This window comes from Pseudomonas saponiphila, assembly GCF_900105185.1.
Classification (GTDB): domain Bacteria; phylum Pseudomonadota; class Gammaproteobacteria; order Pseudomonadales; family Pseudomonadaceae; genus Aquipseudomonas; species Aquipseudomonas saponiphila.
Genome location: NZ_FNTJ01000001.1, coordinates 2790422 through 2844392, shown reverse-complemented (window position 1 = coordinate 2844392; position 53971 = coordinate 2790422). Strand labels below are relative to the sequence as shown.

General features: G+C 62.0%; 59 protein-coding genes, 1 tRNA gene and 4 pseudogenes (1 of these 64 only partly in view). 32 read left to right on the top strand and 32 right to left on the bottom strand.

All coding sequences use genetic code 11. From position 1 onward, the window contains the following. Window positions 1-103: 103 nt before the first annotated feature. A complete protein-coding gene (gene hppD, locus BLV47_RS13345; protein ID WP_092314230.1) occupies window positions 104-1180 on the bottom strand; it encodes a 4-hydroxyphenylpyruvate dioxygenase in 1077 nt (358 codons plus the stop codon). 251 nt (window positions 1181-1431) lie between these two features. After that, window positions 1432-2388 (bottom strand): DMT family transporter, encoded by a 957-nt coding sequence (locus BLV47_RS13340; protein WP_092314228.1) that lies wholly within the window; start codon window positions 2386-2388, stop codon window positions 1432-1434. Between the two features lie 85 nt (window positions 2389-2473). On the opposite strand from BLV47_RS13340, the gene BLV47_RS13335 reads away from it, so the two are divergent. From BLV47_RS13335 to BLV47_RS13325, 3 genes are all read left to right on the top strand, one after another. After that, window positions 2474-3367: a LysR family transcriptional regulator gene (locus tag BLV47_RS13335; protein WP_092314226.1), complete on the top strand. Its 894-nt coding sequence runs from the start codon at window positions 2474-2476 to the stop codon at window positions 3365-3367. A 79-nt stretch (window positions 3368-3446) separates the two neighbouring features. Continuing rightward, entirely contained in the window at window positions 3447-4985 is a 1539-nt protein-coding gene (locus BLV47_RS13330; RefSeq protein ID WP_092314224.1) for an EAL domain-containing protein, read from the top strand. Between the two features lie 244 nt (window positions 4986-5229). Next, on the top strand, window positions 5230-5595 hold the full coding sequence (locus BLV47_RS13325; protein ID WP_060839599.1) for a histone-like nucleoid-structuring protein, MvaT/MvaU family: 366 nt from the start codon (window positions 5230-5232) through the stop codon (window positions 5593-5595). A gap of 250 nt (window positions 5596-5845) precedes the next feature. Here the strand turns inward: BLV47_RS13325 and BLV47_RS13320 are convergent, their stop codons facing one another. Continuing rightward, window positions 5846-6373 (bottom strand): DUF4946 domain-containing protein, encoded by a 528-nt coding sequence (locus BLV47_RS13320; RefSeq protein WP_092314222.1) that lies wholly within the window; start codon window positions 6371-6373, stop codon window positions 5846-5848. Between the two features lie 199 nt (window positions 6374-6572). Here BLV47_RS13320 and gloA point away from each other — a divergent pair, with 199 nt between their 5' ends. Further along, window positions 6573-7094 (top strand): lactoylglutathione lyase, encoded by a 522-nt coding sequence (gene gloA, locus BLV47_RS13315; protein ID WP_092314220.1) that lies wholly within the window; start codon window positions 6573-6575, stop codon window positions 7092-7094. 89 nt (window positions 7095-7183) lie between these two features. Here gloA and BLV47_RS13310 read toward each other — a convergent pair. From BLV47_RS13310 to BLV47_RS13285, 6 genes and pseudogenes are all read right to left on the bottom strand, one after another. Beyond that, window positions 7184-7918, bottom strand: a pseudogene (locus tag BLV47_RS13310) (FAD-dependent oxidoreductase); the annotation flags it as partial. 99 nt (window positions 7919-8017) lie between these two features. Beyond that, entirely contained in the window at window positions 8018-8767 is a 750-nt protein-coding gene (gene istB / locus BLV47_RS13305; protein WP_062838242.1) for an IS21-like element IS1474 family helper ATPase IstB, read from the bottom strand. After that, window positions 8655-10340 (bottom strand): IS21 family transposase, encoded by a 1686-nt coding sequence (istA, locus tag BLV47_RS13300; protein ID WP_062838241.1) that lies wholly within the window; start codon window positions 10338-10340, stop codon window positions 8655-8657. The genes istB and istA overlap by 113 nt, the downstream gene beginning before the upstream one ends. 226 nt (window positions 10341-10566) lie before the next feature. Further along, window positions 10567-11397, bottom strand: a pseudogene (locus tag BLV47_RS13295) (thioredoxin family protein); the annotation flags it as partial. Window positions 11398-11519: 122 nt separating this feature from the next. After that, window positions 11520-12083, bottom strand: coding sequence for an alkyl hydroperoxide reductase subunit C (gene ahpC, locus BLV47_RS13290; protein ID WP_011061677.1), 564 nt, complete (start codon window positions 12081-12083; stop codon window positions 11520-11522). 151 nt (window positions 12084-12234) lie between these two features. After that, window positions 12235-13173 (bottom strand): site-specific integrase, encoded by a 939-nt coding sequence (locus BLV47_RS13285; protein ID WP_092314218.1) that lies wholly within the window; start codon window positions 13171-13173, stop codon window positions 12235-12237. A 180-nt stretch (window positions 13174-13353) separates the two neighbouring features. Between BLV47_RS13285 and BLV47_RS13280 the strand changes: the two genes are divergently transcribed. Next, window positions 13354-14361, top strand: a complete 1008-nt coding sequence (locus BLV47_RS13280) for a DNA-binding protein (RefSeq protein ID WP_092314216.1) — start codon at window positions 13354-13356, stop codon at window positions 14359-14361. Here BLV47_RS13280 and gorA read toward each other — a convergent pair whose 3' ends face one another. Further along, window positions 14362-15720: a glutathione-disulfide reductase gene (gene gorA / locus BLV47_RS13275; RefSeq protein ID WP_092314214.1), complete on the bottom strand. Its 1359-nt coding sequence runs from the start codon at window positions 15718-15720 to the stop codon at window positions 14362-14364. Between the two features lie 132 nt (window positions 15721-15852). After that, on the bottom strand, window positions 15853-16692 hold the full coding sequence (galU, locus tag BLV47_RS13270) for a UTP--glucose-1-phosphate uridylyltransferase GalU (RefSeq protein WP_011061681.1): 840 nt from the start codon (window positions 16690-16692) through the stop codon (window positions 15853-15855). A 464-nt stretch (window positions 16693-17156) separates the two neighbouring features. Between galU and BLV47_RS13265 the strand changes: the two genes are divergently transcribed. After that, window positions 17157-17438, top strand: a complete 282-nt coding sequence (locus BLV47_RS13265) for a hypothetical protein (RefSeq protein ID WP_016964160.1) — start codon at window positions 17157-17159, stop codon at window positions 17436-17438. A 14-nt stretch (window positions 17439-17452) separates the two neighbouring features. Here BLV47_RS13265 and BLV47_RS13260 read toward each other — a convergent pair whose 3' ends face one another. From BLV47_RS13260 to BLV47_RS13245, 4 genes are all read right to left on the bottom strand, one after another. After that, entirely contained in the window at window positions 17453-17683 is a 231-nt protein-coding gene (locus tag BLV47_RS13260; protein WP_092314212.1) for a hypothetical protein, read from the bottom strand. Window positions 17684-17752: 69 nt separating this feature from the next. Continuing rightward, window positions 17753-18604: a c-type cytochrome gene (locus BLV47_RS13255; protein ID WP_425272170.1), complete on the bottom strand. Its 852-nt coding sequence runs from the start codon at window positions 18602-18604 to the stop codon at window positions 17753-17755. A 65-nt stretch (window positions 18605-18669) separates the two neighbouring features. Next, on the bottom strand, window positions 18670-19320 hold the full coding sequence (locus tag BLV47_RS13250; RefSeq protein ID WP_092314208.1) for a c-type cytochrome: 651 nt from the start codon (window positions 19318-19320) through the stop codon (window positions 18670-18672). 221 nt (window positions 19321-19541) lie between these two features. Then, the gene (locus BLV47_RS13245; protein ID WP_092314206.1) at window positions 19542-19892 is read right to left on the bottom strand and encodes a hypothetical protein; all 351 of its coding nucleotides are present in this window, start codon (window positions 19890-19892) and stop codon (window positions 19542-19544) included. A 211-nt stretch (window positions 19893-20103) separates the two neighbouring features. Between BLV47_RS13245 and BLV47_RS13240 the strand changes: the two genes are divergently transcribed. The 5 genes from BLV47_RS13240 to ada all read left to right on the top strand — a co-directional run bounded on the left by BLV47_RS13240 (window position 20104) and on the right by ada (window position 23252). After that, window positions 20104-20406 carry a DUF1883 domain-containing protein gene (locus BLV47_RS13240; protein WP_016964155.1) on the top strand — a complete coding sequence of 101 codons (303 nt, stop codon included), beginning with the start codon at window positions 20104-20106 and terminating at the stop codon, window positions 20404-20406. Window positions 20407-20438: 32 nt separating this feature from the next. Further along, window positions 20439-20609, top strand: a complete 171-nt coding sequence (locus BLV47_RS36215) for a hypothetical protein (protein WP_092314204.1) — start codon at window positions 20439-20441, stop codon at window positions 20607-20609. Window positions 20610-20706: 97 nt separating this feature from the next. After that, window positions 20707-21423 (top strand): 2OG-Fe(II) oxygenase, encoded by a 717-nt coding sequence (locus BLV47_RS13230; RefSeq protein WP_092314202.1) that lies wholly within the window; start codon window positions 20707-20709, stop codon window positions 21421-21423. After that, window positions 21413-22093, top strand: coding sequence for a DNA oxidative demethylase AlkB (gene alkB / locus BLV47_RS13225; protein ID WP_092314200.1), 681 nt, complete (start codon window positions 21413-21415; stop codon window positions 22091-22093). Before BLV47_RS13230 ends, alkB begins: the two co-directional genes overlap by 11 nt. Window positions 22094-22178: 85 nt before the next feature. After that, window positions 22179-23252, top strand: coding sequence for a bifunctional DNA-binding transcriptional regulator/O6-methylguanine-DNA methyltransferase Ada (ada, locus tag BLV47_RS13220; RefSeq protein ID WP_092314198.1), 1074 nt, complete (start codon window positions 22179-22181; stop codon window positions 23250-23252). Here ada and BLV47_RS13215 read toward each other — a convergent pair. After that, window positions 23216-23704, bottom strand: coding sequence for a GyrI-like domain-containing protein (locus tag BLV47_RS13215; protein WP_092314196.1), 489 nt, complete (start codon window positions 23702-23704; stop codon window positions 23216-23218). The two genes, ada and BLV47_RS13215, sit on opposite strands and share 37 nt — an antisense overlap. Window positions 23705-23919: 215 nt before the next feature. Between BLV47_RS13215 and BLV47_RS13210 the strand changes: the two genes are divergently transcribed. From BLV47_RS13210 to BLV47_RS13190, 5 genes are all read left to right on the top strand, one after another. Next, complete coding sequence (locus tag BLV47_RS13210; RefSeq protein ID WP_092314194.1) at window positions 23920-24984, top strand: NAD(P)H-dependent flavin oxidoreductase; 1065 nt, start codon at window positions 23920-23922, stop codon at window positions 24982-24984. A 171-nt stretch (window positions 24985-25155) separates the two neighbouring features. Further along, window positions 25156-25923: a molybdate ABC transporter substrate-binding protein gene (gene modA / locus BLV47_RS13205; RefSeq protein WP_092314192.1), complete on the top strand. Its 768-nt coding sequence runs from the start codon at window positions 25156-25158 to the stop codon at window positions 25921-25923. Next, complete coding sequence (gene modB / locus BLV47_RS13200; RefSeq protein WP_092314190.1) at window positions 25924-26604, top strand: molybdate ABC transporter permease subunit; 681 nt, start codon at window positions 25924-25926, stop codon at window positions 26602-26604. A gap of 3 nt (window positions 26605-26607) precedes the next feature. Continuing rightward, window positions 26608-27690 (top strand): molybdenum ABC transporter ATP-binding protein, encoded by a 1083-nt coding sequence (gene modC, locus BLV47_RS13195; protein ID WP_092314188.1) that lies wholly within the window; start codon window positions 26608-26610, stop codon window positions 27688-27690. A gap of 167 nt (window positions 27691-27857) precedes the next feature. Continuing rightward, entirely contained in the window at window positions 27858-29498 is a 1641-nt protein-coding gene (locus BLV47_RS13190) for an ATP-binding cassette domain-containing protein (protein ID WP_092314186.1), read from the top strand. A 110-nt stretch (window positions 29499-29608) separates the two neighbouring features. Here BLV47_RS13190 and BLV47_RS13185 read toward each other — a convergent pair whose 3' ends face one another. The 4 genes from BLV47_RS13185 to BLV47_RS13175 form a co-directional block, all read right to left on the bottom strand. After that, window positions 29609-29929, bottom strand: a complete 321-nt coding sequence (locus BLV47_RS13185) for a YbjQ family protein (RefSeq protein WP_092314184.1) — start codon at window positions 29927-29929, stop codon at window positions 29609-29611. A gap of 144 nt (window positions 29930-30073) precedes the next feature. Then, window positions 30074-30232 (bottom strand): hypothetical protein, encoded by a 159-nt coding sequence (locus BLV47_RS36210; protein ID WP_167365658.1) that lies wholly within the window; start codon window positions 30230-30232, stop codon window positions 30074-30076. 224 nt (window positions 30233-30456) lie between these two features. Then, entirely contained in the window at window positions 30457-30849 is a 393-nt protein-coding gene (locus BLV47_RS13180; protein ID WP_244168874.1) for an MliC family protein, read from the bottom strand. 196 nt (window positions 30850-31045) lie between these two features. Beyond that, complete coding sequence (locus BLV47_RS13175) at window positions 31046-31645, bottom strand: GNAT family N-acetyltransferase (protein WP_092314179.1); 600 nt, start codon at window positions 31643-31645, stop codon at window positions 31046-31048. Between the two features lie 179 nt (window positions 31646-31824). Here BLV47_RS13175 and BLV47_RS13170 point away from each other — a divergent pair, with 179 nt between their 5' ends. Together BLV47_RS13170 and BLV47_RS13165 are read left to right on the top strand one after the other, a co-directional pair. After that, entirely contained in the window at window positions 31825-32760 is a 936-nt protein-coding gene (locus BLV47_RS13170; protein WP_092314177.1) for a hypothetical protein, read from the top strand. A 130-nt stretch (window positions 32761-32890) separates the two neighbouring features. Then, complete coding sequence (locus tag BLV47_RS13165) at window positions 32891-33100, top strand: hypothetical protein (RefSeq protein ID WP_016967305.1); 210 nt, start codon at window positions 32891-32893, stop codon at window positions 33098-33100. 66 nt (window positions 33101-33166) lie between these two features. Here BLV47_RS13165 and BLV47_RS13160 read toward each other — a convergent pair whose 3' ends face one another. The 3 genes from BLV47_RS13160 to BLV47_RS13150 form a co-directional block, all read right to left on the bottom strand. After that, window positions 33167-33550 (bottom strand): cytochrome c, encoded by a 384-nt coding sequence (locus BLV47_RS13160; RefSeq protein WP_092314175.1) that lies wholly within the window; start codon window positions 33548-33550, stop codon window positions 33167-33169. A 275-nt stretch (window positions 33551-33825) separates the two neighbouring features. Continuing rightward, window positions 33826-35022 (bottom strand): MFS transporter, encoded by a 1197-nt coding sequence (locus BLV47_RS13155; protein ID WP_092314173.1) that lies wholly within the window; start codon window positions 35020-35022, stop codon window positions 33826-33828. An 89-nt stretch (window positions 35023-35111) separates the two neighbouring features. After that, entirely contained in the window at window positions 35112-36161 is a 1050-nt protein-coding gene (locus BLV47_RS13150; RefSeq protein ID WP_092314171.1) for an NAD(P)-dependent alcohol dehydrogenase, read from the bottom strand. A gap of 161 nt (window positions 36162-36322) precedes the next feature. Between BLV47_RS13150 and BLV47_RS13145 the strand changes: the two genes are divergently transcribed. The 7 genes and pseudogenes from BLV47_RS13145 to BLV47_RS13115 all read left to right on the top strand — a co-directional run bounded on the left by BLV47_RS13145 (window position 36323) and on the right by BLV47_RS13115 (window position 43909). Continuing rightward, complete coding sequence (locus BLV47_RS13145; protein WP_092314169.1) at window positions 36323-37255, top strand: AraC family transcriptional regulator; 933 nt, start codon at window positions 36323-36325, stop codon at window positions 37253-37255. Window positions 37256-37343: 88 nt separating this feature from the next. Beyond that, complete coding sequence (locus tag BLV47_RS13140; RefSeq protein ID WP_092314167.1) at window positions 37344-37802, top strand: (2Fe-2S)-binding protein; 459 nt, start codon at window positions 37344-37346, stop codon at window positions 37800-37802. Further along, window positions 37799-40042 (top strand): xanthine dehydrogenase family protein molybdopterin-binding subunit, encoded by a 2244-nt coding sequence (locus BLV47_RS13135; protein WP_092314165.1) that lies wholly within the window; start codon window positions 37799-37801, stop codon window positions 40040-40042. The genes BLV47_RS13140 and BLV47_RS13135 overlap by 4 nt, the downstream gene beginning before the upstream one ends. A gap of 17 nt (window positions 40043-40059) precedes the next feature. Next, window positions 40060-41412 (top strand): c-type cytochrome, encoded by a 1353-nt coding sequence (locus tag BLV47_RS13130; RefSeq protein ID WP_092314163.1) that lies wholly within the window; start codon window positions 40060-40062, stop codon window positions 41410-41412. 11 nt (window positions 41413-41423) lie between these two features. After that, window positions 41424-42446: an XdhC family protein gene (locus tag BLV47_RS13125; RefSeq protein WP_092314161.1), complete on the top strand. Its 1023-nt coding sequence runs from the start codon at window positions 41424-41426 to the stop codon at window positions 42444-42446. A gap of 31 nt (window positions 42447-42477) precedes the next feature. Further along, window positions 42478-42874, top strand: a pseudogene (locus BLV47_RS13120) (hypothetical protein); the annotation flags it as partial. A gap of 468 nt (window positions 42875-43342) precedes the next feature. After that, on the top strand, window positions 43343-43909 hold the full coding sequence (locus BLV47_RS13115) for a TetR/AcrR family transcriptional regulator (protein WP_092314160.1): 567 nt from the start codon (window positions 43343-43345) through the stop codon (window positions 43907-43909). Window positions 43910-44065: 156 nt separating this feature from the next. On the opposite strand, the gene BLV47_RS13110 is transcribed toward BLV47_RS13115, so the two are convergent. From BLV47_RS13110 to BLV47_RS13090, 5 genes and pseudogenes are all read right to left on the bottom strand, one after another. Then, window positions 44066-44707: a hypothetical protein gene (locus BLV47_RS13110; RefSeq protein ID WP_092314159.1), complete on the bottom strand. Its 642-nt coding sequence runs from the start codon at window positions 44705-44707 to the stop codon at window positions 44066-44068. Window positions 44708-44981: 274 nt separating this feature from the next. Then, window positions 44982-45191, bottom strand: coding sequence for a hypothetical protein (locus tag BLV47_RS35395; RefSeq protein ID WP_143038271.1), 210 nt, complete (start codon window positions 45189-45191; stop codon window positions 44982-44984). Between the two features lie 429 nt (window positions 45192-45620). Further along, a complete protein-coding gene (locus tag BLV47_RS13100) occupies window positions 45621-45977 on the bottom strand; it encodes a hypothetical protein (protein WP_092314155.1) in 357 nt (118 codons plus the stop codon). Between the two features lie 105 nt (window positions 45978-46082). After that, a pseudogene (locus BLV47_RS13095) lies at window positions 46083-46711 on the bottom strand (RHS repeat-associated core domain-containing protein); the annotation flags it as partial. 80 nt (window positions 46712-46791) lie between these two features. Then, window positions 46792-46878: transfer RNA gene (locus tag BLV47_RS13090), tRNA-Leu, on the bottom strand. Window positions 46879-47022: 144 nt separating this feature from the next. Here BLV47_RS13090 and BLV47_RS36205 point away from each other — a divergent pair. Then, the gene (locus BLV47_RS36205; protein ID WP_167365657.1) at window positions 47023-47187 is read left to right on the top strand and encodes a hypothetical protein; all 165 of its coding nucleotides are present in this window, start codon (window positions 47023-47025) and stop codon (window positions 47185-47187) included. 54 nt (window positions 47188-47241) lie between these two features. On the opposite strand, the gene BLV47_RS13085 is transcribed toward BLV47_RS36205, so the two are convergent. Together BLV47_RS13085 and BLV47_RS13080 are read right to left on the bottom strand one after the other, a co-directional pair. Further along, on the bottom strand, window positions 47242-47460 hold the full coding sequence (locus BLV47_RS13085) for a hypothetical protein (RefSeq protein ID WP_092314153.1): 219 nt from the start codon (window positions 47458-47460) through the stop codon (window positions 47242-47244). 235 nt (window positions 47461-47695) lie between these two features. Further along, complete coding sequence (locus BLV47_RS13080) at window positions 47696-47959, bottom strand: DUF1652 domain-containing protein (RefSeq protein WP_092314151.1); 264 nt, start codon at window positions 47957-47959, stop codon at window positions 47696-47698. Between the two features lie 356 nt (window positions 47960-48315). Here BLV47_RS13080 and BLV47_RS13075 point away from each other — a divergent pair, with 356 nt between their 5' ends. After that, on the top strand, window positions 48316-48813 hold the full coding sequence (locus BLV47_RS13075; protein ID WP_092314149.1) for a P-loop nucleotide/nucleoside kinase family protein: 498 nt from the start codon (window positions 48316-48318) through the stop codon (window positions 48811-48813). A gap of 562 nt (window positions 48814-49375) precedes the next feature. On the opposite strand, the gene BLV47_RS13070 is transcribed toward BLV47_RS13075, so the two are convergent. Next, a complete protein-coding gene (locus BLV47_RS13070) occupies window positions 49376-49984 on the bottom strand; it encodes an NAD(P)H-dependent oxidoreductase (RefSeq protein WP_092314147.1) in 609 nt (202 codons plus the stop codon). Window positions 49985-50077: 93 nt separating this feature from the next. On the opposite strand from BLV47_RS13070, the gene BLV47_RS13065 reads away from it, so the two are divergent. The 4 genes from BLV47_RS13065 (at window position 50078) to BLV47_RS13050 (ending at window position 53208) form a co-directional block, all read left to right on the top strand. After that, window positions 50078-50710 (top strand): TetR/AcrR family transcriptional regulator, encoded by a 633-nt coding sequence (locus BLV47_RS13065; RefSeq protein WP_092314145.1) that lies wholly within the window; start codon window positions 50078-50080, stop codon window positions 50708-50710. Window positions 50711-50768: 58 nt separating this feature from the next. Further along, complete coding sequence (locus tag BLV47_RS13060) at window positions 50769-51305, top strand: HD domain-containing protein (protein ID WP_092314143.1); 537 nt, start codon at window positions 50769-50771, stop codon at window positions 51303-51305. Between the two features lie 134 nt (window positions 51306-51439). Beyond that, window positions 51440-52132: an HAD family hydrolase gene (locus BLV47_RS13055; protein ID WP_092314141.1), complete on the top strand. Its 693-nt coding sequence runs from the start codon at window positions 51440-51442 to the stop codon at window positions 52130-52132. A gap of 158 nt (window positions 52133-52290) precedes the next feature. Then, the gene (locus BLV47_RS13050) at window positions 52291-53208 is read left to right on the top strand and encodes a hypothetical protein (protein WP_092314139.1); all 918 of its coding nucleotides are present in this window, start codon (window positions 52291-52293) and stop codon (window positions 53206-53208) included. Here BLV47_RS13050 and BLV47_RS13045 read toward each other — a convergent pair. Then, window positions 53195-53680, bottom strand: coding sequence for a winged helix-turn-helix transcriptional regulator (locus BLV47_RS13045; RefSeq protein WP_092314137.1), 486 nt, complete (start codon window positions 53678-53680; stop codon window positions 53195-53197). The genes BLV47_RS13050 and BLV47_RS13045 overlap by 14 nt on opposite strands. Before the next feature lie 114 nt (window positions 53681-53794). Between BLV47_RS13045 and fabF the strand changes: the two genes are divergently transcribed. Next, window positions 53795-53971: the start of a beta-ketoacyl-ACP synthase II gene (fabF, locus tag BLV47_RS13040; RefSeq protein ID WP_092314135.1), read on the top strand. The gene runs 1092 nt beyond the window's last position; 177 of the gene's 1269 nt are visible here — the first part of the coding sequence; the start codon lies at window positions 53795-53797; the stop codon falls past the right edge of the window.

Here is a 53971-nt window from a genome sequence, read left to right as displayed (position 1 = left end):
CAGAGGCGCGAACATTAACACATTCACTATCGCCAGCCGACAGGCAAAACAAAGCCCGATCAGGCGGGGCCTGATCGGGCTCTGGGTTCAAGCCTGCCGAGGGTTACTCGGTGGCCAGTACGCCGCGACGCACCTGGTCGCGTTCGATCGATTCGAACAGTGCCTTGAAGTTGCCTTCACCGAAACCGTCGTCACCTTTACGCTGGATGAATTCGAAGAACACCGGCCCCATCAGGGTTTCCGAGAAGATCTGCAGCAGCAGGCGCTTGTCGCCGGCTTCCGAAGAACCGTCCAGCAGGATGCCCCGGGCTTGCAGTTCCTTGACCGGCTCGCCGTGGTTCGGCAGGCGGCCTTCGAGCATCTCGTAGTAGGTGTCCGGTGGCGCGGTCATGAAGCGCATGCCGATCTTCTTCAACGCGTCCCAGGTCTTGACCAGGTCGTCGGTGAGGAAGGCCACGTGCTGGATGCCCTCGCCGTTGAACTGCATCAGGAACTCTTCGATCTGCCCGGCGCCCTTGGACGATTCCTCGTTCAGCGGGATGCGGATCATGCCGTCCGGAGCGGTCATGGCCTTGGAGGTCAGGCCGGTGTATTCGCCCTTGATGTCGAAGTAGCGGATCTCGCGGAAGTTGAACAGCTTCTCGTAGAAACCGGCCCAGTAGGCCATGCGTCCGCGGTACACGTTGTGGGTCAGGTGATCGATGATCTTCAGGCCCGCGCCTTGCGGATTGCGCTCCACGCCTTCGAGGAACACGAAGTCGATGTCATAGATCGAGCTGCCCTCGCCGAAACGGTCGATCAGGTACAGCGGCGCGCCGCCGATGCCCTTGATCGCCGGCAGGTTCAGTTCCATCGGACCGGTTTCAATGTGGATCGGCTGGGCGCCCAGTTCCAGGGCACGCTTGTAGGCCTTCTGCGAATCCTTGACCCGGAACGCCATGCCGCACACCGACGGGCCGTGTTCGGCGGCGAAGTACGAGGCAACGCTGTGGGGTTCGTTGTTGAGGATCAGGTTGATCGCACCCTGGCGATACAGATGCACGTCTTTTGAACGATGGGTCGCGACTTTGGTGAAACCCATGATCTCGAAGATCGGTTCGAGGGTGTTGGGGGTGGGCGATGCGAATTCGATGAATTCAAAGCCCATCAGGCCCATCGGGTTTTCGAAGATATCTGCCATTTTTGGCGCCTCATCATATTTTTAGAATTAACGGATCGTTAGTTGCTAGCAATGCTGAGGAAGGCCGGTGGCGCGCAGGAGATGCCTCGCACGCTGCGGGCAAGGAAGTCACCGTAGATCAGTTGAAACCCGAGAATCTTCATTTCGACCCTGTCTTACAGGCTGGGGGGCGAGGCTTCTGCTGCCAGAAGACTTTATTATTGTATGCGTAACCGGATTCTACACAGCGTAAAAGCCTTTGTCCGCATTCTCTATAAAATCGCCTTTTTTGCCCTGCCCGCAAGGGGTTTGTTGCACTGGTAGATGCCGCCCAGAATCAGCACCCCGCCCAGCCCCATCACCAGAGTCAGCGACTCGCCCAGCAGCAGCGCACCGAGTATCACCGCGGTCAGCGGGTTGAGGGCGATGAACACCCCGGCACGGGTGGCGCCAATGCGCCGCAGCCCGTCGTAGTACCAGATGTAGGCCAGCGCCGAGCCCAGCACGCCCAGGTACAAAAGGCTCAGGCCCTGGAGCGGGCTCAGCCGGGCGATGGCCGGCAGGTCGAACTCGCCACGCAGCCAGGTCGCGCTGCACAGCATCAGGGTGCCCAGCAGGATCGAGTAGGTGACGGTCTGCAAGGGCCCCAGGCGCTGGTTGAGGTCCCGGGACAACAGCGAGTACAGGCCCCAGCCCAGGACACAGCCAAGGATCAGCAAGTCTGCCTGCCAGCCCCCGGCCGTGGACGTCAGGGCCGCAGGGTCACGGCTGCAGATCACCAGCGCGGCGCCACTCAGGCACAGCAGGATGCCCAGCAATTGGCGCCGGCTCGGGCGCTCCTTGAACAAGGCCCAGGCGCCGAGGGCGATCACCGCCGGATTCAACGCCACGATCAACGAGGCGCGGGAGGCGCTGACCTGTTGCAGGCCGAAAAAGAAGCACAGGTTGTAGAAAAAGATTCCGCAAAACCCCAGCACGGCCAGATGGCCGAATTGGCGCAAGCCGGGACGCACCAGAGGAATGCCGGCCGCGGCCATGAAGCCGAGCAAGGCCAGGCTGGCGAGCGCGAAGCGCAGGCTGGCCAGCAGCAAGGGTGACAGCGCGCCAGCCAGATCGCGGCCGGCGACGAAGGTGCCGCCCCAGATCATGCTCACCGCCGCCAGTTTGCAATAGACCGCCAGGTCCCCGTGGTCGGCCGCCAAGGGGCCGTTGATACTGCTGTCGCTCATGGTCGTGATGCTCTGTGTCGGTGGATTTGTGCCGTCGGGTTATTCTTTGTCTAATGATCGATCATCGTAAAATGAGCTTTTACTCATGACCCTAACCCAACTGGAAATCTTTTCCCGGGTGGCCGAGCTTGCCGGTTTCACCAGTGCCGCCACGCGCCTGGGTATCAGCCAGTCGGCGGTATCCCACGCCATCAAGTCCTTGGAGCAGGAACTGGGGGTGGAACTGTTCCGTCGCCATCAGGCTCAGGTCGAACTCACCGATATCGGACGCCAGCTCCTGCTGCGGGCCCGGGCCATGCTGGGGCTGGCCGCGACCCTGGAACAGGAGGCCGCCGATGCCCGAGGCATGAAGCGCGGCACCCTGCGCATCGGCTCGTTCGGCCCCACCTCCTCCACGCGCCTGCTGCCGCATATCCTTGGGGAGTACCGCAAGGCGTATCCCGGAATCGAGGTGCATATTGACGAGGGACCGGACCGCCAGGTCCTGCAGTGGCTGGAGGAACGACGGATCGATCTGGGCTTCGTGGTGCTGCCCGAGGAGCGTTTCGACACTTTCCCCCTGCTGGAGGACCAACTGGTGGCGCTGATTCCCGCGACCCATGCCCTGGCCCGGGAGCAGCAGGTGCGCCTGGATCAGCTGTGTCACGACCCGTTCGTGCTGACCGAGGCCGGTTCGGCGGAGCAGGTGTCACGCCTGTTCATCGGTGCCGGCTTGCGCCCCAACATCCGCTACCGCAGCTCGCAGCTGCTCAGCACCCTGGAAACCGTGGCTCGGGGCGAGGCCGTGAGCATCCTGGCCGAACTGTCCCTGCCTTCGGCCACCGATGCCCGCTATGTCAGCCGGCCCCTAGCGCCAGCAGTGCCGCGCCAGGTGGGGATTGCCGTGCTCGATCAGCGCCAGTCGTCACCGGCGACCCTGGCCTTCATTCGCCACGCGCAGCGCCTGTATGGTCAGGCAAAGCCGTCTATCCTGCGGTGATCGAAATACGCCCCAAGACCGTCGCGCCCACGGCCACGGTCGGATTTTCATGCCCCCTCCTCTGCCGAAGGTCCGATCCATGCCCTTGACCGCCAAAGGTCCGCTGAAACGCTCTACTCGTACCCTCTGGACCTTGCTGGCAGTTGTCCTGCCAATTGCCCTGGGAGCCGTCATCCTCTATGCCCAGGCCGAGCGAACCCTGGAACGCAGCAGCCTGGAAACCGCCGAAGAGGCCATTCGCCAATTCGACCTGATGCTGGACAACACCGATATCGCCGCCAGGGCACTGCTGCCCCGGGTGGGCGAGGATTGCGACGCCACACGGCAACTGGCCCTGCGCGATCAGGTCACGCGACGGCCCTTCGTGCGCTCGACCAATCTGGTGTGGCGCAACAGCAACTATTGCAGCTCGTTGCTGGGCAGTTATGCGGTGCCCCTCGATCCCCGGGATTATGTGGATGGCCGACTCTGGCTGATGGACGGCAACCCCATCACGCCCAACACCGCGTTGCTGGTCTACCGCTGGAGTGAGGGTGAGCGCGCGGCCCTGGCCACCATCGACGGCTATCACCTGACCAACGCCCTGCGCCTGATCAGCCGCTTTGCCGACCTGCAACTGCAGGTGGGGGCGCACTGGCTGTCCAGCGATGGCCAGGTCCACGATGGTGCTGCGCCCCAGGCGGCGGTAGCCAGCCAGCACCTGACTTCGGCGCGCTATCCCTATAGCGTCAGCGCCGGCTTTGCCGAAGGGGATGTGTGGCGCCACATGAAAAGCCAGTACCCGGCGCTATTCAGCCTGCTGGTATTCCTCGGCGTCGCCACCGGCGTTCTTGCCCACTGGCTGCAGAAGCGCTCCGCCTCCCCCAGCCAGGAGCTGCGCCGGGCGCTGGACGCCCAGGAGTTCATTGCCTATTTCCAGCCAGTGGTGCGCGGCGACAACCTGCAGTGGGCCGGGATTGAAGTGCTGATGCGCTGGCAACACCCCAAGGAGGGGCTGGTGCGTCCTGACCTGTTCATTCCCTTCGCCGAGCATTCCGGGCTGATCGTGCCCATGACCCGCTCGCTGATGCAGCAGACCCGGCAAGCCCTGGCTCCCCACGCCAGGTATTTCAGCGACGGCTTTCATATCGGCATCAACATCACCGCCAGTCACTGCCACGATCTGCAGTTACTGGACGACTGTCGAGAATTCCTCGCCGCCTTTGCGCCCGGCAAGGTGATTCTGGTGCTGGAGCTGACCGAGCGCGAGTTGATCAAACCCACGGCCATCACCCAACAACTGTTTGCTGCCTTGCACGAACTGGGGGTGATGATCGCCATCGATGATTTTGGCACCGGGCATTCCAGCCTGGCTTATCTGCGTCAGTTCAATGTCGACTACTTGAAGATTGATCAAAGCTTCGTGGCCATGATCGGGGCCGATGCCCTGTCCCTGCATATACTCGACAGCATTATCCAACTCTCGGCCAAACTCGATCTGGGTATAGTCGCCGAAGGCATAGAAACCACCGAACAGCGCGACTATCTGACCGCGCAAGGGGTAGATTTCCTACAGGGTTATTTATTTGGCCGACCGATGCCCAGTAGTGAATTTGTTGCCGTTCTAGCGCGCCACTAAATAGCCATACCAGAACAACAAGTACTCGATTCGACAACTCGCAAGGCGCAGCAATTTGATTCAAACGACCAATAGCGAGGCAAACAAGAACAACCTGATTTACTCCGAAGCCATTAACTACTACAATTTTTCACGCCTGTTCAAGATTCACAGGTAGGCCACTTAATCGAACCTTAATCGGCTCATGGCTTATAGCTTTGTTTGTGGTTTGTATCAGCCAAAATAGACTATTGGAGTGAAGATATTGTCCAGACTTGCTGAATTTCGTGCTGCAGAAAAAGCACTTCAAGAACAGCTCGCGCAGCTTGAATCCCTGAAGAATGACGCCGGACTCAAAAAGGAAATCGAGTTCGAAGAGAAGCTCCAGGCCCTGATGAAGTCCTATGACAAGAGTCTGCGTGACATCATCGCAATTCTTGATCCAAACCTGGGCAAAACCGGCCTGCCACCGGCCAACGCCCCTAAACAGCGGCGTGCACGAGTGGTCAAGGTTTATCAGAACCCGCACACCGGCGAACTGATTGAAACCAAAGGCGGCAACCATCGCGGCCTGAAAGCCTGGAAAGAACAGTATGGCGCCGCCACTGTAGACTCCTGGTTGCGCGCTTGAATAAAGCCGCAACCTGAAAAAGGCCCTGCATATGCAGGGCTTTTTACATTGATAAGAATATTCTTATTACGACTTGCATCTAAGACCGGCTTCAGCACGGATGACCGGTATTTCCCAGCGTACCCGACGACACCAAGCCCACCGGGGATTGTGTCTTGCAACAACCCCCTCACTACAACTTCAGGCTTAATACCTTTCCGTTAGCCCGCCCTCGACATGGGAAATCAAACCGGCAGCTTCAGATTTTTCCTCAAAGTTTAAGGCTATTTCGTACAGCTAGTATTTCGTCCCGACTCTCAGCATAAGCCTGTGCCTGGCCAGCGTATGAAAGTACATAAGCCTTATTCCCATCCACAGCGGCCACCAATGTTTGCGAGAGCACATGCCGGCCATTCTGGGTAATGGTGCAAGTGGTCTCCAGGGCTTGCAGCCGACTCAACTGCGCCGCATGAATCTTGTTACAGACACTCTGATAACCGCCTCGGGCAAAGTCCTTCTGCACGGATTTGCGCATCTCCAGCAATACCCCCTGAAGATTGACTACGTGCCCGCTGTCGACTTGCGTCATGGTCAACTCCATGACCACCTGCGGATTGCCGGCGGCATCGCTTTTCACCGCGCGCTGGCGGGAAACCTCGGCCGCCTGGTCACCTTCTTGCGCAGGCACCGGCTCCACCGTCCAGCCTTGCGGCCAGGTGACTTGCGGCGCAGCCTGGACCAGCCCGGCAAACGCCAGCAGAAGCAGGGCCGCAACCCGCGGCTTGAACGATTCGATCATGGATTTGCACACCAGGGAAACGGGCCTGGAAGTCTGAGCCCGACGCCAGGAATGGGCAATAGATCAGGAGCTTTGGGTTTGGCGTCATGGCGTCCGGTTGCGTATCATTGCCCGATCCCAACGACGCCTGAACCCTTGCCTGCCAAGGGCCGCTTCGCCTTCGCGAACAACCTTTGCCGCATATTTTCCTGGAGGGCCCATGAGCCTCGAGCAACTCAACACTTTCCCCGGCGTGACCGCCCAACCGGACGCCGCCACCGCCCGCTTCGTGTTCAACCACACCATGCTGCGGGTCAAGGACATCACTCGCTCCCTGGACTTCTACACCCGGGTCCTGGGCTTTTCCCTGGTAGAAAAACGCGACTTCCCCGAAGCCGAATTCAGCCTGTACTTCCTCGCCCTGGTGGACAAGGCGCAGATCCCGAGCGACGCTGCCGCGCGCACCGAGTGGATGAAATCGATCCCCGGCATTCTCGAACTGACCCACAATCACGGCACCGAGAACGATCCGGCCTTCGCCTACCACAACGGCAACAGCGACCCACGCGGCTTCGGCCACATCTGCATCTCGGTGCCGGATATCGTCGCCGCCTGCGAGCGCTTCGAAGCCCTGGGCTGCGATTTCCAGAAACGCCTGAACGATGGCCGCATGAAGAGCCTGGCGTTCATCAAGGATCCGGACGGCTACTGGGTCGAAATCATTCAGCCAGCACCGTTGTAAGACCCTGCTGCTGGAACGAGCCCCTGCTGCACGACAATAAAAAACCCCATGAGCCTGGGCTCATGGGGTTTTGTTTTTCCAGTGACGGCTTATGCCGGCGCTGAAGTGCGGATCAGGTGATCGAAGGCACTCAGGGAAGCCTTGGCGCCCTCGCCCACCGCGATCACGATCTGCTTGTACGGCACCGTGGTCACGTCGCCGGCCGCGAATACGCCGGGCAGCGAAGTCTCGCCACGAGCATCGACAATGATCTCGCCGCGGGGCGACAACTCCACCGTGCCCTTGAGCCAATCGGTGTTGGGCAACAGACCGATCTGCACGAAGACGCCTTCCAGGTCCACCGTGTGGAACTCGCCGGAATCGCGATCCTTGTACGCCAGACCGGTGACCTTCTGCCCGTCGCCCTTCACTTCGCTGGTCAGGGCGCTGGTGATGACCTTGACGTTGGGCAGGCTGTAGAGCTTGCGCTGCAACACCGCATCGGCCCGCAGTTTGCTGTCGAACTCAAGCAGGGTCACGTGGCTGACGATACCCGCCAGGTCGATGGCCGCCTCGACGCCGGAGTTGCCACCACCAATCACCGCCACGCGCTTGCCCTTGAACAGCGGACCGTCGCAGTGCGGGCAGAAGCACACGCCCTTGGCCTTGTATTCCTGCTCGCCGGGCACGCCCATTTCTCGCCAGCGGGCGCCGGTGGCCAGGATCACTGACTTGGCCTTGAGGCTGGCACCGCTTTCGAACTGGATCTCATGCAGGCCACCAACCTCCTTGGCCGGCACCAGGGCGCTGGCACGCTGCAGGTTCATGATGTCGACGTCGTACTGCTTGACTGCGGATTTCGGTGAACGTGACCGAGCGTTTCGCTAATACGTGACCGGTGCTTCCACCCCGGTTGCGCGGGTTCTGGATTGTAATCGCATCGGTCACGATGCGGCTTGTTCCTCGGCTTTTTTTCGGCGCAGCGACTCGCCTTTCATCGTCAGTCGGTAGGCGTTGTGCACCAGGCGGTCGAGGATGGCATCGGCCAGGGTCGGGTCGTTGATCCAGCCGTGCCAGTGCTCGATGGGCAGTTGGCTCGTCAGGATGGTGGAGCGGCTGCCAGCGCGGTCGTCGATCACCTCCAGCAGGTCATGCCGGGCTCCTTCCTCCAGCGGGGCTAGCGCCCAGTCGTCCAGCACCAGGACGTCGACCTTTGCCAGCTGTTGCAGGGTACGGCCGAAGCTGCCGTCGCCATGAGCGATGCGCAGTTGTTCCAGCAGGCGCGGGGTGCGCAGGTACAGGGTGCTATAGCCCTGGCGGCAGGCCTGGTTGCCCAGGGCGCAGGCCAGCCAGGTTTTGCCGGCACCGGTCGGGCCGGTCAGCAGCAGGTTGTGCTGCTGGCGGATCCAGTCGCCACTGGCCAGGGTGGCGATCAGACGCTCGTCCAGGGCGCGTCCGGTGCGGCGGTCGAGATCTTCCAGGCAGGCGTTGGCGTACTTGAGCTTGGCCTTCTTGCGCAGCCGTACCAGGCGCTGGTTGTCACGCCAGGCCAGTTCGCGGTCGAGCAGTAGGCCGAGGCGTTCATCGAAGCTCAGGCTGTGGCTGGCCGGCAGCGTCCATTGCTCTTCCAGGGCGCGGGCCATGCCGTCCAGGCGTAGCTGGTGCAGTTGATTCAGGGTGTGTTGCGGCATCATCGAACAGCTCCTGTTGCGGGGGTTGGTAGTAGTCGGCGCCACGGACGTTCTCGTGGTCGCCGGGTAAGGTCGTTTCGGCGGCACGCTGGGGCAGCGGCTGTTGATCCAGGCCTTGCTGGAGCAGGTTGCGCACGCTGCGCCCGGTGAAGGCGCGCAGGTGTACGGCACGTTCGGCAGCGGCTTCCAGGCGTGCATTGCCATAGCGCCGGGCCAGCGAGAGCAGGCCGAGGCAGGCGCGGTAGCCCATCTCCGGGTGCGGCTTGTGGGTCAGTTGGTGATCGATCAGTTGGCGCGTGTAGGGGCCGATCCGCGCGCCCCAGTCGAGCAGGCGTTGTGGCGTCCATTCGCGATGCGCCTGGTGCGCCGCGGGCATGTGCTCGCGCTGGGTACTGTAAGCGCCGCGTCGCCCCAGCAGCAGGTGGCTGGCCACCCGCCGGTTGCCATGCAGCACTTCCAGGGTGTGTGCCGTCAGTCGCACGTCCACGTTCTGCCGGGCCAGGGCGGAGGGCACGCTGTAGAAGCTGCCATTGACCTCGATGTGGTAGTCGATGCTGACCTTGCAGCGCTTGAAGGTGGCGACCTCGTAGGGATGCACCGGCAGCGCTCGCAAGGCCGGGCGATCCAGGCGCTCGAACCAGTCGCGCCGGCAGCCATCGAGCCGCTTGAACGGGCGCCGATTCAGATCCTCCAGCAGCTCGGCGATGGCCTGGTTAAGCGCATGCAGGCTGAAGAACTGCCGATGGCGCAGCCGCGCCATGATCCAGCGCTCGACCACCTGCACCGCCACCTCGGCCTTGGCCTTGTCCTGAGGCTTGCGTGGCCGTGCCGGCAGGATCACCGTCTGGTAATGACGCGCGCACTCCAGCGTGGCCCGGTTCAGGCCCGGCTCGTAGCGATCCGGCTGGGCGACCAGGGCGCGCGGATTGTCCGGCACAACCATTTCCGGCACGCCGCCAAAGTAGGTCAGAGCCTGGCCCAGCGAGGTCAGCCAGTCCACCTGGGTTTCGCCTGGCGTCGCGCAGGCATAGGTGTAATTCGAGGCGCCCAGGGCGGCGACGAAGATGTGCGCCCGGCGCACTTCGCCGGTGGCCGGGTCGACCACCGGCAGCGTCGGCCCGGCATAGTCGATGAATAGCTTCTCGCCCGCACGGTGCAGCTGACGCATCGAACGTTTGAGCGTCTGGGCGTAGCGCCGGTAGTGCTCGACGAACTGGGTGTAGCGGTAGGTCGGCTGGCCCGCATGCGCGGCGAGATATTCCTCCCACAGCAGCTGCAAGGTCACGCCCTTGCGTCGCAACTCGCGGTGGATGCTCAGCACATCGGGCAGCACTCGCTCACCGCGCGGCTTGTTCGTCGACGTCGGTGCAAACAAGGCGGCCGCCAGCGCGGCCTCGTCCATGGCCACCAGCGCCGGCCAGTCCAGCCCGGCCACCCGCGCCGCCGCGATGTACTTGCTAACCACGCCCTTGGACAGCTGCAAGGCACGGGCAATCTTCTCGTGGGACAAGCCGGCCTCAAACTTGAGGCGCAGACATTCTTTGATGTTTCGCATGGCTACTCGCGGCGCCGCCATCTTCCTCTCCCGAAATCGGTCGAGGATGGCGGCGCATCAGGTCATGCGCAACGAAGGGGAAGGCTTTCGCTAAGTCGTGACCGGCGATTTCGGTAAGCCGTGACCACCTGTTTCGGAACAGGCGGAAAATCGGTCACGTTGCTACCGAAATGAGCGGTCACGCGTTAGCGAAATGACCGGTCACGATCAACCGAAACGGCCGGTCACGGTGCTCCGAAATCCGCAGCTTGACGTGTTCTTCCAGGGCCGCGGCCAGTTTCGGCCCTTCGGTTTCCTTGACCGAGACAAAGTTCTCGATAGCCATGGTGTCCAGCACCTGACCACCGAAGCGTTCGGCGGCAACACCGGTGCGAATGCCCTTGCGAGCGGCATAAATGGCTGCCGAGGCACCCGCTGGGCCACCGCCGACCACCAGTACGTCAAAGGCCTCTTTGGCGTTGAGTTTCTGCGCCTGTTTCTCCACCGCGCCGGTGTCGAGCTTGGCGAGGATTTCCTCAAGGCCCATGCGCCCCTGGCCGAAGTTCACGCCGTTGAGATAGATGCTCGGCACCGCCATCACCTTGCGCTCATCGACTTCGGCCTGGAACAGCGCACCGTCAATGGCCACGTGGCGAATATTGGGGTTGAGCACCGCCATCAGGTTCAGCGCCTGGACCACGTCCGGGCAATTCTGGCAGGACAGCGAGAAGTAGGTTTCAAAATTGAACTCGCCCTTGAGCGAGCGGATCTGCTCGATCACTTCAGCACTGGCTTTGGAGGGGTGCCCCCCTACTTGCAACAGGGCCAGCACCAGGGAAGTGAATTCGTGCCCCATGGGAATACCGGCGAAACGCAGGCTGATATCACTCCCCGGGCGATTAAGCGAGAACGACGGCTTGCGCGCGTCGGTGCCGTTGTCGAGCAAGGTAATCTGGTTGGAAAGACTGACAATGTCTTTGAGTAACGCAAGCATTTCCTGGGATTTCGCACCGTCGTCGAGGGAGGCGACGATCTCGATCGGCTGGGTGACCCGTTCCAGGTATGACTTCAACTGAGCTTTAAGATTGGCGTCCAACATACGGGCGATTTCCTATTGATTCGGTATAAAAAACAACGCCCGAGCGAATCTCGCCCGGGCGTTATTTGAGGGCGGTGCGGCTGACTTAAGTGCGGATGACCGCCCTTGAATGAAGCATGGACTTAGATCTTGCCGACCAGGTCCAGGGACGGAGCCAGGGTGGCCTCGCCTTCTTTCCACTTGGCTGGGCAGACTTCGCCTGGGTGAGCAGCGACGTACTGGGCGGCCTTGATCTTGCGCAGCAGCTCGGAAGCGTCACGACCTACGCCGCCATCGTTGATTTCAACGATCTTGATCTGGCCTTCAGGGTTGATCACGAAGGTGCCACGGTCAGCCAGACCGGCTTCTTCGATCAGCACGTCGAAGTTGCGGGAGATGGCCAGGGTCGGGTCGCCGATCATGGTGTACTGGATCTTGCCGATGGCTGGCGAAGTGTTGTGCCAGGCAGCGTGGGCAAAGTGGGTATCGGTGGAAACGCTGTAGATCTCAACGCCCAGTTTCTGGAATTCGGCATAGTTGTCGGCCAGGTCTTCCAGCTCGGTCGGGCAGACGAAGGTGAAGTCGGCCGGGTAGAAGAATACGACGGACCATTTGCCTTTCAGATCCGCGTCCGACACTTCGACGAATGCGCCGTTTTTGAATGCAGTGGCTTTGAACGGTTTAACTTGGCTGTTGATGATAGGCATCGTTGACTCTCCATCAGTGGTTGAAAATGTTGGGTGAAAACTTGATGGGGAGAATCCTAGCCAATCAGTCGCCGCTTGGCTCATTGGCAAACCTGATGCCAACGATTGGTTTTGGCTATAAGACCACCGTATTGATAGAAGAAACCTTTGATCACTGGCGCACAGGTTTCTCGTCGATCCGTGCCATGCCCATGAACGGATTGACCTCCAGGTAACGCATGGCGGACTTCATGTCCTTCCAGCCGACATAGCTCATCAGCGACTTCAGATCCCATCCGCTGCGATGCGCCCAGGTGGCAAAGCCCCGGCGCAGGGAATGGCTGGTGTAGTGTTCGGCGGCGATACCGGCGCGTTCCAGGGCCTGGCGCAACAGGGGAATCACGCTGTTGGCATGCAAGCCCTGCTCACTCAGGTGGCCCCAGCGATCGATCCCGCGAAACACCGGTCCGCGCACCAGGGCCGCGGCATTGATCCATTCGATGTAGGCCTGCACCGGACACAGGCGTTGCAAGGCCGGCGTGTGAAAGGTCCGACCCAGGTTGTCGCGGTCGCTCTTGCTGCGCGGCACATACAGGCTGATGCCGGATCCGGCGCTGGCCTGCACATGCTCGATCTGCAGGCGACACAGCTCATCACTGCGAAAGCCTCGCCAGAAACCCAGCAGGATCAACGCCCGATCGCGCAGCGCCCGCAACAGGTCGGCCTGACGTTCGTCGCCCCGGGCCGCCGCTGCCTCGCCATCGAGCCAGGCAATCACTCGCTCCAGATGCTGCAATTGCAATGGCTCGGCCTGTTTTTCGCGAACCGGGTGCACCGCGCGAATCCCCTTGAACACCTGACGCACCACCGGCGCCTTGGTCGGGTCGGCAAAGCCCTGGCTGTTGTGCCATTGGGCCAGTGCCGAGAGGCGCAACTTCAAGGTATTGATCGACAGCTCACCGGCGTAGGCCACCAGGTAGCGAGCCACGCTGTCCGCGGTGGCCGGCAGGAATCCGCCCCACTGCACCTCGAAATGCTCGATGGCCGCCCGATAACTGCGGCGGGTGTTATCGCGGGTGGCGGCTTGCAGGTAACGATCCAGCTCACTCATGGCAACTCCCCTGAGACAGATGTACGGCGACCCGGGGCGAAAACCGACCGCCGCGCCTATCACAAGGGGTAATACTACAATATCCAATGTCAAATTTACGCTATCTGATGCGCCATTCTACCTGTACAATTATCAATAATTACATACCACGTATAACAGTATTAAATCGTCGGAGGACACATGGCTCGCGGAGGCATTAACAAAGCGGTGGTGAAAAAGGCGCGCCAGGCGATTCTTGCCCGCGGCGAGCACCCGAGCATCGACGCAGTACGCATAGAAATGGGCAATACCGGCTCAAAAACCACCATCCACCGCTACCTGAAAGAGCTCGACGATGGCAGCACTCGCCGGGAGGCCGGCCCAGTAGCGCTGGACGAGGAGCTCGGCGAACTGGTCGGGCGCCTGGCGCATCGTCTCCAGGAACAAGCCCAGGAGCCCCTGGAACAGGCCCTCGCCCACTCCGAACAGCAGAAGCAGGCATTCGAGCAACAGTTGGAGCAAGCCCGGCGCACAGAGGAGCAGCTGCAACAGCAACTGCAGATCCAGGCCAGCGCCCTGGCCGGTGAAAGTGCCGCACTGCAAGACACTCGCTCGATGCTACAGAGCGAACAGACCCGCAACGCCGAGCTCAACCAGGCACTGAAGGACTACGACCTGCGCCTGGAAGACAAGGAGCAGCAGATCCGCTCCCTGGAAGACAAGCACCTGCACGCCCGGGATGCCCTGGAACACTACCGCGCTGCCAGCAAGGAACAGCGCGAGCAGGAGCAGCGCCGTCACGAAGGCCAGCTACAGCAACTGCAGGCCGAACTGCGGCAAGCCCAGCAGAGCGCCCTGGTTCGCCAGGACGAAATCACTCAATTGCATCGCGACAACGAACGCCTGCTCAGCGAACAACGGGCCAGCCACAAGGAGCTCCAGCAAGCCCTGGATGCCGCCAGCAAGAGCGCAGCCCTGCAGGCACAACTGCGCGAACAGCTGACGCGCCTGGAGAGCGCCAGCACCCTGCTGCAGGAACGCTTGCGTGTGGCTTCGCAGGAGACGCAGGCACTCAGGGAAATAGCCGACGAGCAGACTCGCCTGAGCAAGCAGATGGAATTGCGCGCCGCCAAGGCCGAGGCCGGCCTCGAGGCGCTGCGCCTGGCCTCCGCCAGCAAGGCGAAGGCAGGCAAGAAAGCCGACTCCTGATCAGTCGGCGACAGGCGTGCGCATGGTAACGAACTCTTCGGCGGCGGTCGGGTGCACGCCGATGGTTTCGTCGAAATCACGTTTGGTCGCCCCGGCCTTCAGAGCAATCGCCAGCCCCTGGACGATTTCACCGGCGTCCGGCCCCACCATGTGGCAACCCAGCACTTTGTCGCTATCGGCATCCACCACCAGCTTCATCAGGGTACGTTCCTGGCAGTCGGTCAGGGTCAGCTTCATCGGCCGGAACCGGCTTTCGAAGATCTGCACCTTGTGCCCCGCTTCCCGCGCCTGCTCTTCGGTCAGACCAACAGTGCCGATATTCGGCAGGCTGAACACCGCCGTGGGGATCATCCGGTAATCCACCGGGCGGTACTGCTCGGGCTTGAACAGGCGCCGAGCCACGGCCATGCCTTCGGCCAGGGCCACCGGGGTCAATTGCACGCGGCCGATCACATCGCCAATCGCCAGGATCGATGGCTCGCTGCTCTGGTACTGCTCATCCACCTCGATAAAGCCACGCTTGTCCAGTTTGACCCCGGTGTTCTCCAGACCCAGGTTGTCGAGCATCGGCCGGCGCCCGGTGGCGTAGAACACGCAGTCGGCGACCAGCTTGCGACCATCCTTGAGCGTGACCTCAAGGCTGCCGTCGGCCTGTTTGTCGATGCGCTCGATGTCCGCGTTGAACTGCAAGCCCAGGCCACGCTTGGTGAGCTCTTCCTGCAGATGCTTGCGCACCGCACCATCAAAGCCGCGCAGGAACAGATCGCCGCGATACAGCAGCTGGGTATCGGCACCCAGACCGTGGAAAATCCCGGCAAATTCCACCGCAATGTAACCACCACCCACCACCAGCACGCGCTTGGGCAGCGCCTTGAGGAAGAAGGCTTCATTGGAGCTGATGGCATGCTCACGCCCCGGGATGTTCGGAATCTGCGGCCAGCCGCCAGTGGCAATCAGGATGTGCTTGGCGGTATAGCGCTGGCCATTGACCTCCACCTGATGCGGATCGATCAGCTTGGCGTGGCCTTCGTGCAGGGTCACGCCACTGTTGACCAGCAGATTGCGGTAGATACCGTTGAGACGATTGATTTCGCGGTCCTTGTTGGCGATCAAGGTCGCCCAATCGAAATCTGCCTCGCCAAGGGACCAGCCGAAACCCGACGCCTGCTCGAAGTCTTCGGCAAAGTGTGCGCCGTACACCAGCAGTTTTTTCGGCACGCAACCGACGTTGACGCAGGTACCGCCCAGATAGCGGCTTTCGGCCACCGCAACTTTTGCGCCGAAGCCCGCCGCGAAGCGTGCGCAACGCACACCGCCGGAACCGGCGCCAATTACATAAAGATCAAAATCGTAGGCCATTTCACTCTCCCAGGCAGGCTGACAAGCATAACCGCAGATGGCGATCGGGTCAGCGCAGTGGATTGACATAAGGGCGCCCAATGAAAAAGCCACCCGAAGGTGGCTTTTTCCGACAAACCCGTGCAGCGACTATCAGTAAGCCTTGCCGGTCTTGTAGAAGTTCTCGAAGCAGAAGTTGGTCGCGTCGATGTAGCCTTCGGCGCCACCGCAGTCGAAACGCTTGCCCTTGAACTTGTAGGCCATCACGCAGCCGTTCTGCGCCTGTTTCATCAGGGCGTCGGTGATCTGGATTTCACCACCCTTGCCCGGCTCGGTCTGCTCGATCAGGTCGAAGATGTCCGGAGTCAGGATGTAACGACCGATGATCGCCAGGTTCGACGGCGCATCTTCCGGCTTTGGCTTCTCGACCATGCTGTGAACGCGGTAGATGTCGTCACGGATCATCTCGCCGGCGATCACGCCGTACTTGTTGGTTTCCTGCGGGTCGACTTCCTGGATGGCCACGATCGAGCAGCGGAACTGCTTGTACAGCTTGACCATCTGGGTCAGGACGCCGTCGCCTTCGAGGTTGACGCACAGGTCATCCGCCAGCACCACGGCGAACGGCTCATCGCCGATCAGCGGGCGGCCGGTCAGAATCGCGTGGCCCAGGCCTTTCATTTCAGTCTGGCGAGTGTAGGAGAACGAGCACTCGTCCAGCAGTTTGCGGATACCAACCAGGTATTTCTCCTTGTCGGTGCCCTTGATCTGGTTTTCCAACTCGTAACTGATGTCGAAGTGGTCTTCGAGGGCGCGCTTGCCACGGCCGGTCACGATGGAGATTTCATTCAATCCGGCATCCAGCGCTTCTTCAACGCCGTACTGGATCAGTGGCTTGTTCACCACCGGCAGCATTTCTTTAGGCATGGCTTTAGTCGCTGGCAGGAAGCGAGTACCGTAACCGGCTGCTGGGAACAAGCATTTCTTGATCATATGAGTCCTTAAAAAGGCTGTGCGTGCGAGTTTCGGCGCAGTCTAATCAGGCGGCGTGCACCTTACAATGCCCCGCGCTGGCTAACCGCTGCCATCATAGAGAAATAAAGCGCCAGATAGTTCCGTAGCATCCATCAGTTAGCGCTCAAGGTTAACCCCCATACCCCCGCAGGCCTTGAAATCCGGCGTCTGCACGCCGAGCCCAGGCACCGGGCGGACATCCGAGCGTAGCGTCCCCCAATACCCTCCCAGAGCCTCCGCCAGGCGCGACTGATGGCACCGTTAATAGCCTTCGGCCACCCCCTTGAGCAGTTCGCGGAATATCCCGTCTATCGAGCGGCGGCACTTTTCAGCGGCGACGATGGACTAAGGGGATGCGCTGTACCGAAATGGCCATTGGCTATAGCATCGCGACACTGATGCACAGCCCCAAGATTCCCTCTTCTGCAGACGACAAAATCCCCATGAACAGACTTCTCGCAGTCACCGCGGTACTGGCCCTGACCGGATGTGCCACCGCCTCCAATACTTACCTGGCCAATGGCGAACAGGGCCTGAGCATCGATTGCTCCGGAGAGGCCGGCTCCTGGGCCAGCTGCTATGAAAAAGCCGATGCTTCCTGCGCCGGTACCGGCTATCGGATCGTCAGCACCGATGGCACCCCCGCCCCCAAGGAAAGCGACAAGACCCTGGGCGTCGACGTCGGCAACTACAAGAGCCGCAGCGTGGTGGTGGTCTGCAAGTAGCGGACAGATGCCCGCTACATATGAATTTCGGCGAACTTGATGCCCAGGCCACGAATGGTTTCGATCAAGTCGTCGAGGCGGGCAAAGGACTCCACCTCGTCGCTGTCATCCACCAGAAAATAGCTGCGCCCGGCGCTTTTCTTGAAAAACACGATCCACTCCCCGGAATTGGCCGGGTTCTGGATCACATGGGTGGCAGAGATCGAGCCCTCTGCATGCTTTTCCCTGACGTCTTCCCGCTTCATGCTCTCTCCCAAAAAAACGATGCCGCCAAGGCGTGAGCCCAGGCGGCATCGGTAACGATAGGCGCTAGTTTATCGGATGCCCTGGCCGATCAGCACGCCCTCTACGGTCTGACCGTACAAATTTACCCCGTCATTGGCGTGAAACTTGACCCGAGTCTTCTCGATCGAGCCCTCCACCAGACGCGGATCCTGAGGCCGTTCATGACTGTTGACGAAGGCCGCCACGTCCCAAGCCTGCTGATCGCTCAAGCTGCCACCCTGGCCCAGTGGCATGTTGTGCTTGATGAAGGACGCCGCCGTATTGATCCGGTGCATCCCCGCCCCCCAGTTGTAGGAATCCTTGCCCCACAGCGGCGGCATCACGTAATCGGCCCCGACCTTCTGTCCCTGCCCCTGTTCGCCATGGCAGACCGCGCATTGCGCCTGATACACCGCCGCGCCCTGCTTCAGGTCATACCCCTTGGCCGGCTGGGCCACGTCGGGATACCCCCGCCCCGGCAGTTCCACACCCAGTGGCGCCTTGCTCGCCAGCCAGTAGGCATACACCGATAGCGCGGTTATCTCCGGACTGTCGGCCGCCGGCGGCTGACCACCGTTCATGCTGAACTGGAAACACCCCTGCAAGCGTTCGGCGAAGGTGTTCACCTTGTCGTTCTTCTTGCGGTAGGCGGGGTACATCGGATAGGCGCCCCACAGCGGCGCGGAGTTGGCCAGACGCCCCTGATCGAGGTGGCAGTTGCTGCAATTGAGTCCATTGCCCACGTATTGCGGCGCGCGGCGCTTGGTGTCGACAAACAGCGCATGGCCCTCGCGCACCAGCCTGCCGTAGGCATTGTCCGGCAACTCGCTTTCGGCGGGCGGCCTGAAGTACTCGGCCCGGGGCGAAGCGCTTGGCGCCGGTATCTGCGACTGATCTTCCATGGCAATGCCCGCGGCTTGTACCTGGGCGGCGAGCAACGCCAGCAACGGCCCGGCAATCAATAGTTTCATGGCCGCGCCTCCTGGGTTTTCAATTGCGCAAAGTAGTCCGCCACCGCTGTGACCTCGTCGCCAGTCAGGGATTTGGCGACATGCCCCATCAGGTCATTGGGATCGTTGTGACGAGTGCCGTCGCGCCAGGCGTTCAACTGAGCCACGAGGTAGCTGGCGGGCTGCCCGGCAAGCGGCGGAAATGCCACGCCCACACCGACACCACCCGGCCCGTGACAGCTGACGCACTCGGGCACCTGACGCTCCCAGGCACCGCGCAGGGCCAGGCGCTCGCCAACGCCGCTGGCGCTCTGGCTGCGGTGGGTCTGCGGGGTCTGTGGTCCAGGCATCGCCGCCAGGGTCGCGGTGACCGCGGTGATTTCCTCTTCGCTCAAGGCCTTGGCCAGGGGCTGCATCACCGGGTTGTTGCGGGCGCCACTGCGAAAATCATGCAACTGCTTGGCCAGGTAGCCCGCCGGCAACCCCGCCAGGCGCGGAAAGCCGGCAGGCGCCAGGCCCATTGCATCAGCACCGTGACAAGCCAGACAGGCCGTCGCCCCTGGCTGGGCGCCACCCTGAGTGAACACCTTCTGGCCGTCGACGGCAGAGGCAGATTGTATGAACAGCAGCATCAGGCCGCTCAACAGCATCCGATCCAGTGGGATCATATGTACTCCATTATTCTAGTTATATGCTTAGACCCATCCGGCATAAGCGCACAAATAGTAGGGCAATAGATCCACTGCGACAATGCAAAACAGGCGCCTGTGCACTGCAGGCAGGCCGCTGTCGCACCGCACGGGCGCGGCCTTGCCGGGCGGCTTGAACCGGCCAGCGCTTGCGGTACCGGCGAAGAAAGAGAGGCCAGGACACGCCTGGGCCCGCACGTTCAACCGGAGATGCAGGCCTCCCCGGCCTTGTGCACGTCCTGAGGACGCAAGGGGTTGTTGGACATCTGTTCGTGCAGCTTGATGCTGCTGCCCCCGGAGCGTTCATCGATGTAGAACACCGCCGCCGGAGCCGACGACAGGCTCTGAGGCACGATCACTCGATACCCGCCCTTGTGCGGCTCGACCTGCAACGCACCGCGGCTGCCGGAGAGGTTGCCGCTCAGGCACTGGACGTACTCCTGGGGCTTCTTGCCGGAGATCACGCTCAGGGTCGGCGGCGTCTGGTTGATGTCCGAAACCGTCGCACAGCCACTGATGGCCAACACCACAATCCACGCCCAGCGTTTCATAGCAAAACTCCAATAAATGTCCCTCCGACAGCAACGGCGCTGTTTTTCTCCGGAGGCACGGCTTTATCGCCGATAAAAATCCAAATAACTGTTTTAAATTGTCAAACCCCGACGCGGGGGCCGAATAATACCCCGTCGGGCCTGATAAACTGCGCCATCGCCCACGCACCTGTTTTGGTTTTTTGTAGCTATAGCCCTTCTGGAGGCGCCCATGAAATTCATCCACCAGCGCGAGCACTTGAACGAAGACGATATCGTCGTCATCGAATGCTCCCAGGTCTGCAACATTCGCCTGATGAGCGATGCCAACTTCCGCAGTTTCAAGAATGGCGGCCGCCACACCTATCACGGCGGTGCTTTCGACAAGTTTCCGGCGAAGATCACCGCACCCAGCACCGGCTTCTGGAATATCACCATCGACACGGTCAATCGGCGCCCGATCAGCGTGACCCGCAAGCCGAACCTGAGCCACTCGATCCGCATCATTCGCCGCTCCAGCTCGAAACTGCGTTAAGCCACAGCCCTTCTGCGCCAACAGGTAATCCCGTGTCCCAGACCACCAAGTACGTCATCAAATACAAGCTCAACGGTGAGCGCCGCTTCGAATTCGCCCAGTTGCAAAACGGCACCCAGGAAGAGGCCCGGGCCGCCCTGGAAGCCCTGCATGGTCAGTCCGGCGACGTAATCAGCGACGTCAGCGTCAGCAAGGCCCTGTAATTCCCCCACCCCGGATTCGAGCGCAAGCAGCGGAGTGCGCACTGGCCGACCGAGCCCCAGACTGCCCGGTATCTTTCCGGCCCAGGACACTCGTGCCATGCCCGCTTCCTCGCTTCACCAGCGTCTGCAGCAACTGGACTGGGCCCGCATCACGCAGGCCCTGGACCAGGACGGCTGCGCCCGCCTCGAAGGCCTGTTGACGGCCCAGCAATGCCAGGCCCTCTGCGACCTGTATCCGCAGCCCGAACTGTTCCGTTCGAAAGTGCTGATGGCCCGCCATGGTTTCGGCCGCGGTCAGTACCAGTACTTTCGCTATCCGCTGCCCGAGCTGGTGGCGCAACTGCGCCAACAGCTCTATCCCCATCTGGTGGAGCAGGCCAACCGCTGGAACCAGAACATGAACCTCGACGTCCGCTACCCGGCAGAACATTCGGCATTCATCCAGCGCTGTCACGCCGCCGGCCAGTTGCGCCCCACGCCACTGTTGCTGCAATACGGTCCCGAGGACTACAACTGCCTGCATCAGGATCTGTATGGCGAGCAGGTGTTTCCCTTGCAGGCGGTGTTCATGCTGTCCCGACCGGGAACCGACTTCAGCGGCGGCGAACTGGTGCTCACCGAGCAGCGCCCGCGCATGCAGTCCCGGCCACAGGTCATTGGTCTGAAGCAAGGTGATGGGCTGGTTTTTGCCGTGCATCATCGGCCGATAAAAGGTGCGCGCGGGCATTATCGGGTGACCCTGCGCCACGGGGTCAGCCGCGTGCACAGCGGCCAGCGCCACACCCTTGGAGTGATCTTTCACGATGCCTTGTAACCCTGACGCCCCTGCCAATCTCGGGCTCTTTGCCGAAAGCGACCTGCTGCAGCCGGCACGTACCGAGGTGCTGGGGCCCCAGGCCCGGGTCTTGCGCGGCTTTGCCCTGCCCTGGACCGAACGCCTGCTGCCCAGGCTCGACGAAGTCCTGGCAGCAGCGCCCTTTCGCCAGATGATGACGCCGGGCGGCCATACCATGTCCGTCGGTTTGAGCAGTTGCGGCGCGCTGGGCTGGACCACCGACCGCCACGGCTACCGTTACAGCGCCATCGACCCGCAAAGCCTGCGGCCCTGGCCGGCAATGCCCGAGGTGTTCCGGCAACTGGCCGAGCACGCAGCACAAGCCGCCGGCTTCAACGACTTCAATCCCGACTCCTGCCTGATCAACTGCTACCGCCCCGGCGCGAAAATGTCCCTTCACCAGGACAGGAACGAACGCGACTTCAACGCGCCCATTGTTTCCCTGTCCCTGGGGCTGCCGGCGATCTTCCTGTTCGGCGGCCAGCAGCGCAGCGACAAGAGCCAGCGGGTGCCCCTGCTCCATGCCGACGTGGTGGTCTGGGGTGGTGTCGATCGCCTGCGCTATCACGGGGTGCTGCCGCTCAAGGACGGCACTCACCCGGAGCTTGGCCGACAGCGGATCAACCTGACCTTTCGCCATGCCGGTTGAAAGCGGGAATTCAAGCGCAAGCCGCGGAGTGCCGGACAAGCCCCAGGGGGTTAATCTGGCCGCCACTTCCGGCCGAGGACCGATCATGAATGCCCCATCGCGCAAACAGCGCATCGAACAGGACCCACGCTGGCAGGCCGTGCTCAAGCGCGACGCCAGCGCCGATGCGAGCTTCGTCTACGCCGTGCGCACCACCGGCGTGTACTGCCGCCCCAGCAGCCTGTCGCGACGGCCGAAAGCGGAAAACGTCGAGTTCTTCGACAGCGCCGAACAAGCCGAAGCCGCAGGCTATCGGCCGAGCAAACGCCAGGCCAGCGACCAGACCCAGGTCGCCGCCCACCACGCGGCGATGGTGGCCGAAGCCTGTCGACAGATCGAGCGCGCCGAATCGGCCCCCAGCCTGGAGCAACTGGCGCGGCACGCGGGCATGAGCAGCTACCACTTCCACCGGGTGTTCAAGGCCGCCACCGGACTCACGCCGCGGGGCTATGCCAGCGCGCAACGCTCACGCAAGGTCCGCCACCACCTGGAGAACGGCCACTCGGTGACCGACGCCTTGTACGACGCCGGCTTCAATTCCAACAGCCGCTTCTATGAGGCCGCCGACCAATTGCTGGGCATGAAACCCAGCGACTACCGCGCCGGCGGCCCCAACACCGATATCCGCTTTGCCGTGGGCCAGTGCTCCCTGGGGGCGATCCTGGTGGCCCGGAGCGAGCGCGGGGTATGCGCCATCCTCCTGGGGGACGACCCCAACCAGTTGCTGGAGCAACTGCAGGACAAGTTTCCTCGGGCCAATCTGTTGGGGGCCGACGCGGATTTCGAGCGTCTGGTGGCCCGGGTGGTGGGTTTTATCGAAGCGCCGGCGATTGGCCTGGACCTGCCCCTGGACCTGCGCGGCACCGCGTTCCAGGAACGGGTGTGGCAGGCCCTGCAGAGCATTCCCGCCGGCAGCACCGCCAGCTACGCCGAGATCGCTCAGCGCATCGGCGCGCCCAAGTCCATGCGAGCGGTGGCCCAAGCCTGTGCAGCCAACTGCCTGGCGGTGGCCATCCCCTGCCACCGGGTGGTGCGCAGCGACGGCAGCCTTTCCGGCTACCGCTGGGGAGTGGAGCGCAAGCGTCAGTTGCTGGAGCGCGAAGCGCTGCCCGAATCCTGAATCCCGATGTAGATGGCCACCGAGTCGGGGCTGGTATAGACCTCGAAATCCGTGGCGAAGGCGCGACGAACCTCAGGATTGTCCTGGAAGTAGGCCCAGATCAGGCCCCAGGCCTGGATCACGCAATCGGGCATCGCGCCCTGGGCGCTGAACACCAGGTAGTCACCGCCCTGGATCTGCACGCTGGGGTAGTCGGCGCTGGCATCACTCACCGCCACTCCGGCCATCACGTCGAACGCCCCAGAAGCATCGGACTCGTAGTTGGAATAGACCCCGTAGACGAACGAGTCCGGTTGCCGCAAGGCAATCTTGTTGAACAGGTCTTCGACATAAAAACGTTGCCACATCGGCCCGATCCGGGCGCTGTCCGCCTGTTGCTCCGCCGCGTTGCGGGTCCGCACTTGCAGGCCTGCAACGCGAAAGGGCCGTACTTCGCGCAGTTTTACATCCATGGTCAGCATTCCTTTATGGGGCGGTGAGGAAAAATATCCGCCGCAGTCTAGCGTCGGATCGGCGCCACCGACAGCCGTCGGCAGTGGCCGCTGCATCCGTTGCCAGTACCCGATATTGAGCCTCTGCTGAAAAAGTCGGCTGGCCTCGGGTCGGGTTCTCCTGCTAAAAACCATGAGCCTCATTGTCCAATCCCGCCGACGGAGAATTCTTGCAAATGAGCCAATGGACTGATCGCCGCCTGTTAGACCTGCTGGGTATCGACCTCCCCATCATTCAAGGGCCACTGGCAGGGGTCACCGGTGCTGCCATGGTGATCGGGGTCTGCCGGGCTGGCGCCCTGGGCTCCCTGCCCTGCGCCATGCTCGGTCCCGAACAGATTCGCCTGGAAGTCCAGGCCATCCGTGCGGCCACCCGCAATCCGCTGAACCTGAACTTCTTCTGCCACCAGATGCCCGCCGTCGATGTCGAACGCGAAGCCCGCTGGAAAGAAACCCTGAAGCCCTACTACCAGGAGCTGGGGGCGGATTTCGACGCCCCGACGCCGGTCAGCAACCGCGCGCCCTTCGATGAAACCAGTTGCCAACTGGTCGAAGAACTGCGACCCGAGGTGGTGAGTTTTCACTTCGGTCTGCCGGACCCGGCCCTGCTGGATCGGGTCAAAGCCACCGGTGCCAGGATTCTGTCCTCCGCCAGCACCGTCGATGAAGCGCTCTGGCTGGAAGCCCGCGGCTGCGACGCGATCATCGCCATGGGCTACGAAGCCGGCGGCCATCGGGCCATGTTCCTCAGCGACGATCTGAACACCCAGGTCGGCACCATGGCCCTGGTGCCGCAGATCGTCGACGCGGTGCAACTGCCGGTCATTGCCACGGGCGGCATCGGCGATGCCCGGGGCATCGTCGCGGCGCTGGCACTGGGCGCCTCGGCAGCGCAGCTGGGCACGGCCTACCTGTTCACCCCGGAGGCCAAGGTCAGCGCCGCCCACCACCACGCGCTGCGCCACGCCAAGGAAAGCCAGACCGCGTTGACCAACCTGTTCACCGGCCGCCCGGCCCGGGGCATCGTCAACCGGGTAATGCGTGAAATCGGCCCCATGAGCCCGCTGGCACCGGCCTTCCCCCGGGCCGGAGGCGCCTTGATGCCGCTCAGGGCCAAGGACGAGGCGGACTTTGCCAACCTCTGGTCCGGCCAGGCCCTGCGCCTGGGGGTGGAGCTACCGTCCTACGAGCTGACCTTGCGCCTGGCCGAACAGACGCTAGCCCAGTTGCGCAGACGCTGAGGAACAGGGCCGCGACTTCGGTCGCGGCCCTGTGCATGGGGCCGATTCACAGTTCCGCTTGCCGGCGATTCGCTATATATTCCGCTATACAGCGCTTGACCTCGCCTGCCTGCACAGGCCCTGCAATCGCCGCTCGCGCCCATTCTTCCTTCCCCCCACTGGAGCTGTTTGATGAACCTTCGCGCCTCAGGTTTTGTCCCGACCGGCCTTGCCGCCCTGCTCGCCGTCTTCGCTTTGGGCACGGCCCAGGCCGCTGAAGTCCAGGTGGCGGTGGCCGCCAACTTCACCGCGCCGATCCAGGCCATAGCCGCCGACTTCGAAAAGGACACCGGCCACAAACTGGTGGCCGCCTACGGGGCCACCGGGCAGTTCTATACCCAGATCAAGAATGGCGCGCCCTTCGAAGTCTTTCTCTCCGCCGACGACAGCGCCCCGCAGAAGCTCGAAAACGAAGGCGATGCCGTCAAGGGCTCGCGCTTCACCTATGCCATCGGCACCCTGGCCCTGTGGTCGGCCAAGCAAGGCTACGTCGACAGCAAGGGCCAGGTCCTCAAGGACAACCAGTACCAGCACCTGTCCATCGCCAATCCCAAGGCCGCGCCATACGGCCTGGCCGCGACCCAGGTCCTGGCCAAGCTGGGCCTGAGCGACCAGGTCAAGGACAAGCTCGTCGAAGGCCAGAACATCACCCAGGCCTACCAGTTCGTCTCCACCGGCAACGCCGAACTGGGTTTTGTCGCCTTGTCACAGATCTACAAGGACGGCAAAGTCAGCAGCGGCTCGGCCTGGATAGTGCCTGCCCAGATGCATGACCCGATCAAGCAGGACGCGGTGATCCTCAACAAGGGCAAGGACAACCCGGCCGCCCAGGCGCTGGTCGACTACCTCAAGGGCCCGAAAGCCGCCGCCATCATCCAGTCCTACGGTTATCAACTGTAAATGAGCCTGTCGAGTGCCGATTTTTCCGCCATCTGGCTGACCCTGAAACTGGCGTCCCTGACCACGCTGATCCTGCTGGTGGTCGGCACTCCGATTGCCCTGTGGCTGTCGCGCACCCGTTCCTGGTTGCGCGGGCCGGTCGGTGCCGTGGTGGCCCTGCCCCTGGTGCTGCCACCCACGGTGATCGGTTTCTACCTGCTGCTGGCCCTGGGGCCCAACGGCTTTTTCGGCCAGCTCACCCAATCCCTGGGCTTGGGCACCCTGACCTTCAGCTTCAGCGGCCTGGTGCTGGGCTCGGTGATCTATTCCATGCCCTTCGTCGTACAACCGCTGCAGAACGCCTTTTCCGCCATCGGCAGTCGCCCGCTGGAGGTCGCCGCCACCTTGCGCGCCGGCCCCTGGGACAGTTTTTTCACGGTGATCCTGCCCCTGGCGCGGCCGGGCTTCATCACCGCCTCGATCCTCGGCTTTGCCCACACCGTCGGCGAGTTCGGCGTGGTGCTGATGATCGGCGGCAATATTCCCGACAAGACCCGGGTGGTCTCGGTGCAGATCTACGACCACGTCGAAGCCATGGAGTATGCCCAAGCCCACTGGCTGGCCGGAGCCATGCTGGTGTTCTCGTTTCTGGTGCTGCTGGCGTTGTATTCCAGCCGCAAGACCAAAGCCGGCTGGAGCTGAGCCATGAGCCTGCACATCAAGCTGCGCCTGGACTACCAGGACTTCGACCTGGATCTGGACCTGCAGTTGCCAGGCCGCGGGGTCACCGCGCTGTACGGGCACTCCGGATCCGGCAAGACCACCTGCCTGCGCTGCATCGCCGGCCTGGAAAAGGCCGGGCGCGGCCGCATTCAGATCAACGACGAGGTCTGGCAGGACAGCCGGCAACGGCTGTTCGTCCCGCCGCACAAGCGTTCCTTGGGTTATGTGTTCCAGGAGGCCAGCCTGTTTGCCCATCTGTCGGTCCAGGCCAACCTGGAGTTCGGCCTGCGCCGCATTCCCAAGGCGCAACGCCGGGTGGACATGGCCCAAGCCACCGCACTGCTGGGTATCGGCCACTTGCTGCAGCGCCATCCGCAACACCTTTCGGGCGGCGAACGCCAGCGCATCGGCATCGCCCGGGCCTTGCTCAGCAGTCCGCGCCTGCTGCTGATGGACGAGCCCCTGGCGGCCCTGGACTCCAGACGCAAGGGCGAAATCCTGCCTTACCTGGAGCGCCTGCACGACGAACTGGATATCCCGGTGCTCTATGTCAGTCATTCCCAGGACGAAGTGGCACGCCTGGCGGACCACATCGTGCTGTTCAGCGATGGCCGCGCCCTGGCCAGCGGCCCCATCGGCCAGACCCTGGCACGCCTGGATCTGCCCCTGGCCCTGGGTGACGATGCCGGCGTGGTGGTCGAGGGCCGGGTCAGCGACTACGACCCGAGCTACCAATTGCTGACCCTGCAACTGCCCGACAGCCGATCGCAGGTCCGCGTGGCCCACGGTCCGCTGGCCCTGGGCAAGGCCCTGCGCTTCAAGGTCCAGGCCCGAGACGTCAGCCTGAGCCTGCAGGCCAGCGAACGCAGCAGCATCCTCAACCGCCTGCCGGTGACCGTGTGCGAAGAAATCCCGGCGGACAACGCCGCCCACGTCCTGGTGCGCCTGGACGCGGCGGGCACCCCGCTGCTGGCGCGCATCACCCGTTACTCCCGGGATCAGCTCGACCTGCATCCCGGCCAGCAGCTCTGGGCCCAGATCAAGGCGGTGGCGGTTCTGGCTTGAGTCCATCACCGCCCTTGCCAGGGCCCTGGGTCCGACGTTAGGCTGCGCGCCTTCCTTGCCGTCCCAGGACGATTGCCGACGTGAACAACTAAGCCTTCCAAAATGTATCCGCGACGAGCCCTTCAACCGCGCTCGTTGGTCTGTTGCCACATTTTCCGGAGGTGCTGATGACTCACGTCAAACGGCTGCCTGCGCTGGTTTCACTGAACCAGCTGACCTATCAATTCGCCAATGGCGACACCCTGTTCGATGCCCTGAACCTGAGTTTCGATGGCCTGCCCACGGCCATCGTCGGGCGCAATGGCGCGGGCAAATCCCTGCTGCTGCGCCTGATCGCCGGGGAACTGCAACCCTCTTCAGGCAGCATCCAGCGCACTGCCCGTCTTGCCTACGTGCCCCAGGACCCGCAGCCGGCACCGCAGCAGACGGTGGCCCAGGTCGCCGGGCTGGCCGAAGCCCTGCACGCCCTGCAACGCCTGGCGTCCGGCACCGCGACCGCGGAGGATTGGCAACAGGTCGATGGCCGCTGGGACCTGGCCGAGCGGCTGCGTCAGGCCCTGGATCAGGCCGGCCTAGCCTGGCTGCAACCCGAGGACCCGGCGGCCACCCTGAGCGGCGGGCAACTGGCCCGGGTGGCGCTGATCGGCGCCCTGCTTGGCGACGCGCCATTGCTGCTGCTCGATGAGCCGAGCAACCATCTGGACCGGGCCGGTCGCTGCTGGCTGATGGAGCAGCTGCGGCGCTGGCGCGGCGGGTTGATCCTGGTCAGCCATGACCGCCAGTTGCTGATGCAGGTGCAGCGCATCGTCGAGCTTGGCCCTATGGGCGCTCGGGTCTACGGCGGCAATTACGCCCTGTTCCTGGCCCAGCGCCAGGCCCTTGAAGGTGCAGCCCAGGCAACCCTGGAACAGGCCCGCAGCCAACGCAGCCGCGAACTCAAGCGCCTGCAGCGCGAGCATGACAGCATCCAGCGCCACGCCGCGGTTTCACGCAAGCAGGCCAAGACCGCCAACGTCTCCAGCATGGAACGGGCCAGCCTGCTCGGCGGCGCCAGGGACATCATGGGCCAGGTGCGGCACCAGCATCAGGAACACAAAAGCGCCCTCGATCAACAGGTTCGCGATGCCTACGCTCGGGTCGCCCCGGAGCAACCGACCCTGCTCACCCTGCCCGAAACCCGCCTGGCGCCCGGCCAGGCGCTGTTCAACCTGCAGCGGGCGCAACTGCCCTGGCTGGACAGCGGCTCGCCGGCGACCTATCTCACCGGCAACCTCAGCGGTCCGGCGCGGATTGCCCTGGTGGGCCCCAACGGTTGCGGCAAATCCACTTTGCTGAAGATGCTGGCCGGGCACCTGCAACCGCTCAGTGGCCACTGCCGGGTGGCGGTGGCCAGCGCCTACCTGGATCAGCACCTGCTGCAATTAGCCGCCGAGCGCTCGCTGCTGGAGCAGCTGCATGGCGGTGCCTCAACCCTGGAGGAAAGCACCCTGCGCACCCGGCTGGCGCGCCTGCAACTCGACGCCCGTCGGGTCCAGCAACCCTGCGCCTTGCTCAGCGGCGGCGAACGCCTGAAGGCCGCCCTGGCACTGGCGTTGTGGGCCGGTAATCCGGCGCAGCTGTTGCTGCTCGACGAACCCACCAACCACCTGGACCTGGAATCGGTACAAGCCTTCGAACAAGCGCTGCGGGACTTTCCCGGCGCGCTGCTGGTGGCTTCCCACGATGAGGCCTTTCTCCAGGCCCTGGCACCGACCCATGAGTGGCAATGGTCAGCCCGCGGCTGGCAGCTGCGCGAGTGCCGGCCGTGAAGCAGCACGGCCCGCAAGCGCGGTCCTCCCTCGGCCCGGGCGCTGGCCTGCGGGCGCTTACCGCAGTTGTCGGGGTTGACGCCGGATTCCGCTTGGCAGCGTGCGGGGTGTCACTTGAGCCTGACTGCAGTCCCGGTGGCAAACACCACCACCATGCCGCCGCGCCCCGAAGGCATGCTGATCTCGAAGTCCAGGCCGACCACTGCGTCGGCATCGAGCTTGCGGGCGCGCTCCTTGATTTCATCGGTGGCCTGGATCCGCGCCTCTCTCAGGGCCCGTTCCAGCGTCTGGGAACGGCCACCGAAAAAGTCGCGCATCCCGGCGAACAGGTCGCGGACCACGTTGATGCCCTGCACCGATTCGGCGCTGACGATATCCAGATAACCGGCAATTTCCCGGCCCTCGATATGGGCGGTGGTGGTGACGATCATGCACTTCTCCCTTGAGCGAACAGCCCGTCCCGAATTCACGGAACGGCAAAGCCGGCGATGGTAGCAGAGCGCAGAGACTCGCTGCCGGCCATGTGCCGTTGACCGCCCGGCACAAAAAGCCCCGCTCTTTGGCGGGGCCTGGGCTTAGGGTTTCAAGGGACGTTCTTCATCCAGCTCGGAGAGGCTCTTGCCGTCGTCCGGATGCTTCCAGGTCTGCGGTGGCGGCTCGCGGTGTTCGACTTCGTGCTGCTGCGCGTCATCGCTGCGTTCATGCTCGCAAGGGCGTTGCTCTGGTGTTGTCATGCCCACCTCTCTTCCTGAAGGGATGTTTCACTGCCCTGATCAGGTTAGAACAGATCCGGCGACCACCCGGTTTCGTCGACGGGACGACCACCGGTCAAGATGAAACTTCCTTCACCCAAGGGCTGATCGCGTCTGTGTATAGTCCCTTCGCTCATTCAAGCAACTACGTTCGCCCGCTCTCTCCCGCGGGCTTTTTTTTGCCTGCAGGCAGCGCCGGCCTGGGCTCACTGCGGGTCGATCTCCTGGCAGTCCTTGAGCAGTGTCTCTTCCTCGGCAGTGTGGTCGGCCTCAAGGAACGACAAGACGCCCTGCTTGCCCTTGGTATGCCAGCGAAAGCTGTTCTGCTCATCATCGGCGATATACAACGCCCCGGAACCCGAACGGGCAATGTGCATGGGAATCAATTGGTCCTTGTAGTGGAGCGTGGCGAACGAGCTGCCATTGTCGATATTCAGATAGGCCGCCTCGATGCGGACATTGCCCTCGCACTGATAGCGCGCCACCTGGCTCTGATAGCTCGGCTCAGGGGCGGGTGACTGAGCCTGGGCAGCCTCGACCAGAAGCGGCAGGCCCGAAGCCAAAGCCACGGCGCAGAGCATTGCAAGACGAGTGTTCAAGGTAGTTCCCCCCAGATGGTCAAAGATGCCCCATGGGACTGGTGACAGCGATTTTAGTTCATGCCCGAAAGGCTTCGCCCCGGGCTGCCGAGCGTTCCAGCACAGCGCTGGCTCAGGTGCTGGACGGACGCTCGCGCCCCCGGATTGGGACGCCCCGCCCTACCCGGCACGCAGCACGCTACTGCCAATCTTTTTCTCAGACTGACACCGGGGGCTCGACCCGATCGCGGGGCATCAGGGTCAGGTAGTCCTCAAGAGAATCCGAGCACAGCGGCTTGATCATGATGCGCACCCGGTGCCGCAGCCGGCCTAGCTCGATGCCGTCCCGGGTACGAGCCTCAACATAGCCGCAGGCTCTCCAGAAGCCCTCGGCCCGGACGTTATCGAACACCACGCTCAGGCGCAGCCAGCGCGCGCCCTGACCGGCCACCCAGTCTTCAAGCTCGCGATGCAACTGCCGGGCAATGCCCCGGCCCTGCAGCGAGCCGGCCAGCATGAACAGACCAATGTGCCAAACCCCGGGCGCCAGCAGATCGCTGACGATACTGACCATGGCCACCAGCGCACCTGTCCCGTCGAAGTAACCTATCTTCCACTTGCGAGTGAAGGACCAGCCCTCTGGCAAGCAGTCATCGATTTCATCGCGGGCTTCGTCTGGCTGCGGCGCACAGCCGTGAACAATGTGGAAGTAGTCCGGATTCTCAACGAAGAACGCCTGCAACCGCTCGACATCCAACAGGCTGATCTCCCTGACCAGCAGTCCAGTGGATGAATGAAGCAATGGTCCTTGTTGCATGGGGTAACGCTCCGAAAGGGCCACCAGACCCGTGCATGAAGGGGCGATCCTAGCGCTCCCTGCGCAACCGGCGACATGGTCAATTTGTTGAAAAAATGTATAGCGCACAGTGCCTGGCCAAGACTCGGGCAGGCCCCAGGACTTATCATGGGCGCCCCACCCAGCAACGGATTGCAAGCATGTCCTCACCTCTGTCTTCGCCGGGCTACCAGCGCCTGCTGGCCCTGCAGCAACGCATCCATGACTTCACCCGGGACCAGGCAATCGAGCGCGACGACAACCCCGAGGACCTGACGGGGCCACTGTGGGTCCGCGACTACAACTACCTGGCCCTGGCGCCGATACGCGGCGGCCTGCATCTGGAGTTTCATGGCGAGCTGTGGGAAGAGCCCTTTGCCTGGACCCTGGAATGCCTCGCCGACCAGGCCGTGGCCGACACCCTCAGTTCCCTGGCCTTTTCCGGCCCGGATCAAGGCGCGAATGGCACCCGCGAATGGGAGTTCACGCCCTTGTTGGACAGCGACGTGAGCTTTCCCATCCTCAGGTCGTTGTCGATTCGCCCCAGTGAGCCCCAGGACCACAATGTCTCGCTGATCCAGAAAGCCGGCATGCTGATGGAGGAAGCAGGAGAAATCGCCCGCTTTGTCGCCAAAGCGCCGCACCTGAGCGAGTTGACCCTGCCCAACGCCCCCGATTCGAGCTTCTTTCAGGTCCAGCTGCCGCACCTTGGCCACTTGCGCATTGGCGGCCATTGGGACACCCAGCATTTCATTGCCAACCTGGCCGGCTCGGACAATCTGCCGGGGCTGAGCAACCTGGACTTCACCGAATCCACCGAACTGCAGAACAACTGGGCAGATCAGCGCACGGACCAGTCCGTCACTTCTTTCGCCCACTATGAAAAACTATTCGCCAGTGCTGCCTGCGACCCTTTGAGGGTGCTGCGCCTGCGCAATACCTGCCTAAGCCTGGAACAGTTCGAGAGCCTGCAACGGCTGCGCCCTGCCTTGCAGTTCATGGTGATCCAAGCCACTGGCGGCGGCTACGTAACGAATTTTGCCCGGCCCGTATTTCCCTGGCGGCATCTGGTGCAGCCGGATCCGGGACAACGCTGAAACCGCTCTGGAACGGCAAGCGACAAATGGGCGCTCAGTTGATCCAGCAGCGCGTGCGCTCGTGCTCTTGCGCCATCAAGAGCGTGGTAGCCTTCGCGCTGATTCTCAAGCGCCGTCGAAGACCGATCGAATGACCAAGAAACAGCCGGCAGAGAGCAACACAGTGACTGCTGCGGATATCGAACGCTCCATACAGGCCCTCAACAAGATGGCCGAGCGCCTGTGGGGAGATGGCCGGGAAGCGGAAGCCCAGGCCCTGATCAATGCCCTGGATGGGTTAAACCGGGCACTGGATCGGATCAGGATTGGAGAGAGCCGCAGGATTGTCACGCTGCATTGAGGCGTGATGGGCGCTCACTGTCCTGATCAACCTTGGGCGACCAGCGGTGTCGCCACCCCTGCAACATCACCGACTTCTGGCGATGACCTCGCTCATGTACTGGTTCAAGTCGCGAAAATCCTTAACGCTCCAAGGGTGCGGCGCGATCTTTACACCGTTCTCGCGCAAGGTTCTGGGGATCAAGTCGCCATTGGGGCGCAGGATCACTGAAGAGACAATCACCCCGGGGTAATCATTGAGGCGTTTCTTGAACGCGGTGGTGGTCAGGTCCGGTGTCGGCGGGTTGCTTTTATGCGCCAACAGCCCCGTGCCCTTGATGTCTGCGCCGTGACACATGGCGCATCGCTGCAGGTAGAGATTCTTGCCATTGGCGTTCTCCGCTACCGACAGCGGGGCTTGCATGAGCGACCACAACCCGAGCGAGGCGATACCCAGTATTTTCAGATTCATTTCCATATGGCCTTGTTGAATAAAGCAGCGCTGTATCGAGGGCAAACGGCGGCGCTCCGGGCACATGAAATCAACGCATGGATTTCACCGAGCAAGGGCTGGTGCCGCCGATTGAAAGTCGGCCATTCTCTTTCGACACAACCTGGCTTGCAACGATCTTCCAGGGCAATTCGTGAACGACCCCGGATCTATGCGTACCACGCTGACCTCGCCCAAAGACCGTTGTCAGCCGGCACTGCTTCATGCGACCAGGCCCCGAGCCTCTACCTACCTCGTCAGACCCTGGCGTTCGCCTCGACCAGACTCATGTGCGTGGCGCTGCGACCTGCAAGCCAAGCGAGCAGCGAAGCGGCGACCAGCACCACCGCGCTTAGCTCGAACGTGGCTTGATAGCCGCGCAGATCAAAGGCCAGCCCACCGATGATCGCCCCGCCGGCGATAGCCAGTTGCACGATGGCCACCAGCAAGCCGCCTCCGGCTTCGGCATCATCGGGCAGGGTTTGCGCAAGCCAGGTCCACCAGCCAACGGGAGCGGCCGTGGCGACCAGTCCCCATGCCCCGAGCAGTACGGCGGTCAGCAGCGGCGAACTACCGAAGTTCACCAGGGCCAGCGCTATGACCGCCATGCTCAGAGGTATGAGCGTCAGCGTGCGGTAAAGACCATTGCCCATGAATCTCTCGATCACGCAGGTGCCGATGAAACCGGCCACTCCCAGCCCCAGCAGCATGAAGGACAGGGTGGAAACGCTGACGCCGGTGACGACCTCGAGAAATGGACGCAGGTAAGTGAACAGCATGAACTGCCCCATGAAGAACACGCTGACGGCGAGCATTCCCAGGGCGACCGGCAACTGCTTCATCAGCCGCAAGGGATTGCCGCTCGCGGCCCGGCGCTCGATCTTGAAGGACGGAAGGCTGATCAGCAGCCACAGGGCGGCGAGCGTCGCGACAGGCACCACACAGAAGAATGCGCCGCGCCAGCCTATCAGCGAGCCCAGGAAGCTGCCCGCCGGGGCGGCAATGACCGTGGCCAGGGCGTTGCCCCCGTTGACCATGGCCAGAGCCCGGGAAACCTGATCAGGCCGCACCAGGCGCATGGCGGTGGCCGCCGACAGTGACCAGAAACCGCCAATGGCGATACCGATCAAGGCACGCCCGAACATGAACCAGAGGTAGCCCGGCGCAAGCGCGACCAGCGTGCCCGACACCATCATCAGCAAGGTCAGGCACAGCAGCAGCGTCTTGCGCTCGACCCGAGCGGCAATCGCCGCAATCACCAGGCTGGTGACCAAGGCAAAGGCCCCGGACACGGAAATGCCCTGCCCGGCCTGGCCTTCACTGATGTGCAGGTCGGTCGCGATGGGGGTCAGCAGGCTGACGGGCATGAACTCTGAAGCGACCAGGGCGAATGCGGCCAAGGACATGGCCAGCACGGCGCTCCAGCCGGTTTTTTCTGTGGAACGAAAGGTCATTGACTCTACCTGTGCAACTAAATAGCGGGTGGGTGTTGCGGGCAAAAACGCTGGCGCCGAGGTCGATCCCGGCCCGGCAGCGTCGTCTTTCACTGCGCCAGCGTCGCGTTGTCGATCACGAAACGGTATTTGACGTCGCCCCGGAGCATCCGCTCGTAGGCCTGATCGATGTGCTGCGCGGCTATCAGCTCGATGTCCGAAACGATGCCGTGCTCGGCGCAGAAATCGAGCATCTCCTGGGTTTGCGCAATGCCGCCGATCATCGATCCGGCCAGGGTGCGGCGCTTCATGATCAGGTTGAACACGTTGGGCGCCGGGTGCGGCGAGGCCGGCGCGCCCACCAGGGTCATCACGCCATCGCGCTTGAGCAGCACCAGCAGGGCATCCAGGTCGTGGGGCGCGGCAACGGTGTTGATGATCAGGTCGAAGCTTTGCAGGTGCGCGGCCATTTGCCCGGCATCGCTTGAGATCACCACGTCATCGGCGCCGAGGCTTGTGGCCGCCTCGCGCTTGGATTCGGACGTGGTGAAAGCCACCACCTGCGCGCCCAAGGCATGTGCCAGCTTGATGCCCATGTGGCCCAAGCCGCCGATGCCCACCACGCCGACTTTCTTCCCGGGCCCGGCCTGCCAGTGACGCAGCGGCGACCAGGTGGTGATGCCGGCGCACAGCAGCGGCGCAACGGCCGCCAACTGCGCCTCGGGGTGACGAATACGCAGCACATAGCGCTGATGCACGACGATCGCCTGGGAGTAGCCACCGAGTGTCCAGCCCGGCGCATCGGGCGTGGCAAAGTTGTAGGTGCCGATCATCCCGTCGCAATAGTTCTCAAGGCCTTCGGCGCACTCCTGGCAATGCTTGCAGCTGTCGACAATGCAGCCCACCCCCACCCGGTCACCCGGGGCGAAGCCGGTGACCTTGTGACCTACCGCGGCGACCCGGCCGACGATCTCGTGCCCGGGCACGCAAGGAAAGTGGGTCCCCGCCCACTCGCCGCGCACCTGGTGCAGGTCGGAGTGGCAGATGCCGCAATAGGCAATCTCGATCAGCACATCGTCCGGGCCGGGATCGCGACGGGTGATGCGCAGCGGTTCAAGCGGTTTGTCGCCCGCATGGGCGCCATAAGCGAAGACTTGCATGGAGGCTCTCCTTTGACAGTTCGACATATTTTTCCCGGTCGATCCGCCCCCGCCCTAGTGCATTCCGCTTGAATGCTTGCCTAATCCTATGAGGTTGCAGGCAGCTGGATAGGAAACCTCTGATGAGCGGATTAGAGTTCGCTCAACAGGAGCCAGCCGACATGATCCAAACCGCCCCGCACCACGAATCGCCCCTGGCGTTGAACATCGACCCGCGAGTGAATGCGCCCGGAGACTTCGCCACCGCCATCCCCGGCCTGTCGCTGTTTCGTCGCGACCAACCGGCGCCCCCTGCCGTGTGCATGATCGAGCCGAGCCTGGTGCTGGTGGGGCGTGGGGAAAAGCGTTTGTGGGTCGGTGGCGAGGGCTACCGCTACGACCCATCGCGATTTCTGCTCACCTCACTGGACCTGCCGGCCAACTCCGAAGTGCTTTTAGCCAGCCCCCGGCAACCCTGCGTCGGGCTGGTGCTGAAGCTGGACGTCAGCCTGCTCGCCGAGCTCATCACCCAGGGCGGCTTGCCGGCAAACCGCCCGCCCGCCAAGGCGGCTGGTGTGGGCATTGGCCTGATGTCGCCGCCCCTGGAGGGTGCCCTCGATCGCCTGCTGGCCCTGCTCGATGAACCCGAGGCGATCCCGGTGCTGGCGCCGCTGATTCTGCGGGAGATCCACTATCGGCTGCTCAATACCGATCAGGGATCACGACTGCGGCAGATCACCGCCGTCGATGGCCAGGGCTACCGCATTGGCAAAGCCATCGACTGGCTCAAGGTCAACTACACCACGGCGCTACGCATCGAAGAGCTGGCGGCGCGGGTACAGATGAGCGCCCCGACCTTTCACCATCATTTCCGTCAGCTCACCGGCATGAGTCCGCTGCGCTACCAGAAGTGGCTGCGGCTCAACGAGGCCCGTCGGCTAATGTTGATGGAGCGCCTGGACGTTTCGCGAGCGGCGTTCGCCGTCGGCTATGAAAGTCCCTCGCAGTTCAGCCGCGAATATGGCCGCCTGTTCGGCACCGCGCCCAGTCGCGACATCGGGCTGCTGCGTGGCCAGCCCGTCGCGGCACAAGCGCTCGACAACGCGGCACATTGAGCCAAGCACCGGTTTTACCGCTGATGCGCCTCGCTGCGTGTCAGCCCCGACAACAATGCCCTTCAACCGATGATCAAGCGGGTGAGCCATGGAACTGAAAATCAACCAGAAGACCTATCAGGTCGATGCCGACGCCGATACACCCTTGCTCTGGGTGATCCGCGATGATCTGGGCATGACCGGCACCAAGTACGGTTGCGGGCTGGCGCAGTGCGGCGCCTGCTCCGTGCTGGTGGACGGCAATGTGGTGCGTTCGTGCGTGACGCCAGTGGCCGGAGTGGTCGGCCGGGAGGTCACCACCATCGAAGCCATCGAAGCCGATGCCGTGGGCAAGCGGGTGGTCGCCACCTGGGTCGACCTGCAGGTCGCCCAGTGCGGCTACTGCCAGTCCGGACAGGTGATGGCGGCCACGGCGCTGCTCAAGCAGAACCCCGAGCCGAGCGACGCGCAGATCCGCGCGGCGATGGTCAATCTGTGCCGTTGCGGTACCTACAACGCCATTCATGCCGCCCTGCATGAGCTGGCCGGCAAGAGGAACCTGTCATGAAGCCCGCAATCGATCCTTCCCTCGACGCCTCGGCGCTGGTCCTGAACGATCCGGTCAATCTGTCGCGCCGGCGCTTTTTGACCGGCACCGCCGTCGGCGCGCTGGTGCTGGGGTTCGGCCTGCCGCTGGGTTCGCCCCGGGTGCAAGCGGCGACGACTGCCGCGCGTGGCACCCAGGTCCCGGCGTTTCTGGAAATCCGCCCGGATAACCGCGTGCGCCTGCTGTGCCCGTTCATGGAAGGCGGCCAGGGCACTTTCACCGCGATGGCCCAGATCGTCGGTGAGGAACTGGACGCCGACCCGGCGACCTTCCTGGTGGAGGCCGCGCCACCCGGCGAGGCCTATGTGGTCATGGACAACGGCTTGCGCATCACCGGCGGCAGCATGTCGGTGCGCATGAGTTACCCGGTCATGCGCCGCCTAGGCGCCCTGGCCCGCGCCATGCTGCTGCAGGCGGGCGCATTGCAGCTGGGGGTGGCGGTGAGCGAGTTGAGCACCGAGCCTGGCAAAGTGCTGCATGCCGCGTCGGGCCGCGCGCTGACCTACGGTGAACTGGCCGAGCGGGCGATGGATCTGCCGGTTCCCGATCCGGCCTCCGTGCCACTGCGCGACCCGAGCCGGTTCCGCTGGATCGGCAAGCCGGTCAAGCGCGTCGATGCCTACGACAAGTCCACGGGCAAGGCGCTTTACAGCATCGATCTGCAGGTCGACGGCATGCTGCATGCTGCCGTTCAACATGCCCCCCGCCTGGGCATGACCGTGGGCGGCCTGCGCAACGAAGAGCAGGTCAAGGCGATGAAAGACGTGCACTCGGTGCATCGCCTGCCAGGCGCCGTGGCGGTGGTCGCCGAACGCTGGTGGCACGCCAAACGAGCGGTGGAGGCGATTCAGGTCGACTGGCTGGAGCCATCGGCCGACAGCAAGGTGCGGCCGATGCCCAAGGACTTTTCCAGCGACGGCTGGATCCAGCGCCTTGCCCATGAAAAGGGCCCGGCCAGGGACGACGAAAACCAAGGCGACGTGACGTCGATTCTGGCCGGCGCCAAGACCCGGATCGACGCCGCCTACCACAACCAATACCTGAACCACGGGCAGCTGGAACCGCCATCGGCGCTGGCCAGATTCAACCCCGACGGCTCGCTGGAGGTCTGGCTGCCGAACCAGGCGCCGGACATGTTCCTGGCGGACATCGCCAAGCGCACGGGGCTGGATCCATCGCGCATCACCTTGCATTCGCCATTGCTGGGGGGATTCTTCGGGCGGCATTTTCTCTACGACTCAGCCAATCCCTATCCCCAGGCGATCGAGTTGTCCAAGGCGGTTGGCCGCCCGGTAAAACTGATCTGGAGCCGGGAGGAAGAGTTCCTGCGTGACGTGCTGCGTCCGGTGGCCGCGGTGAATTTCCGCGCCGCCCTGGATAACGACGGCTGGCCCCTGGCAATCGAAGCGATCAGCGCCACCGAGGGGCCGACCGAGGCCCTCGCCGGCCGCCAGGGTGAAAAGCTCGACCCCACGGCGTTGGAAGGCTTGTCGGGCAAGTCCTACGCGATTCCCCACAAGCGCATCGCGCAGATCTACGTCAAGGGCCCGGCCATGTTGGGCTACTGGCGTTCGGTGGGTAATTCCCTCAACGACTTCTTTTACGAATCCTTCCTTGACGAGCTGGCTGACAAGGGTGGCAAGGACCCGTTCGAACTGCGCCTGCACTTGCTGCGGGACAACCAGCGCCTGACCACCCTGCTGCAGGCGGTGGGTGAACTGTCGGGAGGCTGGAAGCGCGGGCCCTTTACCGCCGAAGACGGCACCCGACGGGCGCGAGGCGTGGCCATGGCGTCGCCGTTCGGCACCCAGACTGCGGTGATTGCCGAAGTCTCCATCGAAAACGGGCAGGTCAAGGTGCACGACATCTGGCAGGCGATCGACCCCGGCAGCATCGTCAATCCGGCGATTGTCGAGGCTCAAGTCAACGGCGCCGTGGCGCTGGGGCTGTCGCAGACCCTGGTGGAGGAATCGGTGTGGGTCGATGGCAAGCCTCGGGCTCGCAACTACGACTTGTATCCGATCCTGCCGCCTGCGCGGATGGCGCGGGTGCACGTGCGAGTCGTCGAGAGCGGAGAAAAAATGGGCGGTATCGGTGAACCGCCGTTGCCCGCGGTCGCGCCGGCCGTCGCGAACGCGGTGGCGGCGCTGACCGGACAGCGGGTCCGCAGCCTGCCCATGAGCCGACACACCTTCACCTGATGAGCGCCGGAGCGTCCATGAATAACCGCCGATTCGCAAGAACCGCTGGCTGGCTGACAGCGTCATGCCTGGTCGTGGCCGGCCTGCTGGCCTGGTACGTCACTCGTGAGCCCGCCTCGGCGCTTGCCAGCCACCCGATCACGGCGGCCGAGATCGACCCGGCGCTGGTCGCCCGCGGCGAATACGTCGCCAGGCTCAGCGATTGCGTGGCGTGCCACAGCGTGCCGGGCGGCGCGCCGTTCGCCGGGGGCCTGGAAATGGCCACACCGCTGGGCGCGATCCATGCGACCAATATCACGCCGGACACCGAAAGCGGCATCGGCCACTACAGCCTGGCGGACTTCGACCGGGCGCTGCGCCATGGCGTGGCTCCCGACGCCCGCCGTTTGTACCCGGCGATGCCCTATCCGTCCTACGCCAAGCTCAGTGACGACGACGTGCGGGCGCTGTACGCGTTCTTCATGAAAGGCGTGGCGCCGGTCAGGCAGGCGAACATCCCCAGCGCCATTCCCTGGCCGCTGAACCTGCGCTGGCCGATTGCCCTGTGGAACGCTGTGTTTGTCGACGCCGAGCCCTACGCGGTCAAACCGACGCAGGATGATCTGTGGAACCGCGGCGCTTACCTGGTTCAGGGCCCCGGACACTGCGGCAGCTGCCATACGCCCCGCGGCCTGGCGTTCAACGAGAAGGCGCTGGATGAGTCCGCAGCGCCGTTCCTCGCCGGCGCCTTGCTCGATGGCTGGTATGCGCCAAGCCTGCGTGCCGACCACAACACCGGCCTGGGCCGCTGGAGCGAAGCGCAGATCGTGCAGTTCCTCAAGACCGGTCGCAACGAGCACGCTGTGGTCTATGGCTCGATGACCGAAGCGTTCAACAACTCCACCCAGTTCATGACCGACCAGGACCTGATGGCCATTGCCCGTTACCTCAAGTCGCTGCCCGGGGATCGCCAGCGAGACGGCGCGCCCTGGCAGTATCAAGCACTGTCGACCGCGACGGCGCTGGACGCGCCTGGCGCCCACACCTACATGACGCACTGCGCCTCGTGCCACGGCCCGGACGGCAAGGGGCAAGGCGAATGGATACCGCCGCTGGCGGGGGCTACCTCTGCCCTGGCCAGGGAAAGTGCCTCGGCGATCAACATCACCCTGAACGGCTCGCAGCGTGTCGTGGCTGCGGGAGTGCCGGACGCCTATCGCATGCCGGCCTTGCGCGAACAGTTGTCGGATCAGCAGATCGCCGAGGTCCTGACCTTCGTGCGCGGCGCCTGGGGCAATCACGGCAGCGCCGTCCAGGCCCAGGCAGTGAGCCAGTTGCGTCAGCACACCGATCCGGCCAGCAGCAGCCCGATCATCCTGCACATGCGCTAGAGGAGAGGCGGATGGAAAGCATTGACTTGCAAGTCCTGCGCACCGCACGGGACTGGCGCGCCGCCGCCGAACCGGTGCTGCTGGTCACGGTGGCACGCACCTGGGGCTCTTCACCGCGCCCGGTGGGGTCGATGATGGCCTTGCGTGGGGATGGGCGGGTGGTCGGCAGCGTGTCCGGCGGCTGCATCGAGGACGACTTGATCCATCGCTATAGCACCGCCCATGGCGGCGCCGGGCTCAAGGATGGCGTGCCTGAGGTGGTGCAGTATGGCGTCAGCGCCGACGACGCCCATCGCTTCGGCTTGCCCTGCGGCGGCACCCTGCAGCTGGTTCTCGAATTCAACCCGTCGGGGCCAGCGCTGGATGAACTGCTCGCTGCGCTCGACAGCGGACGCCTGATACGCCGGGGCCTGACTCTGGCCAGCAATGAGGTGACGCTGACCGCCACTGCGACACCCGAGCAGTTCAGTTTCGATGGCCGGCAGATGTTCAATACCCTGGGGCCGGCGTATCGGCTGCTGATGATCGGCGCCGGCGCGCTGGCCGAGTATCTGGCCACCATGGCCTTGTTCAACGGCTTCAGGGTCGCGGTTTGCGACCCTCGTCCGGAATACATCGAAACCTGGGCGGTACAGGGCGTGGAGCGCATCATCGGCATGCCCGATGACGTGGTCCGCGACTTTGCCGTCGACCTCCGAACCTGCATCGTCGCCTTGAGCCATGACCCCAAACTCGATGATCTGGCCCTCCTCGAAGCCCTCCACAGCCCGGCGTTCTACATCGGCGCCATCGGCTCGCGGCGCAACAGCCAACTGCGCCGCGAACGCCTGATCGAGCATTTTGCTGAAACCCCGGCCTCACTTGAGCGCCTGCACGGACCCATCGGCCTCTACATTGGCAGCAAGACACCTGCGGAAATCGCCGTCAGCGTGATGGCCGAGATCCTTGCCGCCAAGAACGGCGTCAGTTTGCCGGGCGCCTTCAGCGTCGCCCAGGCCAAACACGCCATTGAATCTGTAGCCTGTTCGTCCTAGCCCCCGCGCCCCGCGACAACGTCGGCCCCCGGCCGGCTATTACCAACAAACCGACTCGCGCGACGCTCCCGCGATCAAGGTCCAGCCGCGCATGCCGGTGGACAAGGCGCGCGCCAGCTTCACCCTTCAAGGCGGGCAATTGCTGCTGGCCCCGCGCATGCACCTGAAGCCCCCTGGCTACAAGTACCAGCAGTCGAAGTGCCGGGCGGTCGATCCGCAGAAGATCGAGTGTCCGCTCGACAACCAACCTGACCATCTACACCTGGCCGGCGCCCATGAGCTTTACCCAGAATCTCATTGAGCAGCGCAGCCTGAGCAAGAAGCACCGGCAACTGCTGTTCAGGCTCCAACCCATGTAGATCACGCCGCTGGGCAGGCAAGGCATGGGGGATCCCGTCTGGGGCGTACCGTTGTCGGTATCCAGGTAGTGATTCGCGGAGTGGGATTTGATGCACGCTTAAGTTGAACGCAGCACTTGGCCAGAGAATGGCGATATCCATCTATCACCGAACAGAACCATGGCAAGCCCTGCCAGCATCACCATCGGGCCGCCGAGCTTGAAGAGTGTAACTAGCCTTTCAATGGCCGCCATCAGTCCAATCCGCATACGCCTTGACGTCCGATATCGAACTATCGCCAGTAGCCGCCTCTAGCCGATTGCTAGCCGTGCAAATGCCAATCAACTTAGACACGCCTCGTGGATGATCTGTACTAGCAGGCTCATCAGCTTGTACTGAAGCGCAAAGCTCACCATCGAATGCTCAAAAATCTCGAGCAAGAACCTGAACAGGCAATGACTCATTTGAGCCAAAGTCATGCCCAAGGGCATCTAAGGTTGCAGTAATGAGCTTTTCCTGCACAATCACTCGCATTGAAATTCGCTTCGAGAACGACTGATGTCCCTGACTCCCCAAGACGAACGACTCATCAAGGCGCTGGCCCTGGCCATCGTTGATCGCCCTAGGGCGACGCTCAAGGAACTGGCTGAGGCGGCTGGCGTGAGCAAGGCTACGCTGCATCGCTTTTGCGGTACCCGTGACAACCTGGTGCTGATTATGAAAAGCCACGGTGAGACGGTGCTGAGCCAGATCACCAGCACGACTGATCTGATGCACGACGACCCTGCGCAGGCGTTGCGTAGTTTGGTCAATGAGCATCTGGCGCATCGTGAAATGCTGGTTTTCCTGCTCTTTCAGTATCGCCCTGACACGTTCACGGACTCCGATGAAGGCAAACGTTGGCAGTTCTATCTCGATGCCCTCGATGCATTCTTTCTGCGCGGCCAGCAACTGGGCGCGTTCCGTATCGATATCACTGCTGCGGTCTTCACCGAGCTGTTCCTGACCATGATCTTCGCCATGGTCGATGCCGAACGCCGTGGGCGTGCCGCCAGTGCCAACTCGGCCAATATCGTGGAACAGATGTTTCTGCATGGCGCTGCCAATCCAGCCGGTCCTCGGTAATCTTCATCTTGCAAAAAAGCCCCGTGGCCTCTCGGCTGACGGGGCTGAATGGCTGGACACGCCAACCAAAGGAGCTGCTGTCAGCGCTGTTCCGGTGAAGCTCTTGGCTTTCAGTCAGCTGGCGACTACAGCCTGATACGGCTGAGCACCCTCTGTTTATCTGGTGATGAGCATGTCGATGGTGCTGCTGTCGCAGGTGTAGTTGGCCTTCTTGTCGAGGACCAAGTAGATGGCAGAGGCCTTGGCAACAGGCACCTTGCTCGCTGAAAAGACTGCGCCGTTACCCCTGACCAAGCTGCCGGATTGAAGGACCGTATCCCCCAAATTCAGCGACCAAGCAACACCATCACCACAGCTGTCGTGGACGCTATTCACGCGCCCAAGGACATTGACCTCTCCAGCCACTGGACTCACCCAGCGAATGATCGTTTGACTGTTCTGCCCTGGGTGAAAAGCCACGTTGCCAGCCGCGATCGTAAAACTACCATTCGCGGTGAAAATGTAGGGCTTCATGTGAACTGTAACGTGGGCGCCGGAGGCCTGGTCCATCCAGCAGGTTGCAGGCAGGTTATTGCAGGTGTCTGCTTTGAAATATGGCAGTGGGACGTAGTTGTCGGCCTTGTTGACCCCGGATGTGTTCTGCATGAACGTCCAGGTAAAACCCGCTGGAGAACTCTCCTTTGCCAGAAGAACATCCCTTGCAAGATTCCAGGACATGGCTGTGTCAGCAAAGGCACTCATGCTGGCACCAAAAAGCGCCAACAAACCGAGCAGGGAAACACTGATAGTCTTTTTCATTTGGATTGCCTATTGAGTCGAATGATTGTTCGCGGAGGATTCCGCTTTCATGTCGCTCAAAGGCGATGGTTCGAGGCTCAAGGCCTTCACTCGGACAGGCGTAGATCAGAACCTATATCGAGCTGATATCCACATCCTGTGCGACCGAGGAGTGGAATGACTATCTCAAAAAATAACTGTATATACAACCAGTATTTTATGCGCTATTTCCCATCCCTACAAATCTCACTCTACCGATAACGCTCCCGGCGCTGACTGAATCGCCCGGGATTCTCTAGACACCTTGCAAGCTCATTGCGTAACGCTTTTCAAACTCTACTGGTGACAGCTGATTGTTGAAACCATGACGGCGTTTTGCGTTGTAGAACATCTCTGCCTCCTTGTCGCGACATGAACAAAGTTCATGTACATCCTCATCCAACACAACTCTAAGGATCTGTCCATTTACTTCATTTTTCGCGGAGAGCATTTGATTGCCACCCATAAATTACATACCACTTAAAAGCATTGCAATAAGGCGCCTTAAATACTTCAGCAGCAACTTTACCCACCTGAATCGTCAATTAAAAACAACCATAAAAACTCCGCCCCAATTCGAGGTAACAACCTTTATTATTCAGATAATCATTGAGCATTTTGCTACTCCACAAAAGCTTTGCCAGTTATTACTTCAATATCAACACGCTCATTTTTTGTGTCTTTTACTATGAACGCCTGACTGATGTGCGCATCTGATCGACTGATCTTTCAGGTAGAGGTCACCAGGCTGTTGCACGCGAACGCATGTGCCACTGCCCTCTACTTCCTTCATTACTTTGCTGGCTGAAGTGGTGTCGTCGGACACCAGCTTGCATTCATAACTCATTGCAAAAATAAATCCGTCCCAATTATTGGAACCAAGCATGCATTGACTTCATACGTTGAGAAACCTAAAAAATTCTGCAAGTACTGAGGCCTCTGAACGCTCCAAAGCTTTCCTGATTTCGTCACAACCGCCTTTTGCAGACATCACCTTGCCCTTCAATATTTCCCCTTCAGGAGTACATATATCCAGACTCACAACAAAACTTCCGCCCTCTACTTGCTCACCTTCAAAAACAAGCTCAACTTCCTCGGGAAAAACCGTAACATATACAGAGAATTTTTCACCCGCATAATCGTAATGACCACAGCTTCTACTTAATAAACCGCCCTGTTCTCTCGACACCTGTCCATAAACCCTGTCTAAAAAGCCCTGAAGAAGATCAACGCATTTTAGTTTTTCATTCATTACTTCTCCCCTTTGCGGCTTATTGATTTCAACACACCGTCAGTCAGGGCGTGATTGGATTCTGCTCCACGGGTATTTGCCCATGCTTACAGTTTTGAATCATCAATCCGGTTGCTCCATCAGATTGATCGGCGCATGCCGTACAGCCTGTGCAACAGTGACAAAAGTGCCCCGTTCAAAGACGTAATGCACCGTGCGTCCCGGCTCGCCATCGCCCTGCGCCAGACTGCTTTCCCACGCAAGATTGTCGCCATCCCAACCGTAAAGCGTAAAACCGCAGCCCAGTTCGCGCTGTTTGCGGGCGTGTTCGTTTCTGTCCAGAGGGAACCGGCTTCCGGGCGCTGTTTGTAGCGCGCGCGGGATTTTTTGTGCAGGCGGCGTCCCAGTGCGTCGTAAGCGAAGTCCACGCTCAGGCGCGGATCTTCGGAATGGACAAGTCGATCAAACAGGTCCCAACGCATATCGCTACGCTGACCGTTGTGCCAGCGCAGGATCTGATTACCGCGTTCGTCGCAGTCGTAGTGTGTGCTGGCGTATTCGTGCAGCAGGTTGTCGACCAGCTTGCTGCGCGGTGGCGTCAGATCCAGTTGACGACGGATTTCGGCAGCCTTGTCATCCAGCAGGTTACCGGCCGGGTCGAAGGCGAACGTTTCAACGCCTTGACGCGTCACGGCGCTGAGCAGGCGGCCGACGGGATCGTAGCGATAGGCGAGCGGGCCGCGACGACTGTCGTTATTGCGAATAAGATTTTTTGATTGCGGAGAAAAGAACAAAGGGCTTGCATGAGGTATGTCATGCAAGCCCTTGATATTCATGGTGCCCGAAGCCGGAATCGAACCGGCACGCCCTTACGAGCGGGGGATTTTAAGTCCCATGCGTCTACCAGTTTCGCCATTCGGGCGGTAGCGCGATCACGCGACACTGGAGCCATGAATGGGCATCAGCCCGGCCAGTGCTTGAAGCAGGGAGTGGAATATATACATCCAGCCCAGGTGAAGCAAGAACGAAACCTGCAAAAAACCGTCTTCTGCGCTCACTGAATCCAGTGAAAAAACACGCTAAATCAGGGATCTACAGCATCCGTTCACTTGCCAGTGAGGATGCCGCCTTGCAGTTCGGCACCTGCCTCGGCGGCGCCAAGACTAACATGGCAGAATTAGCTAACCAACTGATTTTTAACGACTTATCTTCAAACGTCAGACATGCTTGAAGCTCGCGTCGGCTGTGTTGTTGAAAGCGTGGGATGGAGCTGGGCAATCAGGTCTCAGGCCTCGGCGGAAAAGTTCAGCGATAACTTGAGTTTGAGCGCTTCGTCCTTGGCTGCGGCCTGCTCGTGCTCCAGCTGCGTCGAAAATGCTTGCTTTACGACTGATGTATCGCGGACTTCGGAGCCCTTGATTTGCGCAACGCCACGATTGAGTTCCAGCACTTTGGACAGTTGGGCGTAGGTGTAATTGCCAGGACGAGTATTGCCGATGTTCATGAGAGTCATCCTTGATATCGAATCAATCCACTGGTGCCTGCGATGGCTAACAAATGGGGGGAGGAACTAAGAACTGCGCACAGATCAAACACGCCGATTGCCGATGGAGTTCGCCCAGTACACATGACCTCGCCATCCATGAACCGGTAAAGAGTCATAGATACCGGGCGAACGGCATAACGCTAAGCGTTCGCAATAACATGTTCAACTGTCAGCAATCACTGACGGCATGAATTCAGCCGGCATGATGGGTAAAAGCACCGGCAAAGGCCCTGCGCCCGGCCCGCAGTTCGGTGCGCAACTCGCCGATCAGATTGGAAATGTCTCGCACGCTGGTGAGTTCGGCGGTGGAAACCCCGGGCAGCAACAGCTCCACTCGTCCCGTTTCGGCATCGTAGATCTTGATGGTCAGGGCGCCATTGGCAGCCAGGCTGCAGGTGCAGGAAAGCGGGAGAAAGCCGGACTCCAGTATGTGGCAAAGCTCGCTGGTGGAGAGCATGGCTGTCTCGCCTGTGTGAGATTGAGTGGATTTTTCCCGATGAGGATAGGCCAGCATCTGAGCTTGTGTGTCGAAAAATACACAAGAAACGATAACTGCCTCACAGTTCCTCGACGCTGTTGCCACCTGCAGCCGAGTTCTCGATCAGCGCTGAATTTGCACGAAGATTTTCTAGTTTTTCGGCCCTCCACTGTGTAAGTTTCAGCCCATGAGCCTGAATCTTTGGCAACTGCGCACCGCGATTATTACCACCTGCATCAGCCAGGTGGGCTAGCGGCTATCCAAACCGTAACCAACCCGCCTCGAAGGCGGGTTCATGACCGCTCTACTGAGGCAAGCCCCACAGGAGACACAACATGAACCCGTCGTCCCCCGCCACGCTGCACCTGTTATGCGGCAAGATCGCCTCGGGCAAATCCACCTTGGCCAGTCATCTGGCACAGGCTTGCGGCAGCGTATTGATCAGTGAAGACCAGTGGCTGGCGCAGCTGTATCCAGGCCAGATCCACTCGCTCGCGGATTATCTGCAGCATGCCCAGCGCCTGAAAGACGTGCTGGAGCCGCTGGTGATCGCCATGCTCCAGGCAGGAACCGGTGTCGTACTGGATTTTCCGGCCAATACCCTCGCCCAGCGCAGTGGGTTGCGGGCCCTGGCGGATAGGGCCGGCGTCGCTCATCGGCTGCATTTTCTGGATGTGGACGAAGACATCTGCCGCACCCGGCTGCGTGAGCGCAATGACCGGGGCGACCACCCCTTCAGCACCAGCGAGGAGCAGTTCGCGTTGATCTGCAGTTACTTCGTGCCTCCGCGGGCGGATGAAGGACTGCATATCGTCGTTCACCCGGTTACCTGATGCTCGACCAACGGGCTCCGCAAGGAGCCCGACTGTCAGTCCGGCAAAGAAAGATGTGCCGTGGCGATGGGCGGCGAAGTCAAATTTCAGGCAAAAAAAAGCCCAAGTAGCTGATGGACACTTGGGACTAAAAATGCATAAACCGTGGTAGGTGAACGCAGGGCTATAGTAACGGAACAGTACATTCTGTAACAAGATATTTTTAGAAAAAAAACGCAAATATAATCACCTAAGTCATTAAATATCCACACTTTTTTTGAGTCTATGGCTTTTTGAAGAGCGGTTTTCCAATGGTTTTTCCTGGATTGAAGCTGCTCCGCGCAAGCGTCACCAGGCTTAAACAAAAGTGCGCTGAAAATTCACAAAATCGCAACAGACAGACGTGCCTGCCCATCATAAATTGCCGGCACCGTTCTCTATGGTGTGTGCTGGTATGAATGACTTTCTCGACGCCCTGCCCCTGATGCTCTGCCTGACCACCTTTGCCTGGTGCTGCTGGGGCTGAAAGACCTCAATCCCATCGATCGCGCCCCCCGCATTGCCCCTCCCCCGCCTTTCGCCTTCACGCCGACTCGCTTTCCTGGTTGACGCTGAACAGTGTCTGTCCGAGCGCGTGCGCCTGCTCCAGAGCCGGGATCACCTCACCGCCCTCAGAATCAAACAGCAATTGCGAACTCAGCACTCGGGCTCCGCAGTAGTCAAAGATGCCGTGATCGATCTGGGTCTGCATCGCCTGGCGATAGCCATGCCGTTCATAGGTACCGGCATCGGCTCCAGCCACACCCAACAGATGCACCTGTAACTGCCCGAGTTTTTTCACCAGCTTGGCGTCAGCTCGAAAGTCGAAGGCCCAGCCATTGGCGAAAACCCGGTCGATCCAGCCCTTGAGCAACGCCGGCATGGACCACCAGTACACCGGGTAGACCAGCACCAGGGCGTCGGCTCGGTCGATACGCGCCTGTTCGGCGAGCACATCCGCGGGAGGCGGCACCTGGGTGCGATGCACCGCGATATCGGCGGCGGCGAAACGCGGGTCAAATCCTTCAGCCCACAGATCAGCGATCTCGCTGGAATGTTCGCAAGAGCGTCCCAGCCCCTCGGCAATCTGCCGCGCGAGACTGTGGGTCAGGGACTTGGGGTCGTGATGAGCGACAACGATGAGAGCGTGCATGACGAGTACTCCAAAGGACGGATTGCGCAGGATTGACCGGTATCTATATACTTTTAGTAAGTTAAGCCGCTAAGTTACCTTTGGTATATAAGCATGTCAAGCCGTCAGAAACCCGTCCCTGCTTCCGTACCGCGACGCCGCCTGTCCCGGGAACAGCGCCTGCAACAGTTGATCGCCGTGGCCTGGCAGATTGTCCGCGAGCATGGCACCGAAGCCCTGACTTTGGGCCACCTGGCGGAGCAGGCCGAGGTCACCAAACCGGTGGTCTACGACCATTTCGCCACCCGGGCAGTACTCCTGGCGACGCTCTATGAGGATTTCGACCAGCGCCAGACCGTGCTGATGGATCGGGCCCTGGAAGCCTGCGAACCGACTCTGGCCGCCCGCTCCACGGTCATTGCCAGCTCTTATGTGGAATGCGTGCTGCTGCAGGGCCGGGAGATCCCGGGAGTCATCGCGGCCCTGGCCAGCTCACCGGAGTTGGAAACCATCAAGCGCGACTACCAACGGCTATTCCTGGAAAAGTGCCGCGCCAACCTGGAGCCCTTCGCTGCTGGTGCAATGCTGACCACGGCCGGCTTACGGGCAATGCTCGGTGCCGCCGAAGCGCTCTCTCACGCGGCGGCGCTGGGTGAAATCAGCCCCGAGCAGGTCCAGGAAGAACTGCGCGCCACCATCGTGGCCATGGTTGAAAGAGCGCGCAGCCAAGCCGCCACTGCGAACTAACACTGGTATCCGGACATTGACGACCGTGCTCAGGCATCGGTCCTGCAAGGAAGAGGCAATGCTACTGACCCGCTTGGAACCCCTGGATGAACTGCTCCAGCGCCATCGCCCGGCGCTGGGCAAGGACTTCCTCGGCTATCGCAACCACGTCTACCGAGTCATCAACTTCTGCAATCTGCTGATCGACGCCAACGCCGAGCAACTGGAAAAACTGGCCATCGCCGGCGCCTTCCATGACCTGGGGATCTGGACCGCCAGGACCTTTGACTACTTGCCTCCCTCGCTACAGCTGGCCGAGGCCCATCTGGATGAGATCGCCAGGCCCGAATGGAAAAGCGAAGTGCTGGCGATGATCGAACTGCACCACAAAGTCGGTGCTGCCACGGCTCATCCCGGCAGTCTGGTGGAGAGTTTCCGGCGTGCCGACTGGATCGATGTATCCCTGGGGCTGATCAGTTTCGGCATCCCGCGGGACGCACGGCGACAGATCTTCTCGGCTTTTCCTGACGCGGGCTTTCATCTGCGGCTGGTTCAATTGTCCGCCAAGCAGTGCCTGACCCGGCCCTGGAAGCCCCTGCCCATGCTGCGCTGGTGAATCACCGGCGATCCGCACCCGGCCGCCAGCAAGGCGTAAACTGCTGCCAACCCTGGCACTCCCGGCGGCCCAACCAGCAGGCCGCCCCCACCACCGAGAACAGCATGTCGCCCCACTCCTCTGCTCCCACGCCCATGAGCCCCTCGACAGCAGACGGTCAAACGCCTGCGCCTACCCTGGACACCCTGGCAGTGGACGCCGATGCCGCCCAGGTGCTCTCGGTATTCGACTTTGACGGCACCCTCACCCGCCATGACAGCTTCGTGCCCTTCTTGCGGTTTGCCTTCGGCACGCAGCGCTTCAACCGGAAAGTCCTCAGGCTGGCCTTGCCCAGCCTGGAGTATCTGGCTCGGCGGATGGACCGCGACCAGCTCAAGGCACAATTGATCCGCACCTTTCTGACTGGTGTCGAAGCGACATGGGTGCAACAACAGGCTGAAGCCTTCTGCCGGCGGTCCTGGAGCCGGCTGATGCGTCCAAACGGTCTGCAGGCAGTGGCCGACGAACTGCGCTCCGGTGCGCGGGTAACCTTGTGCTCGGCCTCGCCGGCCCTGGTCCTGCAACCTTTCGCCACGCGCCTGGGAGTCCAATTGATCGGCACCGAACTGGAGGTGGTCGACGGCGTACTGACCGGACATATCGCGGGTCACAATTGCCGCTGCCAGAACAAGGTACTGCGCCTGGAAAGCGTCTACGGCCCATTGAGCCAGTACCGTGTCCGGGCCTGGGGCGATACCCGGGGCGACCATGAGCTGCTGGCAGCGGCCCAGGATCCTCACTGGCGACACTTCCACCCGAGCTGGCGCCGCGGGCAAGCTCCTCGCTGACGCCCTCGGCACCCGACCAACGGCCGGTCGCCCGCACAAGGATTCGCTATACCCAAGAGCAGGCGCCGGGACGCTCGCCAAAGGACCCGCCGCCTGCACAAAAGCGGCTCACGCAGATCAGGACATGAGCCGCCCACACAGGGAGAGGGCCTGCCACCGTGAAAGCTCATGCTTATCTGCTGCGTACCCTGGCCGTGCTGCTGGCGGTCATAGTCCCCACGCTCATCCTCCTCGGTCATCCCCGTCCCATCACCTACCCGCCGTTTGCCCCCCATATCGACTGGCCTCGACTGAGCGCCTGGGGCTGCTGTCTGCTGGGCCTGGCCGCGCTGTTCGTGCTGGCCGGCCTGCGCATTCGCGGGCGCGTCCTAGGGGTATTGATCGACGAGCGCAATCGCTACTCGCTGTCGCGTCTGCAGATGAGCCTGTGGACCCTGCTGGTGCTGGCCACCTTGTACACGGTGTACATCGCCAACATTGTCCGTGGCGATGCCACCACGGCGCTGACAGTAGATCTGGATTACAACCTGATCGCCTTGATGGGCTTCAGCCTGGCCAGTTTCGTCAGCGCGCCCATGGCCCTGAGTCGTAAAGCCGAGCAACCTACCGACAGCGTCGCGCTGACCAGCACCGGTCAACAGTTGCTCGACAGTCAGAAGCTGGCCGCCATGCCTTCGGCCAATGGCCAGGTGTTGATGAAAGGTGATCCGAAGGACGCGCGACTGGCCGATCTGATTCGTGGTGAAGACGTGACCAACGGCACCATCGTTGACCTGCCACGCCTGCAGATGCTGTTGATCACCCTGCTGGTGATCCTGGTGTATGGGGCAGCCGTCGGCCATAGCCTGGGGTCCGGCTATTGGGTTGTGCAGGACTTGCCGAAACTGCACAGCACCTTGCTGTTGCTGGCCCTGATCAGCCACAGCGGCTATGTGGTCGGCAAACTGATCCCCACTAGCCTCAACCCTGCCGCCAGTGGGCCCGCGCCAGCCATTGAGGCCCAACAAGCCGCGCCCCAAGCCAACGCGGGCGTGGCGCAGAATCAGCCCGCCCCCGGCGCGCTCAATCCGCCATAGTCGCAAAGCGCTGGCGCATGCTGGCACTGGCGGCGGGCCCGGCCTGCACGGTGCAGTCCTGCAACGGCACCAGATGCCCATCGGCCACATCCGCCATGACCGGCTGCACAGGTCGTCCGCTTGCACGCTCGATCAGTTGCACGCTCTCGCCTTCGGGAGCGAAGTGGCGATTGCCCCATGCCACGAATGCCAGCAACACCACGCGAAAGTCCTCGCCCTTGGCGGTGGGCACATATTCATGGCGCAAGGGCCGCTCGCTGTAGGCGCGGCGCTCCAGCAACCCGGCCTCCACCAGGGCGTTCAGGCGCCGGGTCAGCATGTTCGGGGCAATGTCCAGGCTGCGGGAGAACTCGTCGAAGCGCCTCAAGCCATGCAGCGCGTCGCGCATGATCAAGATGCTCCACCATTCGCCGACCCGCTCCAGGCTCCTGGCGATGGGACATTCGGCTTCGATCAGACTTTTTCGTTGCATGACGGGCTCCTGCAGTGCACCTCGGTTTTTTGTGGAACCGGATGTTACTTTCATGATGATAGTATCGTCCACATTTCGTTGTTCCCCCCAAACAAGCGAAGGAGCAGGACCCACATGAGTAAACGCATCGTAGTCACCGGCATGGGCGCAATCACTCCACTGGGCTGTGGCGTCGAACAGGTCTGGCAACGCCTGCTGGCGGGGCAGTCCGGCATCCGTCAACTGCCACAGGAGTTCATCCAGGGTCTGTCCACCACCATTGGCGGCCAGGTGCCCGACTCGCAGCAGGAT

Bases quoted from the DNA above. Each gene is read 5' to 3' on its own strand.
- hppD (WP_092314230.1), bottom strand. From the start codon at position 1,180: ATGGCAGATATCTTCGAAAACCCGATGGGCCTGATGGGCTTTGAATTC.
- BLV47_RS13340 (WP_092314228.1), bottom strand. From the start codon at position 2,388: ATGAGCGACAGCAGTATCAACGGCCCCTTGGCGGCCGACCACGGGGAC.
- BLV47_RS13335 (WP_092314226.1), top strand. From the start codon at position 2,474: ATGACCCTAACCCAACTGGAAATCTTTTCCCGGGTGGCCGAGCTTGCC.
- BLV47_RS13330 (WP_092314224.1), top strand. From the start codon at position 3,447: ATGCCCTTGACCGCCAAAGGTCCGCTGAAACGCTCTACTCGTACCCTC.
- BLV47_RS13320 (WP_092314222.1), bottom strand. From the start codon at position 6,373: ATGATCGAATCGTTCAAGCCGCGGGTTGCGGCCCTGCTTCTGCTGGCG.
- gloA (WP_092314220.1), top strand. From the start codon at position 6,573: ATGAGCCTCGAGCAACTCAACACTTTCCCCGGCGTGACCGCCCAACCG.
- istB (WP_062838242.1), bottom strand. From the start codon at position 8,767: ATGATGCCGCAACACACCCTGAATCAACTGCACCAGCTACGCCTGGAC.
- istA (WP_062838241.1), bottom strand. From the start codon at position 10,340: ATGGCGGCGCCGCGAGTAGCCATGCGAAACATCAAAGAATGTCTGCGC.
- ahpC (WP_011061677.1), bottom strand. From the start codon at position 12,083: ATGCCTATCATCAACAGCCAAGTTAAACCGTTCAAAGCCACTGCATTC.
- BLV47_RS13285 (WP_092314218.1), bottom strand. From the start codon at position 13,173: ATGAGTGAGCTGGATCGTTACCTGCAAGCCGCCACCCGCGATAACACC.
- BLV47_RS13280 (WP_092314216.1), top strand. From the start codon at position 13,354: ATGGCTCGCGGAGGCATTAACAAAGCGGTGGTGAAAAAGGCGCGCCAG.
- gorA (WP_092314214.1), bottom strand. From the start codon at position 15,720: ATGGCCTACGATTTTGATCTTTATGTAATTGGCGCCGGTTCCGGCGGT.
- galU (WP_011061681.1), bottom strand. From the start codon at position 16,692: ATGATCAAGAAATGCTTGTTCCCAGCAGCCGGTTACGGTACTCGCTTC.
- BLV47_RS13265 (WP_016964160.1), top strand. From the start codon at position 17,157: ATGAACAGACTTCTCGCAGTCACCGCGGTACTGGCCCTGACCGGATGT.
- BLV47_RS13260 (WP_092314212.1), bottom strand. From the start codon at position 17,683: ATGAAGCGGGAAGACGTCAGGGAAAAGCATGCAGAGGGCTCGATCTCT.
- BLV47_RS13255 (WP_425272170.1), bottom strand. From the start codon at position 18,604: ATGGAAGATCAGTCGCAGATACCGGCGCCAAGCGCTTCGCCCCGGGCC.
- BLV47_RS13250 (WP_092314208.1), bottom strand. From the start codon at position 19,320: ATGATCCCACTGGATCGGATGCTGTTGAGCGGCCTGATGCTGCTGTTC.
- BLV47_RS13245 (WP_092314206.1), bottom strand. From the start codon at position 19,892: ATGAAACGCTGGGCGTGGATTGTGGTGTTGGCCATCAGTGGCTGTGCG.
- BLV47_RS13240 (WP_016964155.1), top strand. From the start codon at position 20,104: ATGAAATTCATCCACCAGCGCGAGCACTTGAACGAAGACGATATCGTC.
- BLV47_RS13230 (WP_092314202.1), top strand. From the start codon at position 20,707: ATGCCCGCTTCCTCGCTTCACCAGCGTCTGCAGCAACTGGACTGGGCC.
- alkB (WP_092314200.1), top strand. From the start codon at position 21,413: ATGCCTTGTAACCCTGACGCCCCTGCCAATCTCGGGCTCTTTGCCGAA.
- ada (WP_092314198.1), top strand. From the start codon at position 22,179: ATGAATGCCCCATCGCGCAAACAGCGCATCGAACAGGACCCACGCTGG.
- BLV47_RS13215 (WP_092314196.1), bottom strand. From the start codon at position 23,704: ATGGATGTAAAACTGCGCGAAGTACGGCCCTTTCGCGTTGCAGGCCTG.
- BLV47_RS13210 (WP_092314194.1), top strand. From the start codon at position 23,920: ATGAGCCAATGGACTGATCGCCGCCTGTTAGACCTGCTGGGTATCGAC.
- modA (WP_092314192.1), top strand. From the start codon at position 25,156: ATGAACCTTCGCGCCTCAGGTTTTGTCCCGACCGGCCTTGCCGCCCTG.
- modB (WP_092314190.1), top strand. From the start codon at position 25,924: ATGAGCCTGTCGAGTGCCGATTTTTCCGCCATCTGGCTGACCCTGAAA.
- modC (WP_092314188.1), top strand. From the start codon at position 26,608: ATGAGCCTGCACATCAAGCTGCGCCTGGACTACCAGGACTTCGACCTG.
- BLV47_RS13190 (WP_092314186.1), top strand. From the start codon at position 27,858: ATGACTCACGTCAAACGGCTGCCTGCGCTGGTTTCACTGAACCAGCTG.
- BLV47_RS13185 (WP_092314184.1), bottom strand. From the start codon at position 29,929: ATGATCGTCACCACCACCGCCCATATCGAGGGCCGGGAAATTGCCGGT.
- BLV47_RS36210 (WP_167365658.1), bottom strand. From the start codon at position 30,232: ATGACAACACCAGAGCAACGCCCTTGCGAGCATGAACGCAGCGATGAC.
- BLV47_RS13175 (WP_092314179.1), bottom strand. From the start codon at position 31,645: ATGCAACAAGGACCATTGCTTCATTCATCCACTGGACTGCTGGTCAGG.
- BLV47_RS13170 (WP_092314177.1), top strand. From the start codon at position 31,825: ATGTCCTCACCTCTGTCTTCGCCGGGCTACCAGCGCCTGCTGGCCCTG.
- BLV47_RS13165 (WP_016967305.1), top strand. From the start codon at position 32,891: ATGACCAAGAAACAGCCGGCAGAGAGCAACACAGTGACTGCTGCGGAT.
- BLV47_RS13160 (WP_092314175.1), bottom strand. From the start codon at position 33,550: ATGAATCTGAAAATACTGGGTATCGCCTCGCTCGGGTTGTGGTCGCTC.
- BLV47_RS13155 (WP_092314173.1), bottom strand. From the start codon at position 35,022: ATGACCTTTCGTTCCACAGAAAAAACCGGCTGGAGCGCCGTGCTGGCC.
- BLV47_RS13150 (WP_092314171.1), bottom strand. From the start codon at position 36,161: ATGCAAGTCTTCGCTTATGGCGCCCATGCGGGCGACAAACCGCTTGAA.
- BLV47_RS13145 (WP_092314169.1), top strand. From the start codon at position 36,323: ATGATCCAAACCGCCCCGCACCACGAATCGCCCCTGGCGTTGAACATC.
- BLV47_RS13140 (WP_092314167.1), top strand. From the start codon at position 37,344: ATGGAACTGAAAATCAACCAGAAGACCTATCAGGTCGATGCCGACGCC.
- BLV47_RS13135 (WP_092314165.1), top strand. From the start codon at position 37,799: ATGAAGCCCGCAATCGATCCTTCCCTCGACGCCTCGGCGCTGGTCCTG.
- BLV47_RS13130 (WP_092314163.1), top strand. From the start codon at position 40,060: ATGAATAACCGCCGATTCGCAAGAACCGCTGGCTGGCTGACAGCGTCA.
- BLV47_RS13125 (WP_092314161.1), top strand. From the start codon at position 41,424: ATGGAAAGCATTGACTTGCAAGTCCTGCGCACCGCACGGGACTGGCGC.
- BLV47_RS13115 (WP_092314160.1), top strand. From the start codon at position 43,343: ATGTCCCTGACTCCCCAAGACGAACGACTCATCAAGGCGCTGGCCCTG.
- BLV47_RS13110 (WP_092314159.1), bottom strand. From the start codon at position 44,707: ATGAAAAAGACTATCAGTGTTTCCCTGCTCGGTTTGTTGGCGCTTTTT.
- BLV47_RS35395 (WP_143038271.1), bottom strand. From the start codon at position 45,191: ATGGGTGGCAATCAAATGCTCTCCGCGAAAAATGAAGTAAATGGACAG.
- BLV47_RS13100 (WP_092314155.1), bottom strand. From the start codon at position 45,977: ATGAATGAAAAACTAAAATGCGTTGATCTTCTTCAGGGCTTTTTAGAC.
- BLV47_RS13085 (WP_092314153.1), bottom strand. From the start codon at position 47,460: ATGAACATCGGCAATACTCGTCCTGGCAATTACACCTACGCCCAACTG.
- BLV47_RS13080 (WP_092314151.1), bottom strand. From the start codon at position 47,959: ATGCTCTCCACCAGCGAGCTTTGCCACATACTGGAGTCCGGCTTTCTC.
- BLV47_RS13075 (WP_092314149.1), top strand. From the start codon at position 48,316: ATGAACCCGTCGTCCCCCGCCACGCTGCACCTGTTATGCGGCAAGATC.
- BLV47_RS13070 (WP_092314147.1), bottom strand. From the start codon at position 49,984: ATGCACGCTCTCATCGTTGTCGCTCATCACGACCCCAAGTCCCTGACC.
- BLV47_RS13065 (WP_092314145.1), top strand. From the start codon at position 50,078: ATGTCAAGCCGTCAGAAACCCGTCCCTGCTTCCGTACCGCGACGCCGC.
- BLV47_RS13060 (WP_092314143.1), top strand. From the start codon at position 50,769: ATGCTACTGACCCGCTTGGAACCCCTGGATGAACTGCTCCAGCGCCAT.
- BLV47_RS13055 (WP_092314141.1), top strand. From the start codon at position 51,440: ATGAGCCCCTCGACAGCAGACGGTCAAACGCCTGCGCCTACCCTGGAC.
- BLV47_RS13045 (WP_092314137.1), bottom strand. From the start codon at position 53,680: ATGCAACGAAAAAGTCTGATCGAAGCCGAATGTCCCATCGCCAGGAGC.